Source organism: Corynebacterium sp. AOP40-4SA-5 (assembly GCF_052377355.1).
GTDB lineage: Bacteria > Actinomycetota > Actinomycetes > Mycobacteriales > Mycobacteriaceae > Corynebacterium.
The window spans coordinates 1-55,776 of sequence record NZ_JBQSWS010000001.1 but is presented as its reverse complement, the minus strand read 5'-3'; the positions used below and the strand labels follow the sequence as shown (position 1 = coordinate 55,776).

58 protein-coding genes (1 of these 58 only partly in view) are annotated in these 55,776 nt (G+C 67.9%); 22 read left to right on the top strand and 36 right to left on the bottom strand.

The genetic code is table 11. From position 1 onward, the window contains the following. From ACT3S3_RS00290 to rpsH, 14 genes are all read right to left on the bottom strand, one after another. A protein-coding gene (locus ACT3S3_RS00290) for a DNA-directed RNA polymerase subunit alpha (protein ID WP_301443745.1) crosses the window boundary here: on the bottom strand, positions 1 to 934 show its 5' portion. 80 nt of this gene lie to the left of the window's left edge; 934 of the gene's 1,014 nt are visible here — the first part of the coding sequence; it begins with the start codon at positions 932 to 934; the stop codon falls past the left edge of the window. A gap of 123 nt (positions 935 to 1,057) precedes the next feature. Next, positions 1,058 to 1,663: a 30S ribosomal protein S4 gene (gene rpsD / locus ACT3S3_RS00285; RefSeq protein WP_038546451.1), complete on the bottom strand. Its 606-nt coding sequence runs from the start codon at positions 1,661 to 1,663 to the stop codon at positions 1,058 to 1,060. Positions 1,664 to 1,684: 21 nt separating this feature from the next. Next, complete coding sequence (gene rpsK, locus ACT3S3_RS00280; protein ID WP_038546448.1) at positions 1,685 to 2,089, bottom strand: 30S ribosomal protein S11; 405 nt, start codon at positions 2,087 to 2,089, stop codon at positions 1,685 to 1,687. Between the two features lie 3 nt (positions 2,090 to 2,092). Continuing rightward, positions 2,093 to 2,461 carry a 30S ribosomal protein S13 gene (gene rpsM / locus ACT3S3_RS00275; protein WP_301443816.1) on the bottom strand — a complete coding sequence of 123 codons (369 nt, stop codon included), beginning with the start codon at positions 2,459 to 2,461 and terminating at the stop codon, positions 2,093 to 2,095. A 225-nt stretch (positions 2,462 to 2,686) separates the two neighbouring features. Then, entirely contained in the window at positions 2,687 to 2,905 is a 219-nt protein-coding gene (gene infA / locus ACT3S3_RS00270; RefSeq protein ID WP_291477496.1) for a translation initiation factor IF-1, read from the bottom strand. Between the two features lie 218 nt (positions 2,906 to 3,123). Continuing rightward, entirely contained in the window at positions 3,124 to 3,927 is an 804-nt protein-coding gene (map, locus tag ACT3S3_RS00265; RefSeq protein ID WP_301443815.1) for a type I methionyl aminopeptidase, read from the bottom strand. Between the two features lie 19 nt (positions 3,928 to 3,946). Beyond that, positions 3,947 to 4,492, bottom strand: coding sequence for an adenylate kinase (locus ACT3S3_RS00260; protein ID WP_301443814.1), 546 nt, complete (start codon positions 4,490 to 4,492; stop codon positions 3,947 to 3,949). Further along, entirely contained in the window at positions 4,489 to 5,820 is a 1,332-nt protein-coding gene (secY, locus tag ACT3S3_RS00255) for a preprotein translocase subunit SecY (RefSeq protein ID WP_301443813.1), read from the bottom strand. Before secY ends, ACT3S3_RS00260 begins: the two co-directional genes overlap by 4 nt. A gap of 440 nt (positions 5,821 to 6,260) precedes the next feature. Then, positions 6,261 to 6,719, bottom strand: a complete 459-nt coding sequence (gene rplO / locus ACT3S3_RS00250; protein WP_441578942.1) for a 50S ribosomal protein L15 — start codon at positions 6,717 to 6,719, stop codon at positions 6,261 to 6,263. Positions 6,720 to 6,721: 2 nt separating this feature from the next. After that, entirely contained in the window at positions 6,722 to 6,907 is a 186-nt protein-coding gene (gene rpmD, locus ACT3S3_RS00245; protein WP_441578941.1) for a 50S ribosomal protein L30, read from the bottom strand. A 5-nt stretch (positions 6,908 to 6,912) separates the two neighbouring features. Continuing rightward, entirely contained in the window at positions 6,913 to 7,557 is a 645-nt protein-coding gene (gene rpsE / locus ACT3S3_RS00240; RefSeq protein WP_441588117.1) for a 30S ribosomal protein S5, read from the bottom strand. Positions 7,558 to 7,597: 40 nt separating this feature from the next. Then, entirely contained in the window at positions 7,598 to 8,002 is a 405-nt protein-coding gene (rplR, locus tag ACT3S3_RS00235) for a 50S ribosomal protein L18 (protein ID WP_441588116.1), read from the bottom strand. A 2-nt stretch (positions 8,003 to 8,004) separates the two neighbouring features. Next, positions 8,005 to 8,541, bottom strand: a complete 537-nt coding sequence (gene rplF, locus ACT3S3_RS00230) for a 50S ribosomal protein L6 (RefSeq protein ID WP_444614975.1) — start codon at positions 8,539 to 8,541, stop codon at positions 8,005 to 8,007. 15 nt (positions 8,542 to 8,556) lie between these two features. After that, positions 8,557 to 8,955, bottom strand: coding sequence for a 30S ribosomal protein S8 (gene rpsH / locus ACT3S3_RS00225; protein ID WP_441588114.1), 399 nt, complete (start codon positions 8,953 to 8,955; stop codon positions 8,557 to 8,559). Between the two features lie 400 nt (positions 8,956 to 9,355). Between rpsH and purF the strand changes: the two genes are divergently transcribed. From purF to fdhD, 6 genes are all read left to right on the top strand, one after another. Next, positions 9,356 to 10,849 (top strand): amidophosphoribosyltransferase, encoded by a 1,494-nt coding sequence (purF, locus tag ACT3S3_RS00220; protein ID WP_301443234.1) that lies wholly within the window; start codon positions 9,356 to 9,358, stop codon positions 10,847 to 10,849. A 17-nt stretch (positions 10,850 to 10,866) separates the two neighbouring features. Then, a complete protein-coding gene (locus tag ACT3S3_RS00215) occupies positions 10,867 to 11,487 on the top strand; it encodes a nucleosidase (RefSeq protein WP_441578939.1) in 621 nt (206 codons plus the stop codon). Between the two features lie 29 nt (positions 11,488 to 11,516). Next, complete coding sequence (locus ACT3S3_RS00210; protein ID WP_301443232.1) at positions 11,517 to 12,674, top strand: heme/hemin ABC transporter substrate-binding protein; 1,158 nt, start codon at positions 11,517 to 11,519, stop codon at positions 12,672 to 12,674. 52 nt (positions 12,675 to 12,726) lie between these two features. Beyond that, positions 12,727 to 13,026: a DUF6457 domain-containing protein gene (locus ACT3S3_RS00205; RefSeq protein WP_301443231.1), complete on the top strand. Its 300-nt coding sequence runs from the start codon at positions 12,727 to 12,729 to the stop codon at positions 13,024 to 13,026. Between the two features lie 109 nt (positions 13,027 to 13,135). Further along, the gene (locus ACT3S3_RS00200; RefSeq protein WP_301443230.1) at positions 13,136 to 15,454 is read left to right on the top strand and encodes an FdhF/YdeP family oxidoreductase; all 2,319 of its coding nucleotides are present in this window, start codon (positions 13,136 to 13,138) and stop codon (positions 15,452 to 15,454) included. 19 nt (positions 15,455 to 15,473) lie between these two features. Beyond that, a complete protein-coding gene (fdhD, locus tag ACT3S3_RS00195) occupies positions 15,474 to 16,310 on the top strand; it encodes a formate dehydrogenase accessory sulfurtransferase FdhD (protein WP_301443229.1) in 837 nt (278 codons plus the stop codon). Positions 16,311 to 16,383: 73 nt separating this feature from the next. On the opposite strand, the gene ACT3S3_RS00190 is transcribed toward fdhD, so the two are convergent. From ACT3S3_RS00190 to moaC, 6 genes are all read right to left on the bottom strand, one after another. Next, positions 16,384 to 17,331, bottom strand: coding sequence for a type IV toxin-antitoxin system AbiEi family antitoxin domain-containing protein (locus ACT3S3_RS00190; RefSeq protein WP_301443235.1), 948 nt, complete (start codon positions 17,329 to 17,331; stop codon positions 16,384 to 16,386). 135 nt (positions 17,332 to 17,466) lie between these two features. Continuing rightward, complete coding sequence (locus ACT3S3_RS00185; protein WP_444625987.1) at positions 17,467 to 18,057, bottom strand: pyridoxamine 5'-phosphate oxidase family protein; 591 nt, start codon at positions 18,055 to 18,057, stop codon at positions 17,467 to 17,469. Then, positions 18,054 to 19,118 carry a ThiF family adenylyltransferase gene (locus tag ACT3S3_RS00180; protein ID WP_301443593.1) on the bottom strand — a complete coding sequence of 355 codons (1,065 nt, stop codon included), beginning with the start codon at positions 19,116 to 19,118 and terminating at the stop codon, positions 18,054 to 18,056. Before ACT3S3_RS00180 ends, ACT3S3_RS00185 begins: the two co-directional genes overlap by 4 nt. Positions 19,119 to 19,123: 5 nt before the next feature. Continuing rightward, entirely contained in the window at positions 19,124 to 19,588 is a 465-nt protein-coding gene (locus ACT3S3_RS00175; RefSeq protein ID WP_301443590.1) for a molybdenum cofactor biosynthesis protein MoaE, read from the bottom strand. Then, positions 19,581 to 20,078, bottom strand: coding sequence for a MogA/MoaB family molybdenum cofactor biosynthesis protein (locus ACT3S3_RS00170; RefSeq protein WP_301443589.1), 498 nt, complete (start codon positions 20,076 to 20,078; stop codon positions 19,581 to 19,583). Before ACT3S3_RS00170 ends, ACT3S3_RS00175 begins: the two co-directional genes overlap by 8 nt. Further along, positions 20,075 to 20,575, bottom strand: a complete 501-nt coding sequence (moaC, locus tag ACT3S3_RS00165) for a cyclic pyranopterin monophosphate synthase MoaC (protein WP_301443588.1) — start codon at positions 20,573 to 20,575, stop codon at positions 20,075 to 20,077. The genes ACT3S3_RS00170 and moaC overlap by 4 nt, the downstream gene beginning before the upstream one ends. A gap of 38 nt (positions 20,576 to 20,613) precedes the next feature. On the opposite strand from moaC, the gene ACT3S3_RS00160 reads away from it, so the two are divergent. Genes ACT3S3_RS00160 through ACT3S3_RS00150 form a run of 3 tightly spaced genes read left to right on the top strand, consistent with a single transcriptional unit; the run spans position 20,614 to position 22,733 of the window. Then, positions 20,614 to 20,880, top strand: a complete 267-nt coding sequence (locus ACT3S3_RS00160; RefSeq protein ID WP_301443592.1) for a MoaD/ThiS family protein — start codon at positions 20,614 to 20,616, stop codon at positions 20,878 to 20,880. After that, positions 20,881 to 21,489 carry a molybdenum cofactor guanylyltransferase gene (gene mobA, locus ACT3S3_RS00155; protein ID WP_301443587.1) on the top strand — a complete coding sequence of 203 codons (609 nt, stop codon included), beginning with the start codon at positions 20,881 to 20,883 and terminating at the stop codon, positions 21,487 to 21,489. It abuts the gene before it with no gap. Continuing rightward, positions 21,486 to 22,733 carry a molybdopterin molybdotransferase MoeA gene (locus ACT3S3_RS00150; RefSeq protein WP_301443586.1) on the top strand — a complete coding sequence of 416 codons (1,248 nt, stop codon included), beginning with the start codon at positions 21,486 to 21,488 and terminating at the stop codon, positions 22,731 to 22,733. The genes mobA and ACT3S3_RS00150 overlap by 4 nt, the downstream gene beginning before the upstream one ends. A 12-nt stretch (positions 22,734 to 22,745) precedes the next feature. Here ACT3S3_RS00150 and ACT3S3_RS00145 read toward each other — a convergent pair whose 3' ends face one another. From ACT3S3_RS00145 to modA, 4 genes are all read right to left on the bottom strand, one after another. Next, positions 22,746 to 23,609 carry a formate/nitrite transporter family protein gene (locus ACT3S3_RS00145; RefSeq protein WP_301443585.1) on the bottom strand — a complete coding sequence of 288 codons (864 nt, stop codon included), beginning with the start codon at positions 23,607 to 23,609 and terminating at the stop codon, positions 22,746 to 22,748. A gap of 258 nt (positions 23,610 to 23,867) precedes the next feature. Beyond that, positions 23,868 to 24,764 (bottom strand): LysR family transcriptional regulator, encoded by an 897-nt coding sequence (locus tag ACT3S3_RS00140; RefSeq protein WP_301443357.1) that lies wholly within the window; start codon positions 24,762 to 24,764, stop codon positions 23,868 to 23,870. 10 nt (positions 24,765 to 24,774) lie between these two features. After that, on the bottom strand, positions 24,775 to 25,611 hold the full coding sequence (locus ACT3S3_RS00135; protein WP_301443358.1) for a molybdate ABC transporter permease subunit: 837 nt from the start codon (positions 25,609 to 25,611) through the stop codon (positions 24,775 to 24,777). Beyond that, the gene (gene modA, locus ACT3S3_RS00130; RefSeq protein ID WP_301443359.1) at positions 25,592 to 26,407 is read right to left on the bottom strand and encodes a molybdate ABC transporter substrate-binding protein; all 816 of its coding nucleotides are present in this window, start codon (positions 26,405 to 26,407) and stop codon (positions 25,592 to 25,594) included. The genes ACT3S3_RS00135 and modA overlap by 20 nt, the downstream gene beginning before the upstream one ends. A gap of 270 nt (positions 26,408 to 26,677) precedes the next feature. On the opposite strand from modA, the gene moaA reads away from it, so the two are divergent. Then, positions 26,678 to 27,745, top strand: a complete 1,068-nt coding sequence (moaA, locus tag ACT3S3_RS00125; protein WP_441578944.1) for a GTP 3',8-cyclase MoaA — start codon at positions 26,678 to 26,680, stop codon at positions 27,743 to 27,745. 13 nt (positions 27,746 to 27,758) lie between these two features. Here the strand turns inward: moaA and ACT3S3_RS00120 are convergent, their stop codons facing one another. The 3 genes from ACT3S3_RS00120 to ACT3S3_RS00110 are packed head-to-tail and all read right to left on the bottom strand — an operon-like array spanning position 27,759 to position 30,792. Then, a complete protein-coding gene (locus ACT3S3_RS00120; protein ID WP_301443360.1) occupies positions 27,759 to 28,271 on the bottom strand; it encodes an HPP family protein in 513 nt (170 codons plus the stop codon). Positions 28,272 to 28,298: 27 nt separating this feature from the next. Further along, on the bottom strand, positions 28,299 to 29,516 hold the full coding sequence (locus ACT3S3_RS00115) for a molybdopterin molybdotransferase MoeA (protein WP_301443361.1): 1,218 nt from the start codon (positions 29,514 to 29,516) through the stop codon (positions 28,299 to 28,301). 43 nt (positions 29,517 to 29,559) lie between these two features. Beyond that, positions 29,560 to 30,792, bottom strand: coding sequence for an MFS transporter (locus tag ACT3S3_RS00110; protein ID WP_301443362.1), 1,233 nt, complete (start codon positions 30,790 to 30,792; stop codon positions 29,560 to 29,562). A gap of 441 nt (positions 30,793 to 31,233) precedes the next feature. On the opposite strand from ACT3S3_RS00110, the gene ACT3S3_RS00105 reads away from it, so the two are divergent. From ACT3S3_RS00105 to ACT3S3_RS00085, 5 genes are all read left to right on the top strand, one after another. Further along, complete coding sequence (locus tag ACT3S3_RS00105) at positions 31,234 to 35,328, top strand: molybdopterin-dependent oxidoreductase (protein ID WP_441578938.1); 4,095 nt, start codon at positions 31,234 to 31,236, stop codon at positions 35,326 to 35,328. A gap of 123 nt (positions 35,329 to 35,451) precedes the next feature. After that, the gene (gene nirB, locus ACT3S3_RS00100) at positions 35,452 to 38,052 is read left to right on the top strand and encodes a nitrite reductase large subunit NirB (RefSeq protein WP_301442348.1); all 2,601 of its coding nucleotides are present in this window, start codon (positions 35,452 to 35,454) and stop codon (positions 38,050 to 38,052) included. A 42-nt stretch (positions 38,053 to 38,094) separates the two neighbouring features. Then, positions 38,095 to 38,442 (top strand): nitrite reductase small subunit NirD, encoded by a 348-nt coding sequence (gene nirD, locus ACT3S3_RS00095; protein WP_301442349.1) that lies wholly within the window; start codon positions 38,095 to 38,097, stop codon positions 38,440 to 38,442. A gap of 158 nt (positions 38,443 to 38,600) precedes the next feature. Further along, positions 38,601 to 39,869 carry a uroporphyrinogen-III C-methyltransferase gene (gene cobA / locus ACT3S3_RS00090; RefSeq protein ID WP_441578937.1) on the top strand — a complete coding sequence of 423 codons (1,269 nt, stop codon included), beginning with the start codon at positions 38,601 to 38,603 and terminating at the stop codon, positions 39,867 to 39,869. Continuing rightward, positions 39,866 to 41,029 (top strand): uroporphyrinogen-III synthase, encoded by a 1,164-nt coding sequence (locus tag ACT3S3_RS00085; protein WP_301442351.1) that lies wholly within the window; start codon positions 39,866 to 39,868, stop codon positions 41,027 to 41,029. Before cobA ends, ACT3S3_RS00085 begins: the two co-directional genes overlap by 4 nt. Before the next feature lie 65 nt (positions 41,030 to 41,094). Here ACT3S3_RS00085 and rplE read toward each other — a convergent pair whose 3' ends face one another. From rplE to rplN, 3 genes are read right to left on the bottom strand one after another with little or no spacing between them, the layout of a single operon-like run. Next, a complete protein-coding gene (rplE, locus tag ACT3S3_RS00080; protein WP_301442352.1) occupies positions 41,095 to 41,667 on the bottom strand; it encodes a 50S ribosomal protein L5 in 573 nt (190 codons plus the stop codon). Then, positions 41,667 to 41,981, bottom strand: a complete 315-nt coding sequence (gene rplX / locus ACT3S3_RS00075) for a 50S ribosomal protein L24 (RefSeq protein WP_301442353.1) — start codon at positions 41,979 to 41,981, stop codon at positions 41,667 to 41,669. Before rplX ends, rplE begins: the two co-directional genes overlap by 1 nt. Positions 41,982 to 41,984: 3 nt before the next feature. Next, the gene (gene rplN, locus ACT3S3_RS00070; protein ID WP_301442354.1) at positions 41,985 to 42,359 is read right to left on the bottom strand and encodes a 50S ribosomal protein L14; all 375 of its coding nucleotides are present in this window, start codon (positions 42,357 to 42,359) and stop codon (positions 41,985 to 41,987) included. Between the two features lie 685 nt (positions 42,360 to 43,044). Between rplN and ACT3S3_RS00065 the strand changes: the two genes are divergently transcribed. From ACT3S3_RS00065 to ACT3S3_RS00035, 7 genes are all read left to right on the top strand, one after another. Beyond that, the gene (locus ACT3S3_RS00065) at positions 43,045 to 43,374 is read left to right on the top strand and encodes a hypothetical protein (protein ID WP_441578936.1); all 330 of its coding nucleotides are present in this window, start codon (positions 43,045 to 43,047) and stop codon (positions 43,372 to 43,374) included. 398 nt (positions 43,375 to 43,772) lie between these two features. Continuing rightward, positions 43,773 to 44,183: a hypothetical protein gene (locus tag ACT3S3_RS00060; RefSeq protein ID WP_444625986.1), complete on the top strand. Its 411-nt coding sequence runs from the start codon at positions 43,773 to 43,775 to the stop codon at positions 44,181 to 44,183. A gap of 202 nt (positions 44,184 to 44,385) precedes the next feature. Beyond that, the gene (locus ACT3S3_RS00055) at positions 44,386 to 44,751 is read left to right on the top strand and encodes a hypothetical protein (RefSeq protein WP_301442357.1); all 366 of its coding nucleotides are present in this window, start codon (positions 44,386 to 44,388) and stop codon (positions 44,749 to 44,751) included. Between the two features lie 154 nt (positions 44,752 to 44,905). After that, positions 44,906 to 45,982, top strand: coding sequence for a FecCD family ABC transporter permease (locus ACT3S3_RS00050; protein WP_301442358.1), 1,077 nt, complete (start codon positions 44,906 to 44,908; stop codon positions 45,980 to 45,982). Continuing rightward, the gene (locus ACT3S3_RS00045) at positions 45,979 to 47,148 is read left to right on the top strand and encodes a FecCD family ABC transporter permease (RefSeq protein WP_444614976.1); all 1,170 of its coding nucleotides are present in this window, start codon (positions 45,979 to 45,981) and stop codon (positions 47,146 to 47,148) included. The genes ACT3S3_RS00050 and ACT3S3_RS00045 overlap by 4 nt, the downstream gene beginning before the upstream one ends. Continuing rightward, complete coding sequence (locus ACT3S3_RS00040; RefSeq protein ID WP_301442360.1) at positions 47,145 to 47,981, top strand: ABC transporter ATP-binding protein; 837 nt, start codon at positions 47,145 to 47,147, stop codon at positions 47,979 to 47,981. The genes ACT3S3_RS00045 and ACT3S3_RS00040 overlap by 4 nt, the downstream gene beginning before the upstream one ends. Positions 47,982 to 48,002: 21 nt before the next feature. After that, on the top strand, positions 48,003 to 48,899 hold the full coding sequence (locus ACT3S3_RS00035) for a siderophore-interacting protein (protein WP_441579891.1): 897 nt from the start codon (positions 48,003 to 48,005) through the stop codon (positions 48,897 to 48,899). A 10-nt stretch (positions 48,900 to 48,909) separates the two neighbouring features. Here the strand turns inward: ACT3S3_RS00035 and ACT3S3_RS00030 are convergent, their stop codons facing one another. From ACT3S3_RS00030 to ACT3S3_RS00005, 6 genes are all read right to left on the bottom strand, one after another. Next, positions 48,910 to 50,067, bottom strand: coding sequence for a serine hydrolase domain-containing protein (locus ACT3S3_RS00030; RefSeq protein ID WP_441579890.1), 1,158 nt, complete (start codon positions 50,065 to 50,067; stop codon positions 48,910 to 48,912). A gap of 1 nt (position 50,068) precedes the next feature. Further along, positions 50,069 to 50,788, bottom strand: coding sequence for an ABC transporter ATP-binding protein (locus ACT3S3_RS00025; protein ID WP_301443837.1), 720 nt, complete (start codon positions 50,786 to 50,788; stop codon positions 50,069 to 50,071). Further along, positions 50,767 to 51,645 carry an ABC transporter permease gene (locus tag ACT3S3_RS00020; protein WP_301443836.1) on the bottom strand — a complete coding sequence of 293 codons (879 nt, stop codon included), beginning with the start codon at positions 51,643 to 51,645 and terminating at the stop codon, positions 50,767 to 50,769. The genes ACT3S3_RS00025 and ACT3S3_RS00020 overlap by 22 nt, the downstream gene beginning before the upstream one ends. Further along, positions 51,642 to 52,691: an ABC transporter substrate-binding protein gene (locus ACT3S3_RS00015; protein ID WP_444614978.1), complete on the bottom strand. Its 1,050-nt coding sequence runs from the start codon at positions 52,689 to 52,691 to the stop codon at positions 51,642 to 51,644. Before ACT3S3_RS00015 ends, ACT3S3_RS00020 begins: the two co-directional genes overlap by 4 nt. Then, positions 52,688 to 53,890, bottom strand: coding sequence for an LLM class flavin-dependent oxidoreductase (locus ACT3S3_RS00010; RefSeq protein ID WP_444614979.1), 1,203 nt, complete (start codon positions 53,888 to 53,890; stop codon positions 52,688 to 52,690). The genes ACT3S3_RS00015 and ACT3S3_RS00010 overlap by 4 nt, the downstream gene beginning before the upstream one ends. A gap of 448 nt (positions 53,891 to 54,338) precedes the next feature. After that, the gene (locus ACT3S3_RS00005) at positions 54,339 to 55,712 is read right to left on the bottom strand and encodes a Fic family protein (RefSeq protein WP_444614766.1); all 1,374 of its coding nucleotides are present in this window, start codon (positions 55,710 to 55,712) and stop codon (positions 54,339 to 54,341) included. Between the last annotated feature and the right edge of the window lie 64 nt (positions 55,713 to 55,776).

Below are 55,776 nucleotides of genomic sequence, written 5' to 3'. Positions count from 1 at the left end.
AGCCCTCGGGCGCGTCCTTGAGACCCAGGCCCAGCTCAGCGAGCTTGACCTTGACCTCGTTGATGGACTTCTGACCGAAGTTGCGGATGTCCAGCAGGTCGGACTCGGTCCGGCCGGCGAGCTCGCCGACGGTGTGGATGTCCTCACGCTTCAGGCAGTTGTACGACCGCACGGAGAAGTCGAGGTCCTCGATCGGGGTGCTGTAGGCGGCGATGTGCTCGGTCTCCATCGGGGACGGGCCGATCTCGATACCTTCAGCAGCCAGGTTGAGTTCCTGGGCCAGACCGAACAGCTCCACCAGGGTCTTGCCTGCGGACGCCATGGCGTCGCGGGCGGTGATGGAGTTCTTCGTCTCGACGTCGATGACCAGCTTGTCGAAGTCCGTGCGCTGTTCCACACGGGTTGCCTCGACCTTGTAGCTGACCTTCAGCACCGGGGAGTAGATCTGGTCGACCGGGATACGGCCGATCTCACCGGTGGTGGGTGCGGCCGGGACGTATCCGCGGCCACGCTCGACGACGAGCTCGATGTCGATCTTGCCCTGCTCATTCAGGGTCGCGATGTGCAGGTCCGGGTTGTGGACCTCCACACCGGTCGGGGTGACGACGTCAGCCCCGGTGACCTCACCGGCGCCCTCCTTGCGGATGTACATCGTGACCGGCTCATCGGAGTCCGAGGACAGAACCAGGGCCTTGATGTTCAGGATGATGTCGGAGACATCCTCCTTCACGCCGGGGATGGTGGTGAACTCGTGGAGCACACCCTCGATCCGGATGGAGGTGACCGCTGCGCCCGGGATGGACGACAGCAGGGTACGGCGCAGCGAGTTTCCGAGGGTGTAGCCGAAACCCGGCTCCAGCGGCTCGATGACGAACCGGGAGCGGGCGGGGCTGACGAACTCTTCGCTCAACGCCGGGCGCTGTGAAATGAGCATCTTGCTTCTCCTAGGTGGCGACCGTTATTTGACGCCGTAGGGATGAACAACTGAATACTTCTCGGGAACCGCCACCGGCCCATGCAGGCGGTGACGGGGTGAAACGGTGGTGCGACGAACGTCCTACTTGGAGTAGAACTCGACGATGAGCTGCTCCTGCAGCGGGACGTCGATCTGGGCGCGCTCGGGCAGCTGGTGCACGAGGATGCGCAGGGAGGACGGCACGACCTGGAGCCAGGCCGGGACGACGGCGTCGACCAGGAGCTCCTGGGCCTCCTCGAACCACAGCATCGAGCGGGAACGGTCCCGGACGTCGATGATGTCGTACTGGGAGACCTGGAAGGACGGCACGTTGATGTTCTTGCCGTTCACGGTGAAGTGACCGTGGGAGACGAGCTGACGTGCCTGTCGACGGGTGCGGGCCAGGCCTGCACGGTAGACGACGTTGTCGAGACGCGACTCCAGGAGGATCACCAGGTTGTCACCGGTCTTGCCGGGACGACGGTTCGCCTCGGCGTAGTAACGGCGGAACTGCTTCTCCATGACGCCGTAGGTGAAGCGGGCCTTCTGCTTCTCCTGCAGCTGGGTCAGGTACTCCGACTCCTTGATGCGCGTACGACCGGCCTGTCCCGGGGGGTACGGGCGACGCTCGAACGAGCGGTCCCCGCCGACGAGGTCGACGCGGAGACGACGGGACTTACGGGTGGCGGATCCGGTATAGCGAGCCATGTGGTATCCCTATCCTTTCTTCTAGACGCGACGACGCTTCGGCGGACGGCAGCCGTTGTGCGGCTGCGGGGTCACGTCGGAGATCGTTCCGACCTCAAGGCCGGCGGTGGACAGGGAACGGATGGCGGTCTCGCGGCCGGAGCCCGGGCCCTTGACGAAAACGTCGACCTTCTTCATGCCGTGCTCCATCGCCTTGCGGGCGGCGGACTCGGCGGCCATCTGGGCAGCGAACGGCGTGGACTTACGGGAGCCCTTGAAGCCGACGTGTCCCGAGGAGGCCCAGGAGATGACAGCACCCTTCGGGTCCGTGATGGACACGATGGTGTTGTTGAAGGTGGACTTGATGTATGCGGCGCCGTGGGCCACATTCTTCTTTACGACGCGACGGCCGGTACGGCGTGCGCCGGAGCGTGCTTTGGGAGGCATAGACTACTTCTTCTTTCCTGCGATCGTCTTCTTCGGGCCCTTGCGCGTACGAGCATTGGTCTTCGTGCGCTGACCGCGCACGGGCAGGCCACGACGGTGGCGGATGCCCTGGTAGCAACCGATCTCGATCTTGCGACGGATGTCAGCCTGGACCTCGCGGCGAAGATCGCCCTCGACCTTCCAGGTGCTCTCGATCGCGTCCCTCAGAATGGAGATGTGCTCGTCCGTGAGGTCCTTGGACCGCAGGTCGGGAGAGATGCCGGTCTTCTCCAGCAGCTCGGCGGCACGGGCGGGGCCGATGCCGTAGATGTAGGTGAGTGCAACCTCCATGCGCTTGTCGCGCGGGAGGTCAACACCAGCAAGGCGTGCCATATGGCAGTTCCTTCCGGATTACAGCGGCGGTTTTCTCCACACACGTCCCGTGGTTCCGTCCCTGCCCCGCCCGGTGAAGGGTGGGGAGAGGGACGGCGGGCTCCAGCCGCCGCGGCCGAAGGTGGTTGCCCGGGTTACGGTCCCCGTGAAGGGGACGGCTACCGTGCGGGCGGATGAGTGGAGGCTTGAATGACTTGTGCGACCAGCGCTACCGGTCGGAGTCGTCTACTTGTAGCGGTAGACGATCCGGCCGCGAGTCAGGTCGTAGGGAGACAGCTCCACGACGACCCGGTCCTCGGGGAGGATACGGATGTAGTGCTGACGCATCTTGCCGGAGATGTGTGCGAGCACCTTGTGCCCGTTGTCCAGCTCAACGCGGAACATCGCGTTCGGCAAGGGCTCGACGATCTTGCCCTCAACCTCGATGGCGCCTTCTTTAGCCATATCCTCCACTTTTCCCGGCCCACCCCGTGAGGGACGGACCTTTAGGTCTGGTCTCGTTGATGTGTCGGGCATACTGCTATTTCACAGTGCCCCAGTGTTCACACCAACGGTTTACCATACGGCATCGGCCCTGGACATGACAAATGCGGGTGCATTCGTCACGTCCAGGGCCGTGAGGTCCGGTGTGCTCCGGTGTAATCCGGGAACCCCGGGAAAACTCAGTACCGCGGGGTGAGGATCCGCGGGCCGTCCTTCGTGGCGGCGACCGTGTGCTCCCAGTGGGAGGCCGGCGTACCGTCGAGCGTCTTGACACCCCAGTCGTCCTCGAGGACGTAGGAGTCCACGGTGCCGAGGGCGAGCATCGGCTCGATGGCCAGCGTGCTGCCCTCCTCGATGCGCGGTCCCTTGCCGGGGGCGCCCTCGTTGGCGAGATAGGGGTCCTCGTGCATCTCGTGACCGATGCCGTGCCCGCCGTACCCGTCGACGATGTAGAGCTGCACACCGAACTTCTCGACGGCCTGCTCGGTGGCCTCCTCCAGCGCCCAGGAGATGTCGGTGAGGCGGTTGCCCGGGAGCATCGCCTCGATCCCCTGGTACAGCACCCACTCGGTGGCCTGGTTCAGCTTGAGGGTCTCGGGGGCGAGCGCGTCGTCCCCGCCGACGGCGAAGGTCCAGGCGGAGTCGCCGACCCAGCCGTCGAGGGTGGCGCCACAGTCGATGGAGACCAGGTCGCCGTCCTTCAGCACGGTGGCCGAGTCCGGGATGCCGTGGACGATCATGTCGTTCACGGAGGAGCAGATGCTCCCCGGGAATCCGCCGTACCCCTTGAAGGTGGGCACGGCGCCGGCGGAGCGGATCGTCTCCTCGGCGACGGCGTCGAGGTCGAGGGTGCTCACACCGGCCTTCGCGGCGGCGCGCACGGCCTGCAGGGCACGTCCGACGATCTCGCCGGACGCCTGCATCGCGTCGAGCTCCCCAGGGGTCTTGCCCTGGATGACCTTGTTCTTCCTACGGAAACCCATCATCAACCAATCAGCGCGTTCAGCGGTCCAGTGCGTCCAGCGTGGAGGACGAGATGTCCTCGACGGTACCCTCAGCGTCCACGTTGACGATGATGTCAGAGTAGTAGTCGATCAGCGGGGCCGTCTCGTCGCGGTAGACCTGCAGGCGGGTGCGGATCGTGTCCTCGGTGTCGTCGCTGCGGCCGCGGGCCAGCATGCGCTCCACCACGACGTCCTCGGTCACCTGGTAGTTGAGGACGTTGTTCAGGGACGTGCCCTTGCCCTCGAGGATCTCCGAGAGGATCTCGGCCTGCTCGACCGTGCGGGGGAACCCGTCGAGGAGGAAGCCGTCGGCGGCGTCCTGCTGGTCGAGGCGCTTGCTCACCATGTCGGCGGTGACGGAGGTGGGGACGAGCTTGCCGGCGTCCATGTACTCCTGCGCCTGGCGACCGAGGTCGGTCTCCTTGGAGATGTTCTCCCGGAAGAGATCACCCGTGGAGATGTGCGGCACGCCCAGCGAATCGGCGAGGATGGCGGCCTGTGTGCCCTTACCTGCACCGGGAGGGCCGAGGAGAACGAGTCTCATTTGAGGAATCCTTCGTAGTTGGCTTGCATGAGCTGGGACTCGATCTGCTTGACGGTGGTCAGTGCGACCGAGACCATAATCAGGATAGCGGTACCACCGAATGCGCCGAGACTTGAGGCGGCGCCGTCAGAGGCAAGTCCCATCGTAATCGCTACGTTCGGCAGAACGGCGATGACGGCGAGATAGATCGAACCGACGAGCAGCAGACGGGTCATGACGTACCAGAGGTACTCGGCGGTGGGACGCCCCGGACGGATGCCCGGGATGAATCCACCGTACTTCTTCATGTTGTCGGCCTGGTCGTTCGGGTCGTACTGGATCGACACGTAGAAGTACGAGAAGAAGATGATCAGCAGGGCGAAGATCAGAATGTAGGGCCAGCTGGACGGGTCCGACAGCATGGTCATCACGTTGCGGTTCCACCAGTTGTCCTCCTGCCCGGCATTGCCGGACTGGATGATCTGCGTGATCAGGATCGGCACGGTGAGGATCGAGGAGGCGAAGATCACCGGGATCACGCCCGCCTGGTTCACCTTCAGCGGCAGGTACGTGGAGGTCTCCCCGTACTGGCGACGACCGACCATGCGCTTGGCGTACTGCACCGGGATACGGCGCTGCCCCTGCTCGATGAAGATGACGGCGATGACCAGGATCAGCACCGCCACCACGACACCGGCGAAGACGAAGCCGCCGGAGCTGCGCAGGATCTGCATGCCCTGCGCCGGCAGCTGCGTGGCGATACCGGCGAAGATCAGCAGCGACATACCGTTGCCGACGCCGCGGTCGGTGATCAGCTCACCGAACCACATCACCAGCACGGCACCGGCGGTCATGATGAGCACCATCATCACCAGGCCGAAGATCCCGACGTCCTCGTGGAGCACGCGGACGTCGCTGCCCAGCAGCTGCTGGCGGTCGGCCAGCGCCACGATGCCCGCCGACTGCAGCAGGGCCAGCGCAACGGTGAGGTAGCGGGTGTACTCGGTCATCTTGGCCTGACCGGACTGCCCCTCCTTCTTGAGCTGTTCGAAGCGCGGGATGACCACGGTCAGCAGCTGCACGATGATCGACGCGGTGATGTACGGCATGATGCCGATCGCGAAGACCGACAACTGGAGCAGGGCGCCACCGGAGAACAGGTTGATCAGCGTGTACATGCTGTTCGATCCGTCCTCGGTCAGTGAACGGACCTGCGAGGTGACTTCCGCGTAGTCGACACCGGGGGTCGGGATCTGTGCTCCGATCCGGTAGAGGATGATCATCGCAAGGGTGAAGAAGATCTTCTTGCGGAGATCAGCATCCCGGAACGCCGAGAGCAAGGCGGTCACGTTTGCCTCCTGGCTCGGCAGTCTCGGTCGGGAGTACCACTCCCGGGTCGGGCCGCCGAAGGTTTCTGCTTGGGGTAGGTGTTCGGTCACTGGGTCCCCTGCCGGACACCCCCGAGAACTTTCGGGCGCACCACATGGGGACAGACAACTGCACAAGGATAGCAGGGGTCGCATGGAAGGTTACACTTCCGTGACCAACTCCGCGGTGCCGGACGCCGAACCCTGTGCGCACACCGCCGTGCGGTGTCCCCGTCACGCGTCAGCGGGCGCTGCGGGATCCCCGTGCGAGCACCGTGTACGCGATGTCTGCCCCCTCCCCCACTGCCCCCTAACCCGCACACACGAAAACCCCGCCCCCGCCGAATAATCGGCGGGGGCGGGGTTCATTCACCGGCGGTGTCCGTCAGGCACGAGGCCCGACGGCTACCACACAGGTGATACTAGGATGCGTCGGCGGCGTTCTTCACGCTACCGCCGGCAGCCTCGATCTTCTCCTTGGCGGAGCGGGAGAACTTGTCCGCGGTCACGTTCAGCGATGCGGAGATCTCGCCGTCGCCCAGGACCTTGACGGGCTGGTTGACGCGGACCAGACCGGCGGACACGATGTCCGCCACGGTCACGTCGCCGCCCTTGGGGAATGCCTTCTCCAGGTCAGAGACGTTGACGACCTGGAAGACGACCTTCGCCGGGTTCTTGAAGCCCTTGAGCTTCGGCAGACGCATGTGCAGCGGCATCTGGCCACCCTCGAAGGCGGCAGAGACCTGCTTGCGGGCGCGGGTGCCCTTGGTACCACGGCCGGCGGTCTTACCCTTGGACGCCTCGCCACGACCCACGCGGGTCTTGGCGGTGTTGGCGCCCTTGGAGGGCCGCAGGTCGTGCAGCTTGATGGGTTCGCTCATGATTACTCCCCTGCTACTTCCTCGACCTGGACCAGGTGGCGCACGGTGTTGATCTGACCGCGGACGATGGGACCGTCCTCACGGGTGACCGACTGACCGATACGCTTCAGGCCCAGCGAGCGCAGCGAGTTGCGCTGCTTCGAAATGGTTCCGACAGTGCCCTTGAGCTGGGTGATCTTCAGTGCCATCTCAATCACGCTCCCTGTCCTGCGGCGCGGGCGCGCAGCATCTGAGCCGGGGCGACCTCTTCGAGGGACTTACCGCGACGTGCGGCGACCTCTTCGGGGCGGACCAGCTGCTTGAGTGCGTCCACGGTGGCGTGGACGACGTTGATCGCGTTGTCGGAGCCCAGGGACTTCGACAGGACGTCCTGGACGCCGGCGCACTCGAGCACGGGGCGGGCGGCGCCACCGGCGATGACACCGGTACCCGGCGCAGCGGGCTTCATCCACACGACACCAGCGGCGGCTTCGCCCTGGACCTCGTGGGTGATGGTGCCGGCGATCATCGGGACGCGGAAGAAGTTCTTGCGAGCTTCCTCGGCACCCTTCTGGATGGCGGCGGGGACTTCCTTGGCCTTGCCGTAGCCGACGCCGACCATGCCCTGGCCGTCACCGACGATCACGAGGGCGGTGAAGCTGAAGCGACGACCACCCTTGACGACCTTGGAGACGCGGTTGATGGTCACGACGCGCTCGAGGTACTGCGAGCGCTCGTCCTGCTGGTCGCGACGGCCACCACGACGGTCGTCACGACCACCGTTGTTGCCGCGGCCGCGGTTGTCCTTGTTGTCCTTGTTGTTACTGTCGGCGGTGCGTCCGCCGTTACGATCCGACATCACGCAGTCCTTCCGTCGGTGAAAATATTGTCGTTGCGCATTAGAACTTCAGACCACCTTCACGGGCGGCGTCGGCCAGGGCGGCGACACGGCCGTGGTACTGGTAACCACCACGGTCGAAGACGACGGCCTCGACACCGGCGGCCTTGGCGCGCTCGGCGATCAGCTGACCGATACGGGCGCCACGGTCCTTCTTGTCACCTTCCAGCGCACGGACGTCCGGCTCGATCGTCGACGCAGCGGCCAGGGTGTAGCCCTTGGTGTCGTCGATGACCTGGACGTGCATGTGACGGGAGGTGCGGTGCACCACGAGACGCGGGGTCTCGGGGGTACCGGTGATGTTCTTGCGCAGACGGTAGTGACGACGTGCGCGTGCGACGCGGCGGCGGGTGGAGATGTCCTTGCCCACCGGGAGGCGCTTGTTGCTTGCAGTGCTCTGTGCCATCTCTACTTACCCGTCTTTCCGACCTTGCGACGGATCTGCTCGCCCGCGTAGCGGATACCCTTGCCCTTGTAGGGGTCGTCCTTACGGAGACGACGGATATTTGCGGCGATCTGTCCGACCTGCTGCTTATCGATACCGGTGATGGAGAACTTGGTGTTTCCGTCGACCGCGAAGGTGATTCCCTCGGGGGCCTCGATGAGGACCGGGTGGGAGTAGCCGAGGGCGAACTCGAGGTTGCTGCCCTTGGCCTGGACGCGGTAGCCGACACCGAAGATTTCCATCTTGGTGGTGTAGCCCTCGGTCACGCCGACAACCATGTTGTTGACGAGGGACCGGGACAGGCCGTGCAGGGAGCGGTTCTTGCGGTGGTCGTCGGGACGGCTCACCACGAGCTCGTTGTCCTCCTGGACAACGGAGATGGGATCCGGGATGACCTGCGAGAGAGTTCCCTTGGGGCCCTTGACCTCGACGTTCTGACCGTCGATGGTGACGGTGACGCCGGAGGGAACGGCCACGGGGTTCTTACCGATTCGTGACATTGCTTCGTCCTCCTTCTACCAGACGTAGGCGAGGACTTCCCCACCCACGCCCTTCTCGGTCGCCTGACGGTCGGTCAGCAGGCCATGGGAGGTGGAGATGATCGCCACGCCCAGGCCGCCGAGGACCTTCGGGAGGTTGGTGGACTTGGCGTACACGCGCAGGCCCGGCTTGGACACGCGGCGCAGACCGGCGATCGAACGCTCGCGGGTCGTGCTGTACTTCAGTTCCAGGGTGAGCTTCTTGCCCGTCGAGGCGTCCTCGACGGCGTAGTCGGCGATGTAGCCCTCGGACTTGAGGATCTCGGCGATGTTGGCCTTGATCTTCGAGGACGGCATCGAGACACTGTCGTGGTACGCGTTGGACGCGTTCCGCACGCGGGACAGCATGTCCGCGATGGGGTCAGTCATGGTCATGAAAGTGACCTCTTGCCTTTCTCGTCACGGTTCCCCGTCCACCCGGGCGTCACCGCGCATTTGTGTCCGGCAACTCGACGCTCCCCGGACTCAGTAGTCCGGATTGCTCGCTGCCTTGTGTTCCGCGCGGCCGCAATAGGCGGTGGGCCTGCGACAAAGTGGTTCATGTTCAGAGAGTCTCGACATGCTGCGGTGTCGCGGCGCAATCCTCATCGGACGCACTCGGCCCACAGCGAGACCTGTTCACGCTACCAACCTGGGCAAACAAAGGCAAAACCGACGTCCTCCGCCCACCGCCAGCCTTCCGCCCACCCCGCCCGATCGTTGTTCCGGACAACTATGGGCGTAGGCTCTACACCTGCATCCATCTTCCGGGACACAGTGAGGACACTCCAGCGCAATGTGCGGCATCGTCGGCATGGTGGGTAACCAGCCGGTCAACCAGGACATTTACGACGCTCTTCTGCTCCTGCAGCACCGCGGGCAGGACTCGACGGGCATGGCCACCGCCGAGGACGGCGGTCACATGCACCTCTTCCACGCCCGTGGCATGGTGCGGGAGTCCTTCCGCACCCGCGACATGCGGGCGCTGCTCGGCACCGCCGGGCTGGGACACGTCCGGTACGTGACCCGTGGTGCGGCCTCCAACGAGCAGGAGTCGCAGCCCTTCTACGTCAACTCCCCCTACGGCATCACCCTGGTGCACAACGGGAACCTGACGAACACCCGCGAGCTGACCACGGAGATGCGTCACCGCGACCGTCGTCACCTCAACACCTCCAGCGACACCGAGCTGCTGCTCAACGTCCTGGCCAATGAGCTGCAGTCCACCACCGGGCCGGACGACCTCAACGCCGACGGCATCTTCGACGCCGTCACCGCCACGATGGGACGGATCGAGGGCGCGTACGGCGTGATCTCGCTGATCGCCCACCACGGGCTGCTCGCCTTCCGCGACCCCAACGGCATCCGCCCGCTGGTGCTGGGCCGTCGGCGTCCGACCGCCACGGGCGGTTCGCACGCCGTGGGCGGGCACGACGAGTGGGTCGTCGCCAGCGAGTCTTTGGTGCTGGAGAACGCCGACTACGAGATCGTGCGTGAGGTCGCCCCGGGTGAGGCCGTGTTCATCACCGCCGACGGCGTGCTGCACTCGCGCCAGTGCGTCGCGGACGCCACCCTGGAGCCCTGCTCCTTCGAGTACGTGTACCTCGCCCGTCCGGACTCGGTGATGAACGGGATCAGCGTCTACGACTCCCGCCTGCGCATGGGCGCACGGCTCGCGAAGACCATCGCCGAGCACGTGCCCACCGAGGACGTGGACGTTGTCATGCCGATCCCGGACTCCGCGCGTCCGGCGGCGATGGAGGTCGCCCGCGTCCTGGACCTGCCCTACCGCGAGGGGTTCTTCAAGAACCGCTACGTGGGACGCACGTTCATCATGCCGGGCCAGGCGGTGCGCAAGAAGAGCGTGCGCCAGAAGCTCAACGCGATGTCCACGGAGTTCGCCGGCAAGCACGTCCTGCTCATCGATGACTCGATCGTGCGTGGCACCACCAGCTACGAGATCATCGCCATGGCGCGCGCCGCCGGTGCCCGCAAGGTGAGTTTCGCCTCCGCGGCCCCGCCGATCCGCTACCCGCACGTCTACGGCATCAACATCCCCGACCGCGCCGAACTGGTGGCCGCGGGACGGTCCGTGCCGGAGGTGGCCCAGGTGCTCGGCGCCGACCATCTGGTGTACCAGAAGGTCGAGGATCTGGAGGGGGCGATCCTCGACGGGCAGACGGACACCCAGCTCGACGGGCTGGACATGAGCTGCTTCGACGGCAAGTACGTGACCGGCTCGGTCACCCAGGAGTACCTGGACTGGGTCCGCGACAACCAGGACTCCTGAGCGCTACGCTCGGGGGCATGCTCGAACTCTTCCGCGGCCGGGTCGCACCCGGCCAGCCGCTGATCGTCGTCGCCGTCGCCTCCGAGGCCGCCGAGATGGACGAGGACGCCCCCGTCCTCATCACCGGTATCGGACGGCTCAACGCCACATTGGCGCTGACCGACTGCCTGCACCGCTACCTGCGTGCCGGTGGCCTGCCCAGCGCGATCGTCAACATCGGCACCGCCGGGGCGCTGCGCCCCGGGCTCACCGGGGTGCGCCGGATCTCCCGCGTGCTGCTGCACGACTTCTCCCACGACGGCGTGGCGCGCCTGACCGGACGCGACGAGTACCCGCCGATCGACCTCGGTGCGCAGGGCACCGACGGCCTCACCCTGGCCACGGGCGACGTCTTCGTCGAGGACGGCGCCACGCGCGACCGACTCGCGCAGGACGCCGACCTGGTCGACATGGAGGGCTACGCCGTCGCCGCCGTCGCCCAGTGGTTCGGGGTGCCGGTCGAGTTGGCCAAGGTGGTCAGCGACTCGGCGGACGACACCGCCGGCGACTCCTGGCAGCTGGAGATGCCCGCCCTCGCCCGCGCGCTGGCCGCGCACTCCCGCCAGGCGATCGGCGGCCCGGAGACACCGCGCCCGTGACTGCGGTAAGCATGTGCTAATTTCATGCCATGTTCCCGCGCCGCCTGCCGTCCCTGTTCCTCGCCGTATCTGCCGCGTCCGTCCTGGTTGCCGGCTCGCTGACCGCCTGCGGCGTCGGCGCCGACAACGGTTCCGGCACCACCGCCGAGGCGCAGGAGACGTCCTTCGACACCGCCCTGGACGACTTCACGGAGATGGCGGACGCCGGGATCACGGACCCGTACGGGCAGCGCGGGGTGTCGCACGCCGAGACCGTCGGCGACGTCACCCCGATCGACGGTGACGGCAGCGACAGCAGCGCCGCGGAGGACGCCGAGCTGCCGGTGGAGCTCACCGACGCCGACGGCCGCGACGTCACCGTCGACGACGTCTCCCGGATCATCCCGCTCGACATCTACGGCACCATCTCGCGCACGCTGGCCGGGCTGGGACTGCGCGACAACATCGTGGGACGCACCGTCTCGTCGACCGAACCCAGCCTGCAGGACCTGCCGGTGGTCACCCAGGGCGGGCACTCGATCAACGCCGAGGCGGTGCTGAACCTCAACCCCTCCCTGGTCGTCGTGGACGGCACGATCGGCCCGGACGACGCCCTCAACCAGCTGCGCGACGCCGGTGTGTCCGTGGTGAAGATCAACCCGAAGCACACCATCGACACCGTCAGCGAGGACATCGACACCATCGCCGGCATCGTCGGACTGCCCGGCAACGGCGAACGTCTCGGCGAGCGTGCGGACACGGAGATCTCCCGCGCCGTCGAGGCCATCGACGACGCGCTCGGCGACGTCCCCGGCGATCCGCTGCGCATGGCCTTCCTCTACGCCCGCGGCGACGGCGGCGTGTTCTACATCCTCGGCCCCGACGACGGCACCGACGACCTCATCGAGTCCCTCGGCGGCGTGGACGCGGCGAAGGAGGAGGGCATCGGCCAGGCCTCCCCCGCCAACGCCGAGTCGCTGGCGGACCTCAACCCGGACGTCATGGTGATGATGTCGGCCGGACTGGACTCCACCGGAGGGCTGGACGGCCTGCTCGCCAAGCCGGGCATCGCCCAGACCACCGCCGGGCAGAACGAGCGCATCCTGGCGATCCCGGACAGCCAGTCGCTGAGCTTCGGCCCGCAGTCCGGAGAGATGCTGCTCACCGCGGCGACCGCCCTCTACGGGGATGCAACCGACAGCGAGTAACTTGGGGGGCCGACAACCTCGCCCCCAACCCCCGTGAAGGTCGGTGCCACCCGTGGGTACACAGAAGGACTCCCCCGAACAGATGCTCAGCGCGCACGCGTGGCTGGAGCAGGTGGCCGAGGAGCTCGGCCTGCCGCAGGACGTCGTCCGCGCCAGCGTGAAGGACGTGCTGGACCTGACGTCCGCGGTGGCGCACCACCGTTCGCGCCCCGCCGCTCCCGTCACCGCCTTCCTCATCGGCCTGGCCGCCGGCCGGGCGGCGGGCCAGGATCAGGACCTCTACGCCGAGGCCCACCCCCGTGTCGAGCGGATCACCACCCTGGCGCTGGACGGAATCTCCGAACAGCCCTGAGGCCCTGCCGGACGCACCGCGCCGCCACCAGCACCTTCGCCGCGCGGCGCCCCGGCCGGGGCGTCCTGCGCGGGTTTGAGGCACCCCACCCGCGACTAGGATCGCTGCCATGACTAGCCTGCAAGAACCCTCCGCCCAGGTGAATGCGGTCGCCAACCGGTACGACCACCCGGACGTCAGCGAGGCGGAGAAGATCGCCACCGGCATCCCGGCCGTGATCCACGCCATGGAGCACGCGGTGCCGAACAACGCCGCCCCCTCCCTGCTGACCATCAACAAGCACAAGGGCTTCGACTGCCCCGGCTGCGCCTGGCCGGAGCCCGACCAGGCCGACCTGAACATCGTGGAGTTCTGCGAGAACGGTGCGAAGGCCGTCGCCGAGGAGACCATCCCGAAGAAGGCCGGCCCGGACTTCTGGGCCGCCCACACCGTGGAGGACCTGCGGGAGAAGACCGACCACTGGCTCGGCAAGGTCGGACGCATCACCGAGCCGATGCTCTACGACCGCGCCTCCGGCGACGGGCACTACCGTCCGGTGAGCTGGGAGACCGCCTTCGGCGTGATCGCCGAGCAGCTGCGCGACACCGCGCCGGAGGACGCGGTGTTCTACACCTCCGGCAAGGCGTCCAACGAGGCCGCCTACGTGTTCCAGCTGCTGGCCAGGCGCATGGGCACCAACAACCTGCCGGACTGCTCGAACATGTGCCACGAGTCCACCGGCTCCGCCCTGTCCTCCACCCTGGGGCTGGGCAAGGGGTCGGTGACGATGAACGACATCCACTCCACCGACCTGCTGATCTCCGTCGGCCAGAACCCGGGCACCAACCACCCGCGCGCCCTGACGGCGTTCTCGCGCTGCAAGGAGAACGGCGGACGCATCCTCGCGGTCAACCCCATCCCCGAGACCGGGCTGATGAACTTCCGCGAGCCGCAGGCCCTGGGCACCTACGTGGGTATGAAGCAGAAGCTCGCCGACGACTACCTGCAGGTCCGCCTCGACGGCGACCGGGCCCTGTTCCTGGCCATCAACAAGGAGCTGGTCATCCGCGATGCGGTGGACCACGCCTTCATCGACCAGTTCACCACCGGCTTCGACGAGGTCCGCGAGCACCTGCTGTCGCTCGACGACGACGAGCTCGCCGCCGCGCACGGCATCCCGCGCGCCCAGGTGCTGTCCACCGTGGACGAGATCGTGGCCGCCAGCACCATGATCATCACCTGGACCCTGGGGGTGACCCAGCACAAGAACGCCGTGGCCACCATCCGCGAGATGACCAACACCCTGCTGCTCACCGGCAACATCGGCAAGCCCGGCGCCGGCACCTGCCCGCTGCGCGGCCACTCCAACGTGCAGGGCAACCGGACGATGGGCGTCTGGGAGCGGTCCCCGGAGAGCTTCCTGTCCTCCATCGAGGACCACTTCGGATTCCCCGTCCCCCGCGAGCACGGCCACGACACGGTGGACGCGCTGCGCGCCATGCGCGAAGGCACCAACCGCTTCTTCATGTCGCTGGGTGGCAACCTGGTGCGCGTGGTCTCCGACACCTCCGTCGCCGAGCAGGGCATGGCGTCCAACGACCTGACCGTGCACCTGTCGACGAAGCCGAACGGCTCGCACGCCTGGCCCGGTGCGAGGTCGCTGATCCTGCCGGTGCGTTCCCGGACCGACCTGGACCTGCAGAAGTCCGGGCGCCAGTCGGTCACCGTGGAGGACTCCGTGGGCAAGGTCCACGCCTCCACCGGTAAGCGCAGGGCGAACCGGAAGGAGAACCTGAAGAGCGAGATGGACATCATCTGCTCGGTCGGGCGCGAGACCTTCGGCGACGACTTCTGGCAGCCGATGATCGACGACTACGACGTGATCCGCGACCACATCGCCGCCACGATCCCCGGCTTCGAGAACTACAACGAACGCCTGGAGCACCCGGGCGGGTTCTACCTGCCCAACGGCCCCCGCGAGCGCCGCTTCACCACCTCCGACGGCAAGGCGCACCTCACGGTGAACGAACCGGACACCGTGCAGCTGCGCGAGGGTGAGCTGATGATGAACACCGTGCGCACCCACGACCAGTACAACTCCACGGTCTACGGCATGCACGACCGCTACCGCGGGATCCGCAACGGCCGCCGCGTGGTCTTCGTGCACAAGGACGACCTGCGCGAGCGTGGCCTCACCGACGGCGACATGGTCGACATCGTCTCCGACTGGGCCGACGGGCAGCGCCGCGCCCCGGACTTCCGCGTGGTGGAGTACTCCCACTCGCGCGGCGGCTGCACGACCTACTTCCCGGAGGCGAACGTGGTGATCCCGCTGGACCACACGGCCGAGGAGTCCAACACCCCTGTGTCGAAGTCCACGCCGGTGCGCCTGGAGCCCACGGGGCGCAGGGCGTCCGACATGCCTCCGATGCCGGCGTCCGAGAAGTAGAGGGGTACGCTGCGGCCCCATGGGACGGTTGATCGACAATGCGCGGGTGACGAAGGTGCGGGTCACGGAGGATTCGGTGACCACCGACACCCGGGCCGACCGGCTCGCCGTGGAGGAACCGCTGCAGGTGCGGGTGGACGGCACGGACCTGACCACCACGATGCGCACGCCCGGCCACGACATCGAGCTCGTCCACGGCCTGCTGCACGCAGAGGGCGTGATCACCACAGCGCAGGACGTGGTCACCGCCCGCTACTGTGCCGGCGCGGTGGGCCCGGACAACGCCAACACCTACAACACGCTCGACGTGGCGCTGGTCCCCCAGCCGACCCCCTACATCCCGATCAGGAACGTGACCACCAACTCCGCGTGCGGGGTGTGCGGCACCACCAGCATCGACGACCTGATGAAGACCAGCCGCTACACGTTGCGGCCCGTGCACCCCACGGCACAGCAGGTCGTCGCGATGCCGCAACGTCTCGGTGAGGGCCAGCAGGCGTTCCGCAAGACCGGCGGCATCCACGCCGCCGGCGCCTTCACCGCCGACGGGCGTCCGCTGGTGATCAGGGAGGACGTCGGACGCCACAACGCCGCCGACAAGGTCATCGGCGCGCTGCTGCTCGCCGACCGGCTCCCCGGCGAGACGCAGGGAGAGGACGCTCCGGTCTACCTGGTGATGAGCAGCCGGGCGTCCTTCGAGTTAGTGCAGAAGGCCGTGCTCGCCGGGTTCTCCGGGTTGATCGCGGTGTCCGCGGCCACTTCCTTGGCGGCACAGATGGCGAGGGAGGCCGGCCTGCTGCTCACCGGCTTCACCAGAGACGACCGGTTCAACCTGTACTCCGGTGAGCTGGGGTAGCTTGCCCCGTGTGGGGACGCGAGCCGATTCGGTCGGCCCCGTTGTCGCGCGGTGACAGAATCGGATCGCGTTCTCACACCGCCGGATGCCACAGCCGCATCGGCTGGTCCGTGGCGATCGCCTCGTCCTCCCTCCGGCAGCGGCGCAGTCGCCGCAGCACGAAACGCCCCGTGTCCGCCACCTCGTCGGCCACGTACCCCGGGGCCTTGTTGATGCTGAAGCAGGCGAAGCGCAGCAGCAGCCAGTCCCACCGCGCCGCCTGGTTGCCCTTGCAACGGTCGTTGGTGAAACTCGAGCGTCTCGCATTGCCTTCCCCGTGGTAGGCGTAACTGTCGATCTCGATGAGCTCGCGCGCCTCCTTGATCATGATGTCGAAGCAGTAGCCCCTGACCATCGCATTGGCGACGATGGTGATCTCCCCAGTCTCCACTTCATCACGCAACGCCTTGGTGATGATCCTGAGCGCCTTCTTCTCCAGCCCGCTGGCGGTGCCGAGCACCGTCCGGTGACGAATACCCTCCAGCGACTTACGCTCGGCGCGTGACAGATCCTCCATGTCCTCGGCCAGCCTGGTGTTGCCCTTGATGTTGTTGTAGCCGAAGTCGAGGACCCGCACCGCGGCGTCCTCGTCGTCCTTCATGAGGTCGACGGCAGTCTGCGCCGGCGTGGTCACCGGCATCCCCTCGAACATGGCCGCCTTGCGCGCCACGCGCCGGCGGATGGTGATCACCCTGTCCGTGAACTGGGTGGTGGGGTGCGCCGCCTGGGCGGGGTACGCCATCGGCATGACCCCGTACAGGAAGGCGGCGGTCGCTCCGGTGTAGGTCAGTCCCGGCCGCAGCAGTGCTTCCAGCACGACCTTGTCGTCGGCGACCGTGACGTAGAGTCCCTTAGCTACCTTGCGCAATGTGCCGGCCTCAACGGCGGCGCTGATCCTCCGACTGTTCCATCCGGCAGCCGTCAGCTCCGCGGTCGTCCACACCTGCTTCGCAGGCCTGTCCCTCTTGTTCTGGTGCGCCATGTCGACGTCCCCTCCCCCGGGCCCTCCCCGGCCGCGGCCCCCTGCCGCTCGCCGTAAGCATAGCCGGATGCGGGCCGAATCTGTCGGTCCCGGTGTCCCCGTCCTGCAGAATCGGCTCGCGTTGCTGCTGGGTTGCTACTGGGAAGCCCGAAGCGCCGCGATGTCCGCGCGGTAGAGGTCCAGGCGTTCCTCGACCTCCTCGCGTGTCCAGCGCGGGGTGATCTGCTTGGTGCAGTTGGCGTCCGAGGCCTCCACGTCCACGATCACCACCCGCTCGATCACCGAGGTGATCCGCCGCTCCCCCAGGTCACGGACCTGTTCGACGAGGTCCGGGGCGTCGGACGCCTCGACGGTGCGCGCGTGCCCGAACACCTTCACCCGCGAGCGCGTCGCGAAGTCGACGAAGAAGAGGCAGACCCGTCCGTCTCTGTCGAGGTTCCCGGCGGTGACGAACTGCCGGTTGCCCGCGAAGTCGGGAAACATCAGTTGTGTGCCGTCCTTCAACACCGTCACGAAGCCGGAAGGTCCGCCCTTGTGCTGCACATACGGCCAGCCGGTACCGGTGACGGTGGACATCATGAACATGCGCGCCTGGCGGATCAGCTTGATGTCACGCGGATCGAGTTCACTGCCACCACTGCCGGTGGTGTCCACCCTGTTGCTCACCCCGCGGGCCTGCTGGCGGGCGCGGACGTGCTCGTCGAAGGCGATGTCGTCGTAGTTCACTGGGTCTCCAACCAGGCGTTGATGCCGCCGGGGTAGTCGGTGGCGGTGATGCCTGCGGCTTCGAGCAGCTCCACGGCCTGCGCCGAGCGCACGCCGGAGGCGCAGTACACGACTAGATCCCCGGCGTCCCCGAGCGAGCGCACCTGCGCCGGGACGTGGTCGCGTAGGACGCTGAGGGGTACGTTCACCGCGCCGGGGATGCGTACGGTGGCGAATTCGTCGGGCTCCCGGACGTCCAGCAGCGCCGCACCGTCCAGAGACGGCACAGACGGCGCGACGGACGCGGCGCCCGGGGCGTCCTGCGTGGGAGTGGGTGTCGCGCATACGCGCGCGGCGACCGCCGGGTCGGCGGCGACGGGGATGTACTCCCACATCCCGGTGAGCCCGGAGTAGTAGCCGATGCGTCCGGCCAGCGGGGCGCCGACGCCGGTGAGCACCTTCACCGCCTCCATCGCCATCGCCGCGCCGACGACGCCGACCAGCGGGCCGAGGACGCCCGCCTGCGCGCAGGACGGCACGCTGCCCGCCGGCGGCGGCGTGGGGAACACGTCCTCGTAGACCGGCGCGCCCGGCATGCCGAAGACGGAGAGCTGGGCGTCGAAGCCGAGGATCGACGCCCACACGTGCGGCACCCCCAGCACCGCGCAGCCGTGGGAGGCGGCGTAGCGGGCGGCGAAGTTGTCCGTGCCGTCCAGCACGACGTCCGCGCCGTCCAGCACGGACACCGCGCAGGACGCCTCGAGGCGGTCGCGCACCACCGTCACGGTCATCTCCGGGTTGCGCGCGAGCATCTCCCGGCGCGCCGACTCTGCCTTGGGCTGCCCGAGCGCGGCGTCGGTGTGAATGACCTGGCGGTGCAGGTTGGACAGCTCGACGACGTCGTCGTCGATGACGGTGACGTGCCCGACGCCGACGGCGGCGAGGTAGAGCAACGCCGGGGAGCCGAGGCCGCCGGCGCCGGCGACCACGACGTGGGCGTCCGCCAGGGCCTGCTGGGCCTGCGCACCGAAGCCCTCGAGGGTGATCTGGCGGCGGTAGCGGGCGTAGCGACGCGGGTCCATACTCGTCACAGCCCCACCCAGTCGGTGGAGCCGTCGGGGCGGTCCTGTTCCTTCCAGATCGGCACGCCGTCCTTCACGGCGGTGGCGAACTCGGCGATCGCCGTGAAGGCGGGCCCGCGGTGGGCCGCGGAGACGACGACGAGGAAGGCGAGCTCGCCGATGGCCAGCGGCCCGGTGCGGTGCTCGGCCCACAGGCGGACCTGCGGGTGGGCGCGCACCGTGGCGTCGGCGATCTCGGCGAGCGTGGCGGCGGCGGTCGGGTGGTTGGTGTAGGTCAGGGCGCTGACCTCGTGGCCGCCGTCGTGGTCGCGGACCACGCCCTCGAAGGTGACGACCGCGCCCATCGCGTCCGTCGCGGTGGTGGCACGGGCGTGCGCGAGGTGGTCCTCCAGGGGTTCGTGGGTGACGGCGGTGTGCACGACCACACCGGTCTCGGCGTCGACGCGTGCGGGGTCTGGGTTCTCAGCCATGGTGGTCTCCTGCGTGGTCGGCGGTCGGGCGGTCGAGCAGCTGGTCGAGCAGGTGGTCCAGCAGCGGGTCGAGGACGGCGATGCCGTCGGCCACTCCCCCGCGTGAGCCGGGCAGGGTCATCACGAAGGTGCGTCCGGCGACACCGGCGACACCGCCGGAGAGCACCGCGGTCGGCACCCCGGCGTCCACCCCGCGCTGCTGCAGGGCGGTGACCAGGCCGGGCAGTTCGTGGGTGAGGTGCGGGCGGACGGCGGCCACGGTCTGGTCGGTGGGGCTCACCCCGGTGCCCCCGGTGGTGAGCAGCACCGTCGGCTGCTCGTCGACGAGTGTGCGGTCGACCTGCGCGGCGATGTCGGCGTCGGCGACGACGGTGGCGTCCCGCACGTCCAGGCCGCGCCCGCGCAGCCACTCGACGAGGACGGGGCCGGTGCAGTCGGTGTAGGTGCCGGCGGCGGCGCGGGTGGACGCCACGATCACGGTCGCTTTCACACGTCCTCCCGCACGTCCCAGTCCCCGGACTTGCCGCCGGACTTGGCGAGCACGCGCACGTCCTCGATCACGGCGTGCTTGTCCACGGCCTTGACCATGTCCACCACGGTCAGGGCGGCGCTGGTCACCGCGGTGAGCGCCTCCATCTCCACGCCGGTGACCCCGCGGGTCTTCACCGAGGCCTCGATGCGCACGGCCCCTGACTCGCGCGTGAAGTCCACGGTGATCTTCCCCAGCGGCAGCGGGTGGCACAGCGGGATGATCTCGGGGGTCTTCTTCGCCCCCATGATCCCGGCGACGCGCGCGACCGGCAGGGCGTCGCCCTTCGGCAGGCCGTCCGAGGTGCTGTCGAAGATCATGTCGAGCACGTCGCTGCGGGTGCGCACGCGCCCGGTGGCGACCGCGGTGCGGCTGGTCTCGTGTTTGGCGGTGACGTCGACCATGTGCGCCGACCCGTCTTCCCGGACGTGTGTGAGGTGATCGGGGTGACTCTCCATACCGTCACACGCTACCCCGACCTACACTTGTCACCATGCTGGAGATCCACTATTTCGCCGCGGCGCGGGCGGCCCGCGGTGTCGCACGGGAGACGCTTGCGCCCGAGCGCGACCTGGCCTCGCTGCTGGAGGTGCTGGGCACCCGTCACACCGGGCTCACGGCCGGAGGGATGAGCCTGTCGCAGGTTTTCGAGCGCTGCAGTTTCCTCGTCGACGGACGCTCGGTGGTCCGTGCCGACGCGGCGACCACGTCGCTGGACGCGGTGTCGCGGGTGGACGTACTGCCGCCGTTCGCGGGGGGATAGATGGACGTGCATGCGGTCGTCGTCGCCGGTGGTGCGGGCTCCCGCCTGGCCGCTTCGGCGCCGGACGGGACGCCGGCGAAACCCCTGCTCGTCGGACGCGACGGCGTCCGCCTTATCGACGTGGTGCTGGACGCCGCGGCGCAGGTCGGGTGTATGCGCAGGGTGGTCGTCGCCCAGGAGATGGACCTGCCGTCGGACGTGACGCTGGTGCGTGAGGACCCGCCCCTGTCCGGGCCGGCGCCGGCGGTGGCCACCGGGGTGGACGCGCTCGGGGACGGTGCCGGGGATGCCGTGTTCCTGCTCGCCGGTGACCTCGTCGCACCGGCTGCCGCAATGACCAGACTGCTCGAGACCTACCGGAGGACCGGTGGCGACGGGTGCATCGCCGTGGCCGACGGGCGGCGCCAACCGCTGCTCGCCCTGGTGCGCCTCGACCGGCTGCGCGCAACCACCACCGGCGACCTGCGCGACGCCCCGGTCCGGGCCGTCCTACGCGGCCTGAACCTCACGGAGGTCGACGAGGCCGACGGGATCGACGCCGCCACGGCGGCGGACGTGGACACGTGGGAGGATGCGGTGGAACACGGATACGGCGGTGAGAGGTCATGAGCGGACACACGACGGACCCGGTGGGCTGGGCGGAGACCCGGCGGCGCATCGTCGCCGCACTCGCGCCGAGGGGCCAGGCAGCACGGTCGCGCGCGGCGGTGACGAAGCGTCCTGCCCCGGGCGACGTCCTGCACGCCGCGGTCACCGCGCCGATGGACGTGCCGCACTACGCGTCCTCGGCGATGGACGGTTTCGCCGTGCGCGGCGACGGCCCCTGGCGGCTGCTGGACGCCCCGGCCGTCGGCGCGCAGGGACGCAACGTGCACATCACCGGCGGCACCCTCGCCGACGGTGAGGCGCTTCCGGCACTCACCGGCTCCCTGGTGCCCGACGGGGCGACCGCGGTGGTGCGCGCCGAGGACGCGCACGTCACCGGCGACACGCTGACGGCCACCACCCCGCCGGCGGGCCGCGACATCCGCCCCGCCGGCCAGGAGTGGTCGACCGGCGACACCCTGGTGGACGCCGGGGAGCGACTCACCGCCCGCCACGTGGCGATGCTCGGCGCGTGCGGCGTCGACACCGTGGAGGTCACGCCACGCCCGCGGGTGGCGTGCGCGTTCACCGGCAACGAGGTCATCACCCACGGTCTGCCGCGCCCCGGGGAGGTGCGCGACGCCTTCGGCGTCTCCTTCCCCGCCCTGCTGGACGCCTGGGGTGCGGAGGTCGTGGGCACCCAGCGTCTGCCGGACGACCCGGTGGCCGTGGAGGACTGGCTGCGGCGTCCCGAGGTGCTCGGCGCCGACATCGTTGTGCTCACCGGCGGGTCGGGACGCTCCGGGCAGGACTTCGCCCGCCGCTTCATCACCCGCGCGGCCGACGAGGTGCTCGCCGAGGAGATCGCCTGTCGGCCCGGGCACCCCACCCTGGTCACGACCAGGTCGCCGGTGCAGATTGCTGGACCACACACCCAATTGGTCATCGGTGTGCCGGGCAATCCTTTCGCCGCGCACGTGGCGCTGCACAGTTTCGTCGCCCCCGCGGTGACCGCGCTGCTGGGTGCCGGTGACCCGGTGGGGACCCGCACCGGGACCATGACCGTGGCCATCGAGTCGATGCCCCGCCAACGGGTACGCCTGCTGCCCGCCACCCGTGACCCCCGCGAGTCTGATTCGCCCCGCTTCACCCCGGCACCCGGCGCGCACTCGCACATGCTGCGCGGGTACGCCGCGGCGGACGTCCTGCTCGTCGTCCCGCCGCAGGGTGTGGCCGCCGGCGACGAGGTGGAGTACGTGGAGCTGTAACTCCGGTACTGGTCAGTCCCGGTAGAGTTCGCCGCCGCGGCTGCGTCCCCGGTTCAGCCACGCGTACACCACCCCGATGAGCAGGCCGCCGCCGATCATATTGCCGACGAGTGCCATCGCCCAGTTCACCGCCACATTGCCGAAGCTCAGCGACTCCAGCACGCCCGCACCGGCAGCGAAGCCGTCGCCCAGGCCGAAGAAGGCCAGGGTGAACAGGGCGAAGTTCGCGATGAGGTGCTCCAGGCCCAGCACCACGAACACGGCGATGACCATCTGGGTCAGCAGGAACTTGCCCGCGTAGTCCTTGATCATCAGCCCGCCGACGATGGCGATGTTCACCACGAAGTTCGCCAGCACCGCCTCGACGAGCACGCCGGACGGACTCTTCGTGAGCTTGCCGTCGGCCAGCGCGGCGATGAGGTGGTCCACGCCGATGCCGCCGAGTTTCGCCGACTGCCCGAGCATCACCGCAATGACCACCGCGCCGACGAGGTTGGCCAGCACCGTCCACAGCACGATCGCGGTGGCCCGTCCCCAACCGATGTGGTGCCGGGCGGCGCCGTAGGCCATGAACATCATGGAGCCGGTGGCCAGTTCCGCGCCGAGCTGCAGGGTCATGGCCAGTCCGATGAAGAACAGGAAGCCGAAGACCACCGGCCCCAGCCCCGGGGCGAGCTGCTCCACGGCGTTGCCGGACACCGCGGCGAAGGCCGTGCCGAGGGTGAGGTAGGCCCCGGCCAGCACGCCGCGCACGGTGTAGCGGGGCAGGTCGTCGCCGAACAGGGCGGTCTTCTTGGCCACCGCGGCATCGGCGGCGGTGTTGAATGCCCCGGCCAGCGGTTCCCTGTCGGTTCTCGTCTCGGTAGTCGTCGCCATAGGGAGTTTGTACTCCAGCACCGGGGACCGGGTTGACCGGCACACCTGCGTTCACCTGCAAAAGCAGGACGTTGACCTGCAGCCCGCGTCGTGGCGATCGGTGACGCCGAACGACCGTTCGTAGCTACCGGCCCGCAGCCGCCCCCGTGGTGTCCCCGCGCTCCCCCAGCGCTCCCCCAGCGCTCCCCCTGAGCGCCCCATGTCAGCTGAGTCATGCCCCAGGTCAAGAATCGGGCATTTTTGTGCCTGGGGCATGACTCAGCTGACGGTGGCCTCCGCCGCGGCGTCGAAGGCGGCAGAGAGCACCGGGGCGGGACGCGAGTCGCGGCGCACCAGCGCGAGATCCAGGCGGACCTCCGGTTCCACGATCGGCAGCGTGGTCAGCCGCGTGGTGCCCACCGCCGGGGCCGGGACCACCACCGCCCACGTGCCGGTGCGTGCCAGGGCCAGCAGCGACTCCACCGAGGTGGCGTCCACCCCCGGGGTGACCTGCACACCCGCCTCGCCCATCACCCGGTCGAACTCCTCGCGGGCGACCATGCCGCGCGACAGCAGCGCGGTGGGCAACGACGCCAGCTCGGCGCCGGTGACCTGCCCGCCGAAGCCGTCGAGCAGGCCGGGGCGTCCGACGGCCACGAAGCGGGTGGTGCCCAGGGAGGTGAAGGTGAGGGCGGGGTCGTGGCGTCCGGCGCGGGCGGCGCTACCGTGCGGGTGCACGATGCCGGCGTCGAAGTCGTGGTCGAGCACCCGGGTCACGATCTCCTCGCTGGTCAGCCCGGCGACCAGGTCCACGCGCAGGGCGGGGTGCTCGCCGACGAGGTTGGACACGATGCCGGCGGCCCGGTCCGTGCCGGAGGGGATGGTGCCGAACCGCACCGTGCCCTCGAGGTTGCCGCGCCGGTGGGCCAGGTCGAGGCTCAGGGAGCGTTGCTCGGACAGGATGCGCCGGGCGTAGGCCAGCACGATCTCACCCTCCTGCGTGATCCCCTGGAACGCGGACTTGCCGCGGTTGACCAGTGGGAAGCCGACCTCGGCCTCGAGTTTTCTGATCGCCTCGGACAGGGTGGACGTCGACACGTAGCAGGACGCGGCGGCGTGACCGAAGTGCTGCTCGCGGGCGAGCGCCTCGAAGTAGGTCAGCTGGGTCAGGAGCATGTCGTCGACGCTACCCCTTCCTCCTCCTGACCAGTGCGATCCCCCCGACCACCACCACGTACAGCCCGATCAGGGTCAGGCACGCCCCCAGCGCCCGGTCCATGTCGTTGGCGCTGAGGCCGAGCTCGACGAGCAGCGGGATCGTGCGGGTCTCACCGGCGACGTTGCCGGCGAAGGTGAGGGTGGCGCCGTACTCCGACAGGGCGCGGGCGAAGGAGAGCACCACGCCGACGGCCATGCCGGGCCACGCCAGGGGCACGAGCACGCGGGTGACCGTCTGCCAGCGGCTCGCACCGTCCAACGCGGCGGCCTCGGTGACCACCGTGGGGATCGCGCGCAGGGCGGTGGCCGTGGTCGCGACGAAGAACGGCAGGGCGACGAAGACCTGCACCACCACCACGGCCAGCGAGGTGTAGGCCACGTGTAGGCCGAGGCCCTCGAGCCACTGGCCGACCAGGCCGCGGCGTCCCCAGAAGAACACCAGCGCCAGGCCGGAGACCACCGGGGAGAGCACCAGCGGGGCGAAGATCACGACCTGGACCACGTCGCCGCGGCGTGGGAACTGGCGCAGCAGCTCCACCAGCCACAACGACAACGGCAGGCCGAGGACCACGCACAACACGGTGGCCACCAGCGCGGTGGACAGCGACAGCGTGAGCGACTGGACGGTGGCCGGGTCGGTGACCAGCTCGACGGCCCGGGCCCAGGGGATGTTCAGCAGCAGCGCGACCAGGGGCCCGAGCAGCAGCAGGACGGCGAGCAGGGCGACACCGGCCACCGCCACCGGCACGGCCGTGACCGCTCGCGAACCGGGACGGGTACCGGTCTTAGGGGGTATCGAAGCCATAGGTCTCGAGGATCCCACGGGCGGTGTCGGAGGACAGCCACTCGAGGAACTCGCCGGCGACCTCGTTGTCCTGGCCCTCGACGGTCAGCGCCGCCGGGTAGGCGTTGGGCTCGAGGTCGTCGTCCAGCTCGACGACGGTGATCTCCTCGGAAGTGTTCTTCTGCAGTGCCATGGCGTCGGTGGCGTACATGAAGCCGGCGTCGACCTCACCGGTGGAGACCTTCGTGGCGACGTCGCTGACGTTGGCTTCCTCGGACACCGTCCAGTTGGCCAGGTCGTAGCCCTTCTCGTCGAGGAGCTCGTGGGCCAGGGTGCCGCAGGGGACGCCGTCGGCGCAGACCGCCAGGCGCGCATCGGCGGTGGTGGCCAGATCGTCCAGCGCGGTGATGTTCGCCGGGTTGCCGGGGGCGGTGGCCAGGACGAGTTGGTTGGTGGCGATGACCTCGGGCTCGGCACCGTCGAAGGCGTCGAGGGCGAGGGCGTCGTCCATGTTCTTCTCGTCGGCGCTGATGAACAGGTCGGCGTCCGCCCCCTGGTCGATCTGCTGGACGAGGGCGGAGGAGCCGGCGAAGTTGTACTCGACCTCGGGGTCCTCCCCCTGCTCCTCGGCGAAGGCCTCGGCGAGCTCGTCACCGGCGTTGTTCAGCGAGGCCGCGGCGAAGACCTGCACCGGCGAGGTCTCGGAGCCGTCAGCGTCCTCGGACCCGGAGGTGGAACAGGCCGCGGCGAAGACCAGGGCCCCGGATGCGGCCAGGATGGCCGTGGTGCGAAGGATTCGGGTCGTGAATGCTGCCATTATTCTTCCGTTCTGCCGTGTGGTTCTCCTCTGCCGACGCCGACGGCGCGCATCCTCGTCATGCTAGCCGCGTGCGCTCCACGACGCGTGGCCGGGAACCACGGGTACCGGCCTGCGCCTCCGGATCCGCGTTCGGAGCTGCCACACGCCGGTCATTCACGCACGCACCCCGGTTCACGGTAGACAGGGTGGAGAGACAGGTCCGAACGACGGGTCTACCATGGCAGAACAGCACGATGACAGCCCGACCACCCGAAGGAGGAGGCCCCCATCACCGCAACGCTCGCGTCCACCCGTCCCGAGGCCGGCCTCCGCCTGACCGACCGCTGGGGACGCACCGCCGACGACCTGCGCATCTCGCTGATCGACAAGTGCAACCTGCGCTGCAGCTACTGCATGCCCGCCGAAGGGCTGCCGTGGCTCAAGAAGGACGCGCTGCTCACCGCGGACGAGGCCGTGCGCCTGGCCGACATCGGTGTGCGGGTGCTCGGCGTCAAGGACATCCGGTTCACCGGTGGTGAGCCGCTGGTGCGCAGGGACCTGGAGGAGATCGTCGCCGGGGTGCGCGCCCGCCACCCGCACGTGCCGATCTCGATCACGACGAACGCGATCGGTCTGGACAAGCGGGTTGATGCGCTGGTGGACGCCGGGCTGACCAGGGTGAACGTGTCCCTGGACACCGTGGACCGGCAGACCTTCGCCGAGGTCACCCGCCGCGACCGTCTGCCGCAGGTCATCGCCGGTCTGGAGGCCGCCAAGGCCGCCGGCCTGGAGCCGGTGAAGATCAACGCCGTGGCGATGCGCGGGGTCAACGACCACGGCGTGGCCGACCTGGCGCAGTGGTGCCTGGAGCGTGGCTACCAGCTGCGCTTCATCGAGCAGATGCCCCTGGACGCCGACCACACGTGGGCGCGCGACAACCTGGTCTCCGCCGAGGAGATCCGCGCACGCCTGTCGCAACGCTTCGACCTGGCGTCCGACCCCACCCCGCGCGGTTCCGCGCCGGCGGAGCTGTGGGAGGTCCGCGACCGCGGCGCCGCGGCGTCCTCCCCCGCGTTGGGGAAGGTGGGCATCATCGCCTCGGTGACGGAATCGTTCTGCGCGGCGTGCACGCGCACCCGCATCACCGCCGACGGGCGGATCCGGACCTGCCTGTTCTCCCAGCAGGAGACCGACCTGATGCACCTGCTGCGCGGCGACGCCGACGACGTGGAGGTCGCTCAGACCTGGGCCACGGCCATGTGGGGCAAGCCGCGGGCCTACGGCTCGGACGCGGTCACCCTCAACGACCCGGAGTACGTGCAGCCCGAGCGCACGATGAGCGCGATCGGCGGCTGAGCGGGTCTCGCTTCTAGAACCAGCGGATGCGTCCGCGCAGGATACCGCGGTAGGCCACGGCGGCGAGGGTGACGATCAGGGCACCGAGCATCACCGGGGTGAGCACGAACTCCCAGTGCTCGTGGGAGGTCATCATCACGATCGGCAGCACCGCCGCCGGCGGGTGCAGGATCCGCAACGCGCACATCAGCATCACCGAGACACCGGTGACCAGGCCGATCGCCCACCAGGACGTGGGCAGCACGTAGTCGGCCAGCACCGCCACGACCGCCACCACGAGGTGTCCGCCGAGTACGCTCATCGGCTGTGACACCGGGGCGGCGGGCAGGACGAAGACCAGCACGCAGGACGCGGCGAAACCAGCCATGAGCAGAGGATGGCCGATGGCCTCGGTGAGCAGGCCGAGCACGCAGATCACCACGGTCACGGCCGCCCCGGAGACCAGCAGGGCCGCCGGGGTGAACGTCGGCTGGGTCCTGGTGAAGAACCCGATGAAGGGGTTGTACGGGTCCGGCGGCGTCGACATGCGTACAGGGTACTGCGCGGCCCGGTTCTACCGGTCGAGTGGATAGACCTCCACGAGGGTGCCGGCGGCCAGTGTGGCCCCGGCGGGGACGCGGATCAGGGCGTCGGCGGTGACGGACTGCGCCAGCAGGTGCGAGCCGGCCCCGCCGACGGGGCGCACGGTCAGTTCGCCGTCGCGCACCTGCGTGCGCCCGCGCAGGTAGCGGTCCTTGTCCGCCAGGCCGTCCTCGGCGGCGGTGATCCTCGCGGTGACCGCGCAGGACGACTCGCCGAGGGCGGGCGCGACGAAGAGCCGGAAGCTCACCGCCGTGGACACCGGGTTGCCGGGCAGGCAGATCACCGGCACACCCTCGAAGCGCGCCAGGCCCTGCGGGCCGCCGGGCTGTTGGGCGACGTGGCCGAACCAGGCGCCGGGGGCGTGCTCCAGGGTCTGCCGGACGACCTCGAACGCGCCGTGGCTGATGCCGCCGCTGGTGACCACGGCGTCCGGCCGCGCCTTGTCGATGGCGGCCGAGAGCGCCGCGCGGAAGGCGGTGGGGTTGTCGGTGGTCTGCACGGTGCCGGCGACGTCGATGTGGTGGACGTGGCACAGGGCGCGCAGCATCGGCCCGTTGGCGTCGCGGATGGTGGCCGCCCCGGGCAGCTGCGCCGGTGCGTCCTGCCCTGCGGTGACCTCGTCGCCACCGGTGCAGATCAGGACGCGCGCCGTGCGCGTGACCGGCACGGTGGTGAGTCCTTGGGCGGCGGCGACGCCGACGGTGCGGGGGTTGACGGTCTCCCCGGCCGGGATGAGCAGGTCGCCGGTGCGGATGTCGGTGCCGCGCAGCCGGACGAACTGGGCGTCCGGCGTCTGCGGGACGGTGACGTGGGTGGCACCGAAGTGCGCGGGGGTACACCTCTCCACGGGCACGACGGCGGCGGTGCGTGCGGGCAGGCGCGCGCCGGTCATCACCGGCACCACGGCGTCCCCCACCGCCCCGCTCGGCAGGACGTCGCGGGGGTCGGCCCCGGCGGCGACGGTGGCGTCCACGGCGAAGGTACCGCCGGCCAGGTGGGCGGACCCCAGGGCGTAACCGTCCATCTGGGAGTTGTCGAAGCGCGGTGAGTCCTCGACGGCGGTGACGTCCACGGCGAGGCGACGTCCGAGCGCCAGGGCCGGGTCGACGTGTTCCACGGGCAGTCCGCCGACGAGCGCGCGGACGGCGGCGAGGTGCTCCTCGGGGGTTCGTACGCTGTGGTTGGTCACAGCGGCGACACTACCGGTAGGAGGCGCTCAGCACTCGTCGTGACTACACGTTCGCCTCGGCGAACCGGGTCCCCGGGCGGTGGTAGACGCCCCAGGCCACCAGCGCCATCAAGACGTACGCGGCGGCGAACAACCAGAAAGCCACGCTGAAGTCACCAGTGACGGAATCCGAGAGGTTCAGCACCTGCGGAATGGCGAAACCGCCGAAACCACCGATCGCCCCAATGAAACCCAGTGCCGCGGCACTCTTACGCTCGTGACCGACCGGGTCGTCCGACGCGACGGAGAGCTCGAAGACCGTGGGAATCATCCGGTAGACCGAACCATTCGCCAGACCGGTCAAGGTGAACAGCACGAGGAAGAGCACCAGATAGCCGGCGAAACCCACCGTCCCCAACGACAGCACCATGACCACCGTGACCAGTGCCATGCACACGAATACCGCCGTACTCACCCGGGCACCGCCGAGCCGGTCGGCGAGACGTCCCCCGTAGGGGCGGGCGAGCGAGCCGACCAGTGGCCCGAGGAATGCGAGACCCAGGGCGGCACCGAGAACCGTGAACGACGAGAACTCCGGGAACTGTGCGTTGATCAGCGTGGGGAATACCGAACCGAAGCCCATGAATGAGCCGAAGGCACCCACGTAGAGGAAGGATATGATCCACAGGTGCTTCTCCTTGAGCGCCGACAGTGACCCCTTGATGTCGTTCGTCGCGTGGGAGAGGTTGTGCATGTAACGGTGCGCACCCCACGCCGCCACCAGGATCAATGGGATCCACATCAGGCCCGCCATCGGCAGGTTGGGGCTGAAGGTCCCGAAGGCAAACAGGCTGACTGCCACCGGGATGACGAGCTGTGCGACCGCCACACCGAGGTTGCCGCCGGCCGCGTTGACGCCGAGTGCCTGACCTTTCTCCGCCTTCGGGTAGAAGAAGGTGATGTTCGACATCGAGCTCGCGAAGTTCCCACCGCCAAGCCCGGCCGTCGCCGCGATCACGAACAGCGACCAGACCGGCGGGTTGTCCATGGACAACACCAGGGCGGTGGCACCAGTGGGGATGAGCAACAGCAGGACGGAAATCACCGTCCAGTTTCGTCCGCCGAAGATCGGCACGGTGAAGCTATAGGGAATGCGGGCCGTCGCACCGACGAGCGGAGGCAGGGAGACCAGCCAGAACTGTTGCGAGGAGGTCAGCTCGATACCGGCCTGCGGCAGCAGGATCACCGTCACCGACCACATCTGCCAGACCGCAAAGCCGAGGAACTCGCAGAACACCGACCAGAAGAGGTTGCGCCGGGCCGTCGGCCGCCCAGGGCCTTCCCAAAAGGTGGGGTTCTCCGGTTGCCAGTTGGTAATCCACCTACCCTCCTCGACGACGAGTTCGGTCTCCGGGGGACAGCCTGTTTCCGGCGGACGGGGTCTCTGGGGGCTCTGGGTTCTCTGGGTTGCGGGAGCAATGGTCATGGGGCGGGTCTCCGATCGGTGCGGGGTTGCGGGCTTCCTGTCCCATCACTTATAACTGCTTCCGAAGCACCCGCCCAGCGGGGAAACAATACTTTTACCGCAGGTAGATGGTAGTTTCCTGGCCTTGTCCGGCACATGATCCACAGGTGTCGACCTCCTCTCAACACCTCGCGGCCACGCGTGAGAGCTTGTTGCTCGGCCTGTAACCCGGACAAGACTGCGGGGTAATCTCGGCCCCCTAGTCTCTCGCCCATGAACTCAACTCCAGAAGTCAGTAGCGATGAGAAATCAGTAGACACGGTGGACACGGTGTGCGGCTACTGCGGCGTGGGCTGCGGGATCACCCTCACCGCCGAGGGGACGGCCGATTCCCGGCGCGTCCTCACGTCCACGGGGACCGGCACGCACCCCGCCAATCGGGGCAGGTTGTGCACCAAAGGAAGCACCACCGCCGACCTGCTCAACGCTGGCGGTCGTCAGTCGACGGCCCTCATTGACGGCAAGCCGGTGGGCCTCGACGAGGCCGTCTCGGAGGCGGCCCGCAGGTTCACCGCCATCCGTGAGGAGCACGGCGACGACGCCGTCGCGTTCTACGTGTCGGGTCAGATGTCCTTGGAGTCGCAGTACCTGTCGAACAAACTGGCCAAGGGCTACTTCCGCACGAACCTCATCGAGTCGAACTCCAGGCTGTGCATGGCCAGTGCCGCTACGGGCTACAAGCAGTCCCTCGGCGCCGACGGCCCTCCGGGTAGCTACGACGACCTCGATCACGCCGACGTCTTCCTGGTCATCGGCGCAAACATGGCCGACTGCCACCCCATCCTCTTCCTGCGGATGATGGACCGGGTCAAAGCCGGCGCGAAACTGATCGTGGTCGACCCACGGTTTACTGCGACGGCGAAGAAGGCTGACCTGTACCTGCCCGTCCGCCCCGGCACCGACATGGCACTGCTCAACGGCCTGCTCCGACTGATCACTGATGCTGGGGACGTCGACGAAGAGTTCATCGCGGAGTTCACCGAGGGGTGGGACGCCATGCCCAGCCACCTCGCCGACTACCCCGTCGACACGGTCTCGGAGATTACGGGCATCGCCGTGGACGATCTGAAAACCGCCGCGGCGTGGATCGGGTCCACGCGGAACCTCATGAGCCTGTGGACGATGGGACTCAACCAGTCGGTACACGGAACGTGGCACACCACCGCGCTGTGCAATCTACACCTGGCGACCGGCGCGATCTGCCACGAGGGGGCCGGCCCGTTCTCGCTGACGGGGCAGCCTAATGCCATGGGCGGACGCGAAATGGGATACATGGGTCCGGGGCTACCGGGCCAACGAACGGTCCTGAATCCCGACCACCGACTGCAGGTCGAGGAAATATGGCAGATCCCCCAGGGCACCCTGCACGACAACCTCGGCGGCGGCACGGTGGACATGTTCGACGCTCTCGCGGACGGTCGGATCAAGGCGGTGTGGGTGATCTGCACGAACCCGGTGGCCTCGGTGGCCAACCGGTCGAGGGTCATCGCCGCGCTGGAGAATGCGGAGTGCGTGGTCGTCCAGGATGCCTTCGCCGGTTCCGCCACCGCGGAGTACGCCGACGTGCTGCTACCTGCGGCGCTATGGACAGAATCGGAGGGGGTGATGGTCAACTCGGAACGCACGCTCACGCTTACTGCCCCGCTGATGGACTCCCCGGGGCAGGCGCGTCCGGACTGGGAGTTGATCTGCCGGGTCGCCCAGGAGATGGGTTTCGCCGGCTTCGACTTCCCGGACGCCTCATCGGTATTCGACGAAATTCGGCGCTTCCACAACCCGGAAACCGGGTGGGACATCCGTGGCGTGGACTACCCCAGGCTGCGTCGCGGGCCGGTGCAGTGGCCCGCGCCGGCGAGTTCCCCCGACTCCCGGCACCCGGTGCGTTACCTCAACGACGGCATCAGCCAGTCCGTGCACACGGACGGCGACGGAAACCGTCCCCGGCTGGCCTTTCCCACACCCTCGCGGCGCGCGCAGTTCCTCGCCCGTCCGTACCTCCCGCCGGCTGAGTGCCCTGATGCGAACTATCCCCTGGTCCTGACCACCGGCCGACTGCCGCACCAGTGGCACACGATGACGAAGACCGGGCGCGTGGCCAAACTGATGAAGCTCAATCCGTCGGGGTTCGTTCATCTGCACCCCACCGATGCCGAGGCCCGTGACATCGCAGAGGGAGACCTCGTCGAGATCGCCTCACGCCGAGGCTCTGTTCAGGCCCCCGCCGTCGTCAACGACGGAATTGTCCAGGGAACCTGTTTCATGCCGATGCACTTCCCCGACCAGGTGGTCAACGAAGCGACCAACGACGCCGTGGACCCGGAGTCGCTGCAACCGGAGTTCAAGGCGTGCGCTGTGGACGCGGCGAAGGTCGCGGTCAGCGCGTCCGCTGCGGTCAGCGCGTCCGGCGACATGCTCGACCGGATCTTCGACGGGGACGGGCACTCCCCTGCCCCAGTGCTGACCGACCTCGAGAAGGTGTACCTCGACGGTATGCTGCGCGGGCTTCGGGCGAATCCGCCGCAGGACGCTGTGCCGGCGGTGCCGGTGGTGCCTGCCCAGGCCCCGTTGTCGCCGCAGGCACGGGCCTGGGTGGACGGCACGTTGGCGGGAATGTTCTCCCGTCTGGCTCCCCTCACCGACGACGGTGGCCCAGACGACGATGCCACCGACCTCTCCTCCGACTCTCCCGCAGTCACCGTGGTGTGGGCGTCGCAGACTGGCTCGGTGGAAGACTACGTACCCTCGCTCGTCGCAGCGATTTCGGAGAGAGGTTACAGCGCGCGCGCCGTGCCAGCAGACGACGTAGGTGCCGAGGGCCTGACCGGTACCGTCCTGTTCGTGGTGTCCTCCACCGGTGACGGTGAGGCCCCCGATAACGGGGAGTCACTGTGGGACACCGTGATGGCGATGGACCCCCATGCGTCACCGTCCTGTCTGCAGGACCTGTCCTACTCGGTGCTGGGTTTCGGGGATTCCTCCTACTCTGACTTCTGCGGCTTCGCCCGCTCGCTCGACGAGCGCCTGGCGGAACTGGGGGCCACCCGGATCGCCGCGTGGCAAGCCTGCGAACCGAACTACGAATCCACGGCGAGAACCTGGCAGAACCGGGTGCTGGACGCCCTGCCGGACGCTGGCGCGCCGGCGCCTGCGCCCGTCGCTGCACAGACCCCTGTGCCAACCCCTGCACCCACCTACAGTCGCCGGCACCCTCTGATCACCGAGATCCTGGAGTCCTCCCGGTTGACCGGCGACGACTCCGCCAAGGACGTCCGGCGGGTGGCGTTCGCCCTCCCCAAGGACACGCTGAGCTACACCACCGGGGACGCCCTCGGAGTCTGGCCAACGAACCGCCCGGAAGTCGTCGACGAGTGGCTCTCCCTCACCGGTCTCGACCCGGACACGGACATTCGGGTGGACGAGACAACCCTTCCCCTGCGCGAGGCACTGACAACCACCTTCGACATCACCACCATCACTCCGGACGTCCTGCGACTGGTGCACACCCACCATCCCCACGCGGGACTCGCCGGCACAGACGGCATCGCCGACGACCCGGCGCGCGCTCGGGAGTTCGCCTGGGGCCGCCACACCGCAGACCTGCTGACGACGCACGCCGTCGACGCGTCCGCCGAAGAGTGGGCGCAGGCGCTGCCCCGGATGAAGCCCCGCATGTACTCAATCTGCTCGAGCCCTCACACCGATGCCACCCAGGTGGAGATCACCGTCTCGGCCGTGGAATTCCGGACTGATGGCGGACGACGCCGCGGTGTGTGCTCCGGCTTCCTCGCGCAAGCCAACGCCGGCGACCGGGTGCGCATCTTCGTCTCACCCAATAAAAACTTCGGGCCACCGGAGGAGCCTTCCGCGCCGGTCATCATGGTCGGGCCCGGCACAGGGGTCGCACCATTTCGTGGCTTCCTGCACGACCGTAGGCACCGCGGGGCGACCGGGGACAGCTGGCTTTTCTTCGGTGAGCAGCACGCTGCCACGGACTTTCTCTACCAGGACGAATTCACCGGCTTGCGCAAGGACGGCGTGCTCACCCGCCTCGATACTGCGTTCTCCCGGGATCAGAAGGACAAGGTCTACGTCCAGGACCTCATGCTGCGCAATGCCGGCGAACTGTGGTCGTGGATCGACCGGGGTGCCTACCTCTATGTCTGCGGAGACGCCAGGAAGATGGCCCCGGACGTCGACGCCACGCTGCACCGCATCGTCGCCGAACAGGGCCGGATGGATCCCGAGGCGACGCGGCGTTTCATGTCCGTGCTGTCGTCGGAACGCCGCTACGTCAAGGACGTCTACTGACCGCCATGCCGTTGTTACCGCCACGTGTCGCCGCCGTCACGGACGTCCGACGGCCGTGAACCGCTCGTAAAACACTTCTCTCAACAGTGTCTTCGCCGGTGAATGGACCATAGCGTGAGGCACATGGACACAGCACACAACCCTCAACCAACAAACCGCATCGTCGTCGTCGGCTTCGGTATGGTCGGCCACCGGACGGTCACCGACATCCTCGACCGCGACCCCGACGCGGACATCACGGTGATCTCGGGTGAACGGTGCCACGCCTACGACCGTGTCGCCCTGTCGAGCTATGTCTCCACGTGGGACCGCGGCAATCTGGAGCTTTCCGAACTCCCGGGGACGGTCAGGGTTCACCATGCCCGGGTGACCGGAATCGACCGGGACAAACACACCGTCTCGTGCGAGAGTGATGCCCCCGGTGAACCGGAGGTCATCGGCTACGACCACCTGGTGCTGGCCACGGGCTCCTACCCCTTCGTCCCACCGGTCCCGGGCAACGACCTTGACAGGTGCATGGTCTACCGGACGATCAACGACCTGGACCGCATCCGCGACATCGTTGAGCATGCCCGACGTGCCGGACGCCAGCCACGCGGCGCGGTCATCGGCGGCGGGTTGCTGGGGTTGGAGGCAGCCAACGCACTCCTCTTGCTCGGCGCGCAGGCCCACATCATCGAACGATCCCCTCGACTTATGCCGCTGCAGGTCGACCCTGCCGGCGGTGTTCTCCTCGCAGACAAGGTCCGCGACCTGGGTGTCACGGTGCACTTGAACACCTCCACACAAAGCATCCGGGAGACCACCTCGTCGGACGGAACCCCAGACTCTCTCGAGATGTCGCTCAGCAGCAACGAAGACCATGCCCCGGCGAACGAGGAGCTGCTTCCCGTCGACATCGTCATCTTCTCCACCGGGGTGCGCCCGCACGACTCCCTCGCCACGGCTGCCACAGGCACGCCCTTGGACACCGCGCCGCGGGGTGGGATCCTCGTCGACGCCTTGTGCCGCACCAGCGACCCCGATATCAGCGCCGTCGGCGAGTGCGCCGCCGTCGACGGGGTCTGTTACGGCCTCGTGGCACCCGGCTACTCGACCGCCGAGATCGTCGCCGACCGTCTCACTGGACGCGAAGCCACCCCTTTCGAGGTCCCAGACATGTCCACCAAACTTAAACTGATGGGGGTCGATGTCGCCAGCTTCGGCGACGCCCACGGCACCACCGAGGGGGCGCGCCCCCTCACCGTCAACGACCCGGTGTCCGGCACTTACGGCAAGCTCGTCATGGACGGCAACGGCCGGACACTGCTCGGCGGCGTCCTCGTCGGCGACTGCACGTCCTACGCGTTGCTGCGGCCCATGGTCGGCGGCGAGCTGGACGCACCGATGTCCTTCCTCGCCCCCGCCGCTAGTGGTGCTGACGGTACTGACGGGGCGGGTGTGGGAGTCGGTGCCCTGCCCGATGCCGCACAGATCTGCTCCTGCAACGCCGTATCCAAGGGCGATGTCCGCGAAGCTATCGGCGACGGTGCCTGCTCGGTGACGGACCTGAAAACCTGCACACGGGCAGGGACGAGCTGCGGTTCCTGCTTGGGCCTGCTCAACCAGTTGCTCGATGCCGAGGGAGTGGAACTGTCCAAGGCCCTGTGCGAGCACTTCCCTCAGTCCAGGGCCGAACTCTTCGAGTGCGCCGCGGCTTCGGGCCTGCGCGACTTCCCCGGGTTCATCGCACGGTTCGGCACCGGACGAGGTTGCGAGATCTGCAAGCCGACCATGGCATCTATCTTCGCCACGCTCAACACCGGCCACCACGTCCTGGACGATGGTCACGCGGCCCTCCAAGACTCCAATGACCGCTTCCTGGCGAACATCCAAAGGAATGGCTCCTACTCCGTGGTGCCCCGCATGCCCGGTGGCCAGGTCACCGCCGAGCAGCTGATCGTGTGCGGTGAGATCGCCCGCGACTTCGACCTGTACACCAAGGTCACCGGCGCCCAACGTATCGACATGTTCGGCGCCCGGGTCGACCAACTCCCCGCCATCTGGCGCAGACTGGTGGACGCCGGCATGGAGTCCGGCCAGGCCTATGGCAAGGCGCTCCGGGCGGTGAAAAGCTGCGTGGGAACCGACTGGTGCCGGTATGGCCAGCAGGACTCGGTGAAGATGGCCGTGGACCTGGAGATGCGCTACCGGGGTCTGCGCAGTCCCCACAAGTTGAAAATGGGAGTTTCCGGTTGCGCCCGCGAGTGCGCAGAGGCTCGGGGCAAGGACGTCGGCGTCATTGCCACGGAACACGGCTGGAACCTGTACGTCGGCGGCAACGGTGGAGCGACCCCACGGCACGCTGAACTGCTGGCCGGGGATCTCGACGAACGCACGCTGATCAGCTACATCGACCGCTACATCGGCTTCTACGTCCGCACCGCCGACCGGCTGCAACGCACCGCCGCCTGGCAGGCGGAGATGGACGGCGGCCTCGACCACATTCGAGACGTGGTCTGCGACGACTCCCTCGGCATCGCTGCCGACCTGGAGGCCTTCATCGACCGCCACGTCGAGGACTACACCGACGAATGGCGGGATGTCCTCGACGATCCGGAGAAGCTCGGCCGCTTCGTCTCCTTCGTCAACGCACCCGAGTCACCGGACCCCACCGTCCAGTTCCAGAAGCAGGACGGTCGCAAGGTCCCGCTGCCGCTACCCGCGCTGCACACCGCAGTCTGATAATCGCAGTCTGACGACCACCCAGAGAGGAAATGATCCACCATGACTTACACCACCATCTGCCTCCTCGACGACCTCGAGGAGAACCTCGGTGCCGCCGCCCTGCTCGACGATGGCACCCAGATAGCCCTGTTCCGCGCCGGCTCCACCGTGTACGCCGTGTCGAACATCGACCCGTACATGGGTGCGGCTGTGATCAGCAGGGGAATCGTCGGCGAGGCGGACGGCGAGGCCACGGTGGCCTCGCCACTACTGAAGCAACGCTTCCGCCTGTCCGACGGCCAGTCGTTGGAAGACGACGGGAACTGTTTGGCGACCTATGCGGTCAGGCTCGACGACGATGAGGCCGGTGCCCTGGCCGGCGGTCGTCGCGTGCAGGTGTGCCACTGACCTGGGAACCCCGCCCTTTTCTCTCACGACCGTCCGGTGGCGTGTAAGAAAACCGACCCACACCTGTTGCCCTGGTGACCGGTCGGTGAAACACCTGATTCCTACCATCAAGAGTGACAGAACCTGACGAACTTCTGCTCTCACTTGGAGGAACTCCCATGACCATTGTCATGACCGGACTCGACGTACGTGACCGATTGGTTGTCCTTGTCGGCGGTGGGACCGTCACTGCCAGGCGCGCAGACCGACTGATCGACGAAGGTGCGGTCCTGCGCATCGTCGCGCCACGGCTCTCCGCTGACACCGCCGCAGTGATCCACAAGCATGCGACTCTTGACCCGGGCCGCGTGGCGTGGGTAGCCCGCACCTTCCACCCGGCCGATCTCGACGACGCATGGCTCGTCCACACCGCCACGGGCAATCCGTCGGCGGATTCGGCGGTGGTGGCCGCCTGCGATGAACGCAGGATCTGGTGCATCGACGCCGGTGACGCCCTTGGGGGAAGCGCGCGTCTCTGCGCGGTGGCCCGTCACGGCGACGTGGCGATCGGCACCGTCTCCACCGATGGCCCAGACCCACGTCGCAGCACCGAGATCCGATCCGCGGTACAGCGCCAGTTGGACCGTGGTCTGTTGCCGACCCGGCGGATCCGCGGCCGGGCCGGCGAGGAGGGCTACGAGCGCGGGTCGGTAGTCCTCATCGGCGGCGGCCCCGGCCCAGGGGACCTATTGACGCTGCGTGGCTACCGGGCATTGCTGCAAGCCGACGTGATCATCCACGACAGGCTCGGCCCCACCGATGTCCTGGAGGACGTCGGACCGGACGTGGAGATTATCGATGTTGGCAAAGCCCCGGGCCGCCACCGCGTGCCCCAGGAGCAGATCAACGGCCTGATCATCGACCGAGCCCGCCGTGGGCTGAAGGTGGCCCGTCTCAAGGGTGGCGACCCCTTCGTGTTCGGGCGCGGCGGCGAGGAGGCGCAGGCCTGCACCGCGGCTGGCATACCGGTTGACGTCCTCCCGGGTGTCAGCAGCGCGGTCTCGGCACCGGCGGTGGCGGGTGTTCCTGTGACACACCGTGGTGTAGCAGATAGCCTCTACGTGGTGAATGGCCATCGACGTCCCCGACCTGCAACCCTCGCCGCCCTTCAGGACGACGACACCACCGTCGTCGTCCTCATGGGCGTCGCCACATTGCAGGAGTTCTCCTCCGACGCCCTGGCGTCCGGCGTCCCGCGCGACCGGCCGGTGGCCATCGTCGAGAACGCCCACCGCACTAATCAACGGGTGTTCCGCACGACCCTCGCAAACGTCACGAACACTGCCCGGACCAACTCCGTGGCTAATCCTGCGGTAATCATCGTCGGGGAGACCGCGCGTGCCGGCCTCCTCACCGACGACACCACCGCCGTGAAGGCGTCTGCATGAGGGAGGCGAAACAGATCTCGGAGGCGTTGGAGGGGTGCACGATTCTGCTGCCCGTCGACAGGCGGTCGGCGGAGTTCGCGACGGCCCTGCAACGTCACGGGGCATCGACGATCATCGCGCCCCCACTGACGATCACGCCGCACTTCGACGACGCAGAACTCCTTCACGAGACCCGCTTGCTGCTCGAGACTCCCCCGGACATCGTCGTGGTCACCACCGGTGTCGGCTTCCGCGGGTGGATGGACGCCGCCGAACAGGACGGGATCCAGGTCGACTTAATCAGCTCTCTGCGACGCCCTCAGATCCTGGTCCGCGGGCCCAAGGCCCGTGGTGCTGTCCAGCAAGCTGGCCTCGAGATCGACTGGGTCGCAGAGACCGAGACCTCGGCCGAGATTACCGAGTACCTCCTGGCCGAAGGGGTTCGGGGCAAGCGCATCGTAATCCAGCATCATGGCGAAGGCGACCCCGAGATGGAGAGCACACTCGTGGCTGCCGGGGCCGAGGTACAGGGGCTCACGATCTACCGGTGGGGTGCTCCGCCGGACCCGGACCTGGTGGGACGGACCACGGGGATGGTGGCGGCAGGCAACGTGGACGCAGTGCTGTTCACCTCGGCACCCGGTGCGAGGGCCTGGCTGCGTTTCGCCGAGCAACTCGGAACCTTACCTGCCATCCAGCAGCTCTCCGGCGAGCGCACGATCTTCGGGGCGGTGGGGCCAATCACCGCCGTGCCCCTTGAGGCTGCCGGACTGTCGCCGGCTATCCCGGAACGTTTCCGCCTGGGGGCGCTCGTACGTGAGACGGTGCTCCTGATGGCGGGGCCGCATACCGCGACCGCCACGCCATACGGCCCGCTCCATGTGCGTACCGGGGGCATCCTGCTGGACGGTCGCTTTCATCCTTTGGGACGCACCGGTTCAAATCTTTTGCGGATCCTGGCAGCCCGTCCTGGTCGCGTGCTGTCGCGGGAGGAAATCTCCAAGGAGTTGTCGAGCGGTATCACGGGTGGTCACGCCGACGGGTGGTCCGATGAGCAGACCACGGAGCGCGCCGTGGAGGTCACGGTCGCGCGGATCCGCAGCGCGCTCGCTGAGCCGGATCTGATTCAGACGGTGTACAAGCGCGGTTACCGGCTTGCCGTCGCCGACGTTCCAGAATAGCAAAACACCGCCCCGGCCCGCTTGTGCAGCGGGTCGGGGCGGTGTCGACGAGCGTCGGGAAGTGTTTACTTCTCGGCGTTCTGGCCGGCCTCGAACGGGAAGCCCAGCTCGCGCAGCAGCGCGCGGCCTTCCTCGTTGTTGGTGGCGGTGGTCACCACGGTGATGTTCATACCGCGGGGACGGTCGATGGAGTCGACGTCGATCTCGTAGAACATGGACTGCTCGTTGAGACCGAAGGTGTAGTTGCCGTTGCCGTCGAACTGCTGGTCCGAGAGACCGCGGAAGTCGCGGATTCGGGGCAGGGCCACGGTCAGCAGGCGGTCGAGGAACTCCCACATGCGGTCGCCACGCAGGGTGACGCGGGCGCCGATGGGCATGCCCTCACGCAGCTTGAAGTTCGAGATCGCCTTCTTGGCCTGGCGGATCTGCGGCTTCTGACCGGTGATCAGGGTGAGGTCCTTGATGGCACCGTTGATCAGCTTGGAGTCGCGGGCAGCCTCGCCGACACCCATGTTCACGACGACCTTGGTCACGCCGGGGATCTGCATGACGTTGTCGAAGTTGAACTCGGTGTTCAGGTTCTCCCGGATCTCGCCGCGGTAGCGGCTCTTGAGACGGGGGGTGTAGTTGTCGCTCATCAGATGTCCTTCCCGGTGCGGCGGGAGATGCGGATCTTCTTGCCGTCCTCATCGAAGCGGAAGCCGACGCGGGTGGGCTCGCCGTCAGCGTCGAGGACCATCACGTTGGACACGTGGATGGGGGCCTCCTGGGTGACGATGCCCTCGGACTCGGCGCCACGCTCGGGCGCGGAGTTCACGACGTGCTTCTTGATGCGGTTGACGCCCTCGACCAGGACCTTGTCGCGCTGCGGGAAGGCCTCGATGACCCGACCCTTCGCGCCCTTGTCCGGACCCGAGATGACCAGGACGGTATCGCCCTTGTGGATCTTCATGGGTTAGATCACCTCCGGTGCGAGAGAAACGATGCGCATGAAGCGCTTGTCACGCAGCTCGCGGGCGACCGGCCCGAAGATGCGGGTACCGCGGGGGTCGGTGTTGTCCGCACCCTTGATGAGAACGGCAGCGTTCTCGTCGAACTTGATGTAGGAGCCGTCCGGACGACGGGTCTCCTTCTTGGTGCGCACGATGACAGCCTTGACGATGTCACCGGACTTCACGTTTCCGCCGGGGGTTGCTTCCTTGACGGTGGCGACGACGATGTCGCCGATACCGCCGGAGCGTCGGGTGGAGCCGCCGAGCACGCGGATGACCAGGATTTCCCGGGCTCCGGTGTTATCGGCGACCTTCAGACGCGATTCCTGCTGAATCACTTCTAGTCTCCTTGTAGACCTAGTAGTTCTGTGCACGTGGGATTACCGACCCTCACGTGCGCGGTCCGTGCCTCTTCGCGGTCCAGCCGGTCGGCGGTCCGGTCCGCGCGAAGCGCACCGGAGCGACCTATGGACCACAGGCAACCGCTCAAGTATGCCACCAGCGACGCCACGGGCCAAACCTGCCTATTTACATGACGGACAAGGCCCGCCCGGTACCACCGGGGGCACCCCCGAAAATTACCCTATGGGGTACGTCACAGTAACGCCTCAATCTGTATTCTGCTCACTTTTCACACAGTGACGAATTACGTCACATTCACCCGACCGCGCCTCCCTGAAGATTCCCCCGCGCCAAGCCAGAACGCGAGCGCCGGCAGACATCCTTTTCCTCTCCTACCAGTACAATCGCCATCTGGACAAGGGTGACAAAAGTTGGACACGGCCCCCTATTTCGGCGCTTTAGAACTCGCCGAACCCATACCGAGGGGCGTAGTACCCGCCACTCAGGTAAGCCTCCAATTACATTTCATAACAGAACGTAGTACCACTGAAACTGTTTTACCCCGCGACAGGCCGGTGCTGCGCTGGTAACTTCTCCCCCGAACGGCGGAACCACCCGCCTCCGACCGGAGACTTGACCCCTTCGGACGGCCACACCAGTTCAGTGAGGAAACACACTTTCATGACCATCAAGAAGAGCCTGCTCGCCGCAGCCACCGCCACCACCCTCGCCGTCGCCGGTACCGGCATCGCCTCCGCCCAGGACGGCACCGAAGACACCGAGACCCAGGGCTCCTTGTCCTCGCTCTCGTCCTCCTCCTCCGAGGGCGAAGACGGTGATTTCGAAGGCCTCCTCGGCAGCATGGCCGACGCCAGCGAGATCCTCGCCGTCATCAACACCTTCGGCGGTGCCGTTGCCGGTTCCATCGACATCATCCCGGACATCTACACCGCCATCCAGGGCTTCCAGGACATGGTGGACGACTTCGAGTTCCCCGCCCTGCCCTTCTGAACTGACACCGCGCCCGCGGTAGACAGACTCCTCAGCAGGACAGAAGAAGTGAAACGGCCCCGACCTCCCGGTCGGGGCCGTTTCGTATGCCTACACCCCCGAACGAGGGTCCGCAATCTCACCGCACGCCGATCCCCTGGCTCTCTTCTCCGGACCAACCGATCAGGCCATACCCTCCCGCCGTACGATCGCGATTGCGCCCGTCATCCCCGACATTCTCTTACCCTGCCCCGTACCTCCAGTCCGATACCGACGTCTCCTGGCCACCTCAAACTGATATACCCGCCCCCGTATTTCGCTTTGACCAGTGCGAATATATCCCTGCCCGGAGAAAACCGTTCATGCTACGTTCTGCTTTGTCCCCCTCACCACTGATCCTCAAGAGGAGCGAAACAAGCATGAAGACTCGTAAGACTCTCCTGACCGCAGCCACCGCCGCCACCCTGGCAATCGCCAGCACCGGTATCGCCTCCGCCCAGGAGGACCTGCCCGACGAGACCGGCAGCACGGGTAGCTCCGCCTCCAACGACGAGACCGGCAGCGCCCCCACCGCCCCGTCCGCTGAGCTGTCGAACCAGCGCGACGTCCTCGGTTCCATCACCGGTGCGGACGCCCTCGGATCCTGGACCGACGGGCAGTTCGACTACGGGAAGGCCTCTGAGGCTCTCGTCAGCCTGGCCGCCGGCGGAGCAGCCGTCGCCACCCTCGCCGGCGCATACGTCGCCGTCGTCGACGCCTCCGACGCCTCCGACGCCTTCCAGGGCGTTCTCGAGAACAGCCGCGGCTTCATCGAGAGCCAGATCGGCTAAGAGCCCGAGCGCCGACTACTTAACACCCCGCCCCCTCCGGCGGGGTGTTTTCCCATGTCAGCGTCTACCCACTACACCCAAAAGGGGCACACTAAGATCTTCCTGTGGACCTTTGTTCGTAGATACAACATGATAGGGGACGGAACGAACACGTCAGCTACCCCACTCGGAATAGCTGGACACTGACACAAGAGGAATCCCCATGAAGCTCAAGAAGTCTCTGCTCGCCGGCGCCACCGCCGTCACCCTCGCCATCACCGGCACCGGCATGGCCGCAGCCCAGGATGGCAGCCTGCCCACCGGCTCCCTGACTACCTCCAGCGAGACCGAGTCGAGCGATCTCAGCTCGATCACCTCCTCCCTCAGCGAGGGTTCCTCCGAAGGCTCTTCGGAGGGTTCCTCGAACATCGACATCGAGGCATACCTCGAGGACATCTTCGGCGACGATGGTGTCCTCGGCTCCTTCGTAACCGAGGAAGATGGTGGCTGGTCCAACGGTATCGGCAACATCACCAAGGTCATCGGCCTCATCTCCGCAGCGATCGGCCTCGGCGGCCTCTTCAGCTAGACCTGACCAAACGGGCACTCCCCACTGGTCTCCCCCGACCCCTGCTATTCATTGCGCGAGTCTCACCCAAGATCTAAGGTGAACCTATCCTCGAGCGTGGATGCGGGGGTCGAGCCATGCCTCCACGCTCGTTCCGACGAGTGAAAGGGGCCCGATGACGACGGGAACCACCGATGTTGCCGCGCCACCCGGCCCATCCGCCACCTCCCGACTGCGCAGACGCCGGCTCCTCGGCCTCCTCTGCCTCACCGTCCTGCTCGTCATCGGATTCCTACTCAGCCTCGCCTACGGCTCCCGCGTCATCCCCACCGACGTGATGCTGGACTCCCTGCGCCAACTGCCCTCCGCACTCCGTGCCGACCGGATCGACGACCCCGACCTCCAGGTCATCACGGAGCTCCGCTTTCCCCGGACCCTCATCGGTCTCATCGTCGGGGCCGGACTCGGCGTGGCCGGCGCACTGATCCAGGGGCACACCAGAAACCCCCTGGCCGACCCCGGCATCCTCGGCATCTCCTCGGGTGCCGCCCTCGCCGTCGTCGTCAGCTTCGCCGTCTTCAACGTCTCCGGCACCGCCGCCACCGCCGCCTGGGCCTTCGGCGGCGCGCTGATCGCCACCTGCGCCGTCTTCGGACTCGCCTCCGTCGGCGGCGGCAACGTCCACCCCCTGACCCTCATCCTCGGCGGCGCTGCGATGAACGCCGTCCTGCAGGCGATTATCAGCGCCTTCGTCCTCACCGACGAGAACAACCTCGACCGGATGCGTTTCTGGACCGTCGGCTCCGTCGCCGGACGCGACATGACGATCTTCTGGGGTGTGCTGCCGATCATCATCATCGGTCTGATCCTCGCCTTCGCCACCGGCCCCCATCTCAACCTCCTCAACCTCGGCGACGACGTGGCCACCGCTCTCGGCGTGAACACCAAGGTGGCCCGCCTGATGGGCATGGTGATCATCGCCCTGCTCGCCGCGGCCGCCACCGCCGCCGCCGGCCCCATCGCCTTCCTCGGCCTCGTCGTCCCCCACCTGGTGCGCTCCATCACCGGGCCGGACTACCGGTGGATCCTGCCGTACTCCGCGCTCGGCGGAGCAACCCTGCTGCTCTACGCCGACGTCCTCGGACGCCTCGTCGCCCGCCCCGGTGAACTCCAGGTCGGCATCGTCCTGGCCTTCGTCGGTGCACCACTGTTCATCTACATGCTCGTGCGCAGGAAGGTCGTGCAGCTATGACCCAGAACGCCGGCACCCGCTCACGCACGAAACTCACCTACGTCCACGAGGGCACGGTCCCCGAGCGTCCCGCCTTCCGCCTCGGGGCACTGTCGATGGTCTGGCGTCCCCGGCAGTTCGCGGTCTCGGCAGCCCTCGCCGTCGGCGTCGTCCTGTTGCTGCTGCTGTCCATCTGCCTCGGCGACTACCCGCTGACCCCGATCCGCGTGGCCGAGGTCATCGGTGCCCGCCTCTTCGACGCCCTGCACCTCACCGCGCTGCGCGACATGATCGTGGAGCCCTCGCGCATCGAGGAGCTCGTGGTCTTCGACTGGCGCATGCCCCGCTCGGTGACCGGCATCGTCGTGGGCACCGCCCTGGGCCTCTCCGGCGCACTCACCCAGTCCGTGACCCGCAATGCCCTGGCCAGCCCGGACATCCTCGGTATCACCACCGGTGCCTCCGCCATGGCCGTGACCATCATCGTTCTCGGCGGCGGGGCGTCCGGCGGACTGGTCGGCTGGCTCTCCGGCGTCGGTATCCCCGTCGCCGCCCTCATCGGCGGCCTGCTCACCGGCCTGGCCATCTGGCTGCTGGCCTACCAGCGGGGCATGGACCCCTTCCGCCTGGTGCTCTCCGGCATCATCATCTCCGCCCTGCTGATGGCCTACATCTCCTTCCTCATGACGCGGGCGGACCTGCGCGACGCCACCACCGCACAGATGTGGCTTTCCGGCTCGCTGAACGCCTCCAACTGGACGCGTGCCATGCCGGTGATCCTCCTGGTGCTCATCGGTGTTCCGGTTTTCGCCTGGATCTCCTTCCAGCTCATGGCCAGCATCCTGGGCCCGGACGTCGCCCGCTCCCTCGGCCAGAACGTCACCGGCGTGCAGGTCGCGCTGCTGGTGTTCTCCGTCGCCCTGGCCGCCGTCGCGGTCTCCGCCGCCGGCCCCATCGGCTTCGTCGCCTTCGTCTCCCCGCAGATCGCCCAACGGCTGTGCGGACGCTCCACCCCGCCGCTGCTGGCGTCCGGCCTGTTCGGCTCCTGCCTGCTGATCCTCGCCGACATGGCCACCCAGTCGATCCTCCCCGTCGAACTGCCCGTCGGCCTGCTGACCTCCGCCGTCGGCGGCCTGTTCCTGATCTACCTGCTCATCCAGAACAACCGGAGGGCCTCCACCGAATGAGTACCCAGAAGAGTCTCCAGACCAACACCATCAGCGCCTCCGGCCTCACCGTCGGCTACGGCAAGGCCGACCCGATCATCAGCGACCTCTCGCTGAACATCCCCGGCGGCAAGGTGACCACCATCATCGGGCCCAACGGCTGCGGCAAGTCCACGCTGCTGCGCTCCCTGTCCCGCCTGCTGCCCTCGCGCACCGGCGACGTCCTGCTCGACGAGACCGACATCGGCACGATGAAGCGCAAGGACCTGGCGAAGATCATCAGCGTGCTGCCGCAGTCCCCGCTGTCGCCTCCCGGGCTCATCGTCTCCGACCTCGTCGCCCGAGGGCGCCACCCGCACCAGAGCTGGATCCGCCAGTGGTCCTCCACCGACGAGGAGGAGGTCATGGCCGCCCTCGAGATGACCTCGGTGGCCAACCTCGCCGACCGTCCCGTGGACTCCCTGTCCGGCGGACAGCGCCAGCGCGTGTGGATCTCCATGGTCCTGGCCCAGCAGACCGAGGTGCTCTTCCTCGACGAGCCGACCACCTACCTCGACCTCTCCCACTCCATCGAGGTCCTCGACCTGGTCCGCGAACTCAGGCGACGCCTGGACCGTACGGTGGTCATGGTCCTGCACGACCTCAACCTCGCCGTGCGCTACTCCGACCACCTCGTGGTGATGCGCAACGGTGCCGTGGAGGCGGCCGGCAGCCCCGGCGAGATCATCACCTCCGAACTGCTGGCAGACGTCTTCAACCTGGACGCCGTCGTCATCGAGGACCCCGTCGTCGGCGGGCCGCTCATCGTCCCCTCCGCCCCGCCGGAGACCGGCGACCACCTAACTTCACCGTAAGAGAACAAGGAACACCACACCATGGCCACCACACCCTCTACCGCCGTCCGTGACATCGAGCTGCGTGAGCACCCGCGCCGCGACGCCACCGAGGACACCGAGCCCGCCGACGACTTCGGCGGCCGGCTAATCCAGGTCACCGTGACCGCCAACGAGCTCATCGCCCCGAACCTGCGTCGGCTCACCCTGGCCTCCCCGGACTTCCGCGAGCTCGAGCTCACCGGGCCCGACGAGTTCTTCGGCCTGCTCATGCCGCAGGACGGACGCGACTTCGAGTCCTTCGACACCGCCGGACGCAACATCCGCGCCGCCGTCGCCGACATCGAGGAGGACGTCCGGCCCGGTCTGCGCTGGTACACGGTGCGTCACCTGCGCCAGGACGCCGGCGAGATCGACGTGGACGTGGTCATGCACGACGACCACCCCGGCCCCGGCGCCACCTGGGTCAGCGAGGTCTCCCCGGGTGCGACCGCCGGGGTGTGGCTGTGCAACGCGATCTGGATCCGGCACGCCGAGCGCCCGCTCTTCGTCGCCGACCCCTCGGCCGTGCCGGCGTTGCTGACGATCCTGGAGTTCACCGCCGACCACCACCCGGACGACCTGCACCGCTACCACCTGGTTATCGTCGCCCACTCCCCCGAGGACCTGGAGGGCGGGATCGCCGAGGACTGGTCCGAGAAGGTCGCCTCGCTGCAGATCATCTACACCTCCCCCGGCATGGAGGCCGAGGCCGTGACCCGGCACCTGCACGAGGCCGCCTCGATCTCACACCCCTGCACCGCCGCCCAGTACGTGTGGGCCAGCGGGGAGGTCGGCATGACCAAGGCCGTGCGCGGTGTGGCCGTGGACGACTGGGGCGTGGACACCGCCTTCGTCGACTGGGTCGCCTACTGGATCGAGGGCAAGCCCCGGCCGTGACCACCCGGGTTTAGCGTGCGCCCCACACCTGATCGACCTCGTCGAACAGGGCCGAACCCTGCGGGCCGTGCAGGGCGAGCTGGGTGAACACCACCAGCAGCTCGCCGGTGGCCGGGTCCACCCGCCCCCACGTGCCGGCCGAGCCGGCCCACCCGTAGGAGCCGTCCGGGCGCACGCTGCCGCCGTAGCCCCAGCCCTGACCCTCCACATCGGTGAGGAAGAAGCCACCCATCGCCCGCTGGGCATCGTCGAGATGATCCGTCATCATCGCGCTGACCAGTTCCTTCGGCAGCACCCGCACCCCGTCGAGTTCCCCACCTCCGGCCAGCATCCGGGCGAAACGCACCCAGTCACCCACCGGGCCGATCAACGCGCCCGCCCCGTCCGGGAAGGACGGCGGTGCGGCGTGCACGCCGTCCGCAGCGTCCACCAGACGCACACCGTCCGCCGAGTCCACGTAGCGGGAGGCGAAACGTGGACGCCGCGCGGCGTCCACCCACCACGTCGTGTCGTCCATGCCCAGCGGCGTGAGTACGCGGGTGGCCGTCAATTCATCGAGTGAGGCCCCGCCGACGCGCTCGACAAACAGGCCCAGCAGCGTGGCCCCGGTGTTGTACGTCCACCCCTGCCCCGGCTGGTGCGCCAGGGGCATCGCCGCGGCGGCGGCGAGGTACTGCTCGCGCGACACCTCCCCGTGGTGGCCCTCCTGCAGGTCGGCGAACAGCCGGACGCTGTAGTCCGCCTCGAAGTCCGGAATGTAGCCCAGCCCACCGCGCAGGGTGAGCAGGTCCTCCACCGTGGCTTCACGGTCACTGGCGACCGTCTCGTTCAGATCACCGGTGGCCTCGACGAGCACGCGCGGCCCGGCGAGCTCCGGCAGCCAACGGGTCACCGGAGTGTCCAGGGCGAGCAGCCCCTCGGCGACGAAGGTCAGCACCACCGCCGCGATGACGGGTTTGCCCAGGGAGTCCCAGAAGAACAGGGTGTCCGGCGCCACCGGTGTGCCGGACGCCAGGTCCTGCACGCCCACGGCCAGCACGTTGTCCCCGGCCTCCCCGCCTACCCCGCCAGCAACGACACCGCCGGGCAGCCGGCCGTCCGCCACCCTCGCGCGCATCAGCGCGGCCACCGACTGTGCCGACTGTGCCGCCTGTCCAGAAGTGCTCATGTCAGGAGTGTGCCACAACCCCCAACTCCTCCAGCAGGCGCTCGCGCAGATCCCCGTCTGCACCTGCACCGTCCGTACTGTCCGTGCGCAGGTCAAGGCTGAGCTGCCCGTCGGTCAGCACCACCACCCGGTCGGCCAGGGCGATCGCCTCGTCCACGTCGTGGGTGATCATCAGCACCGACGGCCGGTGCCGGGCGACCAGGTCGCGCAGCAGACCGTGCATCCGGATCTTCGTCAACGCGTCCAACGCACCGAAGGGTTCGTCGGCCAGCAGCAGCTCCGGCTGGCGGACCAGGGCTCGGGCCAGTGCGGCGCGCTGCTGCTCGCCGCCGGAGAGCTCCACCGGCCAGGCGCGTTCCCGCCCTGCCAGGCCGACCTCCTCCAGGGCGTCGGCCACCGCCTTCTCGGTCGCCCGCCCGGCGGTACCGGTGGACGGCAACCCGAGGGACACGTTGTCGGCGATGCGCAGCCACGGCACCAGGCGTGAGTCCTGGAAGACCACCGACACCCGCTCCGGCACCGCGACGACCCCGTGACCGGCGACGTCGGCGTCCAGCCCGGCCAGGGCACGCAGCAACGTGGACTTGCCGGACCCGCTGCGTCCCAGCAAGGCCACGAACTCGCCCGGCGCGATTTCCAGGTCCACCCCGGCGAGCACGTCGCGGGCGCCGTCGAAACTGCGGTGCAGGTCACGGACACTCAGCTGATGGTTCGTCGCCATGTCAGCGCCCTCCCTCCGACAGTGCGGATGAGCGCGTCGGCGGCCACGCCGAGCACCGCGTAGACCACCAGGCCGACCACGATGATCTCGGTCTGCCCGTAGTTGGACGCCAACGTGATCATGTACCCCAGCCCGGAGGTGGTGTTCACCTGCTCCACCACGACCAGGGCCAGCAGCCCCGCGGTCACCCCGAAGCGCAGCCCCAGGATCACCCCGGGCAGCGCGCCAGGCAGGATCACCCGACGCAGGAACTCCACCCGGCCCAACTCCAGGGTACTGGCCAGTTCCACGAACCGCCGGTCGATGGAGCGCAGCCCGTCGAAGGTGTTCATGTACACCGGGATCAGGGTGGCCAGGGCGATGGTGGTGATCTTCATCTCCTCACCGATGCCGAACCACAGGATCAGCAGCGGCATGAGCGCCAGTGTGGGAATCGAGCGTTTGACCTGCACCGGACCGTCGATCAGCGACTCGCCCCAGCGGGACAGGCCCGCCAGCAGGGCCAGCGCCACACCGGCGGCCACGCCCGCGGCGATGCCGATGCCGGCGCGTGTCAGCGAGGCCACGAGCGACTCCTGCAGACGGCCGGACGCCACCAGCTCGCCGAACGCGCTCGCGACCTGCCAGGGTGCGGCGAGGATGCGCGGGTCGATCAGGCCCGTCGCCGAGCCGACGACCCACGCCGCCAGCAGGACGAGGACGCCGACGGAGCCGCGCGCCCGGCGCGTGGCCCGCCCGGGGCCGTAGCTGCGCCGCACCGGGCGCACGTCGGTGCCGGGTGACACGCGCGTCGGTGCGTCCTGCGCGGGTGTTGTCCCCGCCGGTGGCGCGGTGGTGGGTTCCAGTGTGGTGGTCATGACGACAACTCCTCGGGTTCGAACCGACGGTCGTAGAGGTCCTCGACGTCGATCTCGGGGTGGTCCTGCTCCTTGGACAGCAGGTCGGCGGTCTCCTGGTGTTCGGCGATGAGGTCGTCCCAGGTGTCCGGCACGGCGAACTCGCCCTGACGCTGCACCACGTAGTCGGCGTCCTGCTCCGACAGTCCCTCGTGGTCGACGAGGTAGGCCTGCGCGTACTCCTCGCGGTGGTCGTTGATCCACAGGTTGAGCTTGTTCCACACCTGCGCGTACTGCTTCAGCGCCGCGGTCTTCTTCTCGTCCTGCAGCGTCGACGTCGGCACGTAGAGGTGCCAGGGGTCGTCCGGCACGCCCGGGGCGATGGTGGACGCCCCGTCCTGCGCGTACTTCGCCAGGTAGGACCGCGCCTGCTCGATGCCCAGCGGGGCGACGTCCACCTCGCCCTTGGCGATCACGTTGACGAAGGTGTCGTCGGTGCTCTGCAGCTCCACGAGGTCCACGTCGTCCTTGCTCAGCCCGGCCTCCTGCAGCACGCGCAGCACCAGCGCGCCCTGCGCCTGACCCGGGCTGTAGGCGATACGTTTACCCTTCAGGTCCTTGATGTCGGCGACGTCCGCGCCGGGTGCCACCCCCAGCTCGTAGGTGGGGTGCTCCAGCGGGTCCACGGTGCGGCGCGCCGAGACGATGCGCACCGGTTCGTTGGTCCACGTGGCGAACAGCGGCGGGATGTCGGCGACCGCGCCCACGTCCAGCGCGTCGGCGCGGAAGGCCTCGAGCGTCTTCGGCCCGCCGTCGATGTTCGCCCACTCCGGGGTGAAGTCCAGCTCGTCGATCAGGCCGGACGCCTCCAGCGCCGTCTGCGTGCGCGGGTCGCCGATGCGCAGGACGGTGTCCTCGTCGACCTCGTCGGAGATCGCGGCGGTCTCGTCGTAGTCGGCGTCCCCGGTACTGTCCGACACCGCGTTGCAGCCGCTGACCGCCAGAGCGCCCGACGCGACCACCGCGGTGAGGGTGGTCAGCGTGGTGCGGCTGGTGCTCCGCCTCATGCGCTTTTCACCTCTGCGTCCTGTTTCTCCTGCGCCTTCTCTGCGAGCGCCGGCCCGTGGTTCGTCACGGCGAAACCACGCCGACGCACCGCCGGGATCACACCCTCGCCCACGTGGTAGGTCTCCTCCAGGTGCGGGTAACCCGACAACACGAACTCGGTGACCCCCTCACGCTGGTACTCCACGACCAGGTCGGCGACCTCCTCGTAGGAACCCACCAGCGCCGTCCCCGCCCCGCCGCGCACCAGGCCCACACCGGTCCACAGGCCCGGGTGGATCTGCAGCGCGCGCACGTCGTCACCGCGGTGGAAGGACGCCCCGCGCCCGTGCAGTTCGGCGATGCGCCGCTGGCTCTCCGACTCCGAGGACGCGATGGCCTCCTGCGCGGCGCGCACATCCTCCTCCGAGACGTGGGTGAGCAGCTGTGCTGCAGCGTCCCACGCCTGCTCAGAGGTTTCCCGGGCGATCACGTGGACGCGCAGCCCGCCCCGGGCGTCCGGCACGGCGCGCAGCTTCTCGCCCACCTCGGCAGGACGTTCACCCCAGGTCAAATACGTGTCGGCATGCTCGGCGGCGACCTGCAGCGCCTCCGGGGAGGACCCGGAGAAGTACACCGGCGGCACCGTCGCCGGACGCACCGGCAGGCGTGCGCCGCGCACGTCGACGTGGCGTCCCACGTAGTCGATCTGCTCCTCGCTGATCCACAGCTGCTTCCACACCTCGAGGTACTCGGCGGTTCGCTCGTAGCGCTGCGCCTTGTCCAGGCGGTCACCGCTGGCGGCCAGCTGCACCGGCTCACCACCGGTGACGACGTTGAGGTTCAACCGGTCGCCGGACAACCGCTGGAAGGTGGCCACCGACTGCGCCTCCTTCAACGCCGACGCCAGCCCCGGACGCACCGCGACCAGGAACTTCAGCCGCTCGGTCACACCCAGCAGGCTGGTGGCGATCAGCCACGGGTCCTCACACCACAGGCCCACCGGGATCAGCACACTGTCGAGGCCGTTCTGCTCGGCGGCCAGCGCCAGCTGGCTGAGGTAACGGGTGTCGACCGGGCGGTCGGGCAGACCGTCGCGGCCGTTGGCGGCGACGCGTCCACCGGGGCCGCCGCCGACCACGTAGCGGGAGTCGACGAAAGGCGGCAGGTACCAGTGGAAGGTCAGTTCGGGTTCACGGACAGGTTCATCGTGTGTTGGCATGGCCCGAGTGAACCACTCTGTCTACTCCACACCCCAGGCTTCCGCTCCCCTTGAACCGAATGAACCGAATGAGGGGCCAAGATCGAGCTTGGGATGTTTGAATCCACCGGTTCAAACATCCCACGCTCGATCTTGGCCCCTGCGCCGCCCGTGCTGGCGCCTGTCTCCTCAAAGTGCGAGCCCAACAACCACTGCCCGAGTGAGTTCGGGCACCCGTGTTCGGTCCTAGTGAACGTTCGGTTCAAGCGAACAACCGTATAAGTTGTAGAGCATGGACGCGACTCAGTTGGACGTCGACAGGATTCTGCGCCGGCTACGCGACAACACCAGCCTTGCTGTCAGCCCGGTGGAAGGCACCGGGCAACCGTCCGTCCCGGACCCGGTCGCGCAGGAGCGCCTCAAGGCCGTTGATGATCTCCGAGCTATCCACTTCTCCTCCCCACGTCCCCTACCGATCTGAGGTCCGGAGCTTTTCGATGACCCGAGCCAAGAACTCCTCGACCATCGCATCGGCGAAGAATCCGACCCTCTGTCGCAGACTCTCGCTCACCGTAGGGTGCAGCTCCCGGAGATACACACCGAGCTGACGGCCCGTACCGGTTACGGCGACGAGGTCGAACTCCGCGGTGTCGTCGCCCCGACGGCAAATCAGTGCGGACCAGATAACGAAGAGCGAGTGGGGGGACTTCGTACTCACGGTCAGGCTCGTGGCCATGTCATCGCCGATGGCCCGGTACCACTCTGGGATCCCCGGGGGCGTACCGAACACTTGCCCTTGGACCAGGAATGGAAGCCCGAGCTTGTCGACGTGCATGTCAATGCGGGTCCGTAGTGCCTCGCCAAGAAGTTCCTTGAGACGCTCCGCAGCATCAGCCACCTCTGCCGGGAGTACGCCTTCCGCAAGTAGTGACGATAGCTGGTCGGAGGCAGACTCCCCCTGCGGCACCGAGAGTTCGTCGATGATCACGTTGACGGTGTCAGTCGCCCGCTCAGCGATGAACCGCATGAGGGAATGGTGATGTCCTTTATCCGCGGCCTCGAGGGCGTCGAGGTAGCCCGTCCGCTGATCCTGGTAGATCACCAGGGGAACCCCTGGTGAGCGATAGAGGTACACACTTGCCAAGGCACGCGCCACCCTCCCGTTCCCGTCGGCGAACGGGTGGATGCAGACGAAACCGTAATGGGCGTAAGCGGCCTGGGTGACGGGGTGAGCATTCGCGAAGCTCTCAGACCGAAGCTCATCGATCAGCCGCTCCATTTCTGGGGCGGTGTCCTCTGGTGAGGCGTAGGCGTGGACAGTATTATCTGAGCGGGTCGGACTGTTGGCGTGCGCCTTGTACTCACCTTTCGGTAGAGCCTGTTCCTGCTTGATCAATGCGCCTTCGACAGGAACGTAGACTGTGTGGGTCTGCTGACTGCGAAGCATGGTCTCATGGAGTTCACGGATGAAGTGACTGGTCACCGGACGCTTCCCGGTCATCCGGTCCAGAATCAGCTCGAACCCGGCGAGAGTGTCCTCGAAAGCAGGCCTGACATGCGGGCCTCTGTTCGCCATCGCTTGTTCCCAAGACCCCGCCTTCTCTGCCACCGTCCTGGTGAAACCGCGATCCGTGGCGAAAATCCCCTCTATGGCGTTCGTGTCGACAGCGGCGGCTCTCCGGGCCGTCTCAAGCGCCTTGTCGAGCACGTCCTGCGAAACATCGGTCTTCAGCTGGTCGAAACGTGTCGTCGCCCGGTCAAGGTCCCTGTACGAGCCCCCCGCGGCGCTCCACTTCCCGAAGGAAGGGAATGGTGTGTACTCGGCGCGGGTAGTCTCTGACATATCGACTAGAGTAGCCGGATCGCGCACTCCCCCGTTCAGCCGCGCCCGGCCCCCGCCCCAGCCC

Bases quoted from the DNA above. Each gene is read 5' to 3' on its own strand.
- rpsD (WP_038546451.1), bottom strand. From the start codon at position 1,663: ATGGCTCGCTATACCGGATCCGCCACCCGTAAGTCCCGTCGTCTCCGC.
- rpsK (WP_038546448.1), bottom strand. From the start codon at position 2,089: ATGCCTCCCAAAGCACGCTCCGGCGCACGCCGTACCGGCCGTCGCGTC.
- rpsM (WP_301443816.1), bottom strand. From the start codon at position 2,461: ATGGCACGCCTTGCTGGTGTTGACCTCCCGCGCGACAAGCGCATGGAG.
- infA (WP_291477496.1), bottom strand. From the start codon at position 2,905: ATGGCTAAAGAAGGCGCCATCGAGGTTGAGGGCAAGATCGTCGAGCCC.
- map (WP_301443815.1), bottom strand. From the start codon at position 3,927: ATGGGTTTCCGTAGGAAGAACAAGGTCATCCAGGGCAAGACCCCTGGG.
- ACT3S3_RS00260 (WP_301443814.1), bottom strand. From the start codon at position 4,492: ATGAGACTCGTTCTCCTCGGCCCTCCCGGTGCAGGTAAGGGCACACAG.
- rplO (WP_441578942.1), bottom strand. From the start codon at position 6,719: ATGAGCGAACCCATCAAGCTGCACGACCTGCGGCCCTCCAAGGGCGCC.
- rpmD (WP_441578941.1), bottom strand. From the start codon at position 6,907: ATGGCACTGAAGATCACCCAGCTCAAGGGCACTGTCGGAACCATTTCG.
- rpsE (WP_441588117.1), bottom strand. From the start codon at position 7,557: ATGTCGGATCGTAACGGCGGACGCACCGCCGACAGTAACAACAAGGAC.
- rplR (WP_441588116.1), bottom strand. From the start codon at position 8,002: ATGGCACAGAGCACTGCAAGCAACAAGCGCCTCCCGGTGGGCAAGGAC.
- rplF (WP_444614975.1), bottom strand. From the start codon at position 8,541: ATGTCACGAATCGGTAAGAACCCCGTGGCCGTTCCCTCCGGCGTCACC.
- rpsH (WP_441588114.1), bottom strand. From the start codon at position 8,955: ATGACCATGACTGACCCCATCGCGGACATGCTGTCCCGCGTGCGGAAC.
- purF (WP_301443234.1), top strand. From the start codon at position 9,356: ATGTGCGGCATCGTCGGCATGGTGGGTAACCAGCCGGTCAACCAGGAC.
- ACT3S3_RS00215 (WP_441578939.1), top strand. From the start codon at position 10,867: ATGCTCGAACTCTTCCGCGGCCGGGTCGCACCCGGCCAGCCGCTGATC.
- ACT3S3_RS00210 (WP_301443232.1), top strand. From the start codon at position 11,517: ATGTTCCCGCGCCGCCTGCCGTCCCTGTTCCTCGCCGTATCTGCCGCG.
- ACT3S3_RS00200 (WP_301443230.1), top strand. From the start codon at position 13,136: ATGACTAGCCTGCAAGAACCCTCCGCCCAGGTGAATGCGGTCGCCAAC.
- fdhD (WP_301443229.1), top strand. From the start codon at position 15,474: ATGGGACGGTTGATCGACAATGCGCGGGTGACGAAGGTGCGGGTCACG.
- ACT3S3_RS00190 (WP_301443235.1), bottom strand. From the start codon at position 17,331: ATGGCGCACCAGAACAAGAGGGACAGGCCTGCGAAGCAGGTGTGGACG.
- ACT3S3_RS00180 (WP_301443593.1), bottom strand. From the start codon at position 19,118: ATGGACCCGCGTCGCTACGCCCGCTACCGCCGCCAGATCACCCTCGAG.
- ACT3S3_RS00175 (WP_301443590.1), bottom strand. From the start codon at position 19,588: ATGGCTGAGAACCCAGACCCCGCACGCGTCGACGCCGAGACCGGTGTG.
- moaC (WP_301443588.1), bottom strand. From the start codon at position 20,575: ATGGAGAGTCACCCCGATCACCTCACACACGTCCGGGAAGACGGGTCG.
- mobA (WP_301443587.1), top strand. From the start codon at position 20,881: ATGGACGTGCATGCGGTCGTCGTCGCCGGTGGTGCGGGCTCCCGCCTG.
- ACT3S3_RS00150 (WP_301443586.1), top strand. From the start codon at position 21,486: ATGAGCGGACACACGACGGACCCGGTGGGCTGGGCGGAGACCCGGCGG.
- ACT3S3_RS00145 (WP_301443585.1), bottom strand. From the start codon at position 23,609: ATGGCGACGACTACCGAGACGAGAACCGACAGGGAACCGCTGGCCGGG.
- ACT3S3_RS00140 (WP_301443357.1), bottom strand. From the start codon at position 24,764: ATGCTCCTGACCCAGCTGACCTACTTCGAGGCGCTCGCCCGCGAGCAG.
- ACT3S3_RS00135 (WP_301443358.1), bottom strand. From the start codon at position 25,611: ATGGCTTCGATACCCCCTAAGACCGGTACCCGTCCCGGTTCGCGAGCG.
- modA (WP_301443359.1), bottom strand. From the start codon at position 26,407: ATGGCAGCATTCACGACCCGAATCCTTCGCACCACGGCCATCCTGGCC.
- ACT3S3_RS00120 (WP_301443360.1), bottom strand. From the start codon at position 28,271: ATGTCGACGCCGCCGGACCCGTACAACCCCTTCATCGGGTTCTTCACC.
- ACT3S3_RS00105 (WP_441578938.1), top strand. From the start codon at position 31,234: ATGAACTCAACTCCAGAAGTCAGTAGCGATGAGAAATCAGTAGACACG.
- nirB (WP_301442348.1), top strand. From the start codon at position 35,452: ATGGACACAGCACACAACCCTCAACCAACAAACCGCATCGTCGTCGTC.
- nirD (WP_301442349.1), top strand. From the start codon at position 38,095: ATGACTTACACCACCATCTGCCTCCTCGACGACCTCGAGGAGAACCTC.
- cobA (WP_441578937.1), top strand. From the start codon at position 38,601: ATGACCATTGTCATGACCGGACTCGACGTACGTGACCGATTGGTTGTC.
- ACT3S3_RS00085 (WP_301442351.1), top strand. From the start codon at position 39,866: ATGAGGGAGGCGAAACAGATCTCGGAGGCGTTGGAGGGGTGCACGATT.
- rplE (WP_301442352.1), bottom strand. From the start codon at position 41,667: ATGAGCGACAACTACACCCCCCGTCTCAAGAGCCGCTACCGCGGCGAG.
- rplX (WP_301442353.1), bottom strand. From the start codon at position 41,981: ATGAAGATCCACAAGGGCGATACCGTCCTGGTCATCTCGGGTCCGGAC.
- ACT3S3_RS00065 (WP_441578936.1), top strand. From the start codon at position 43,045: ATGACCATCAAGAAGAGCCTGCTCGCCGCAGCCACCGCCACCACCCTC.
- ACT3S3_RS00060 (WP_444625986.1), top strand. From the start codon at position 43,773: ATGAAGACTCGTAAGACTCTCCTGACCGCAGCCACCGCCGCCACCCTG.
- ACT3S3_RS00055 (WP_301442357.1), top strand. From the start codon at position 44,386: ATGAAGCTCAAGAAGTCTCTGCTCGCCGGCGCCACCGCCGTCACCCTC.
- ACT3S3_RS00050 (WP_301442358.1), top strand. From the start codon at position 44,906: ATGACGACGGGAACCACCGATGTTGCCGCGCCACCCGGCCCATCCGCC.
- ACT3S3_RS00045 (WP_444614976.1), top strand. From the start codon at position 45,979: ATGACCCAGAACGCCGGCACCCGCTCACGCACGAAACTCACCTACGTC.
- ACT3S3_RS00040 (WP_301442360.1), top strand. From the start codon at position 47,145: ATGAGTACCCAGAAGAGTCTCCAGACCAACACCATCAGCGCCTCCGGC.
- ACT3S3_RS00035 (WP_441579891.1), top strand. From the start codon at position 48,003: ATGGCCACCACACCCTCTACCGCCGTCCGTGACATCGAGCTGCGTGAG.
- ACT3S3_RS00030 (WP_441579890.1), bottom strand. From the start codon at position 50,067: ATGAGCACTTCTGGACAGGCGGCACAGTCGGCACAGTCGGTGGCCGCG.
- ACT3S3_RS00025 (WP_301443837.1), bottom strand. From the start codon at position 50,788: ATGGCGACGAACCATCAGCTGAGTGTCCGTGACCTGCACCGCAGTTTC.
- ACT3S3_RS00020 (WP_301443836.1), bottom strand. From the start codon at position 51,645: ATGACCACCACACTGGAACCCACCACCGCGCCACCGGCGGGGACAACA.
- ACT3S3_RS00015 (WP_444614978.1), bottom strand. From the start codon at position 52,691: ATGAGGCGGAGCACCAGCCGCACCACGCTGACCACCCTCACCGCGGTG.
- ACT3S3_RS00010 (WP_444614979.1), bottom strand. From the start codon at position 53,890: ATGCCAACACACGATGAACCTGTCCGTGAACCCGAACTGACCTTCCAC.
- ACT3S3_RS00005 (WP_444614766.1), bottom strand. From the start codon at position 55,712: ATGTCAGAGACTACCCGCGCCGAGTACACACCATTCCCTTCCTTCGGG.